Annotated in this window: 58 protein-coding genes (2 of these 58 only partly in view); 24 read left to right on the top strand and 34 right to left on the bottom strand. The window is 69.2% G+C overall.

Annotated elements, in window-relative coordinates:
* The 7 genes in view from OG485_RS25215 to OG485_RS25185 are tightly spaced (at most 14 nt apart) and all read right to left on the bottom strand, a layout consistent with a single transcriptional unit that may run on beyond the window.
* A protein-coding gene (locus OG485_RS25215) for an NADH-quinone oxidoreductase subunit G (RefSeq protein ID WP_328670823.1) crosses the window boundary here: on the bottom strand, positions 1-2,347 show its 5' portion. The gene continues 158 nt to the left of window position 1, outside the view; the window shows 2,347 of its 2,505 coding nt (coding positions 1-2,347); its start codon is at positions 2,345-2,347; its stop codon lies beyond the left edge, outside the window.
* Positions 2,344-3,696 carry an NADH-quinone oxidoreductase subunit NuoF gene (nuoF, locus tag OG485_RS25210; RefSeq protein ID WP_326786160.1) on the bottom strand — a complete coding sequence of 451 codons (1,353 nt, stop codon included), beginning with the start codon at positions 3,694-3,696 and terminating at the stop codon, positions 2,344-2,346. Before nuoF ends, OG485_RS25215 begins: the two co-directional genes overlap by 4 nt.
* Positions 3,693-4,535, bottom strand: coding sequence for an NADH-quinone oxidoreductase subunit NuoE (gene nuoE, locus OG485_RS25205; protein ID WP_328670822.1), 843 nt, complete (start codon positions 4,533-4,535; stop codon positions 3,693-3,695). Before nuoE ends, nuoF begins: the two co-directional genes overlap by 4 nt.
* On the bottom strand, positions 4,532-5,872 hold the full coding sequence (locus tag OG485_RS25200; RefSeq protein ID WP_328670821.1) for an NADH-quinone oxidoreductase subunit D: 1,341 nt from the start codon (positions 5,870-5,872) through the stop codon (positions 4,532-4,534). Before OG485_RS25200 ends, nuoE begins: the two co-directional genes overlap by 4 nt.
* The gene (locus OG485_RS25195; protein ID WP_328670820.1) at positions 5,869-6,609 is read right to left on the bottom strand and encodes an NADH-quinone oxidoreductase subunit C; all 741 of its coding nucleotides are present in this window, start codon (positions 6,607-6,609) and stop codon (positions 5,869-5,871) included. The genes OG485_RS25200 and OG485_RS25195 overlap by 4 nt, the downstream gene beginning before the upstream one ends.
* The gene (locus tag OG485_RS25190; RefSeq protein WP_003998928.1) at positions 6,606-7,160 is read right to left on the bottom strand and encodes a NuoB/complex I 20 kDa subunit family protein; all 555 of its coding nucleotides are present in this window, start codon (positions 7,158-7,160) and stop codon (positions 6,606-6,608) included. Before OG485_RS25190 ends, OG485_RS25195 begins: the two co-directional genes overlap by 4 nt.
* A gap of 14 nt (positions 7,161-7,174) precedes the next feature.
* Entirely contained in the window at positions 7,175-7,534 is a 360-nt protein-coding gene (locus OG485_RS25185; protein ID WP_037627175.1) for an NADH-quinone oxidoreductase subunit A, read from the bottom strand.
* A 724-nt stretch (positions 7,535-8,258) separates the two neighbouring features.
* On the opposite strand from OG485_RS25185, the gene OG485_RS25180 reads away from it, so the two are divergent.
* Both OG485_RS25180 and def read left to right on the top strand, forming a co-directional pair.
* Positions 8,259-9,092, top strand: coding sequence for a C40 family peptidase (locus tag OG485_RS25180; RefSeq protein ID WP_328670819.1), 834 nt, complete (start codon positions 8,259-8,261; stop codon positions 9,090-9,092).
* Positions 9,093-9,285: 193 nt separating this feature from the next.
* Positions 9,286-9,912, top strand: coding sequence for a peptide deformylase (gene def, locus OG485_RS25175; protein ID WP_328670818.1), 627 nt, complete (start codon positions 9,286-9,288; stop codon positions 9,910-9,912).
* A gap of 21 nt (positions 9,913-9,933) precedes the next feature.
* On the opposite strand, the gene OG485_RS25170 is transcribed toward def, so the two are convergent.
* Positions 9,934-11,235, bottom strand: coding sequence for a geranylgeranyl reductase family protein (locus OG485_RS25170; RefSeq protein ID WP_326786165.1), 1,302 nt, complete (start codon positions 11,233-11,235; stop codon positions 9,934-9,936).
* A gap of 98 nt (positions 11,236-11,333) precedes the next feature.
* On the opposite strand from OG485_RS25170, the gene OG485_RS25165 reads away from it, so the two are divergent.
* Positions 11,334-11,840, top strand: a complete 507-nt coding sequence (locus tag OG485_RS25165) for a GNAT family N-acetyltransferase (protein WP_328670817.1) — start codon at positions 11,334-11,336, stop codon at positions 11,838-11,840.
* Between the two features lie 81 nt (positions 11,841-11,921).
* A complete protein-coding gene (locus tag OG485_RS25160) occupies positions 11,922-12,254 on the top strand; it encodes a PASTA domain-containing protein (protein WP_326786167.1) in 333 nt (110 codons plus the stop codon).
* 43 nt (positions 12,255-12,297) lie between these two features.
* Here OG485_RS25160 and OG485_RS25155 read toward each other — a convergent pair whose 3' ends face one another.
* The 4 genes from OG485_RS25155 to OG485_RS25140 form a co-directional block, all read right to left on the bottom strand.
* Entirely contained in the window at positions 12,298-12,993 is a 696-nt protein-coding gene (locus OG485_RS25155) for a demethylmenaquinone methyltransferase (RefSeq protein ID WP_328670816.1), read from the bottom strand.
* Between the two features lie 179 nt (positions 12,994-13,172).
* Positions 13,173-14,570, bottom strand: a complete 1,398-nt coding sequence (locus OG485_RS25150) for an acyltransferase family protein (RefSeq protein ID WP_328670815.1) — start codon at positions 14,568-14,570, stop codon at positions 13,173-13,175.
* Entirely contained in the window at positions 14,571-16,895 is a 2,325-nt protein-coding gene (locus OG485_RS25145; protein WP_328670814.1) for a bifunctional polysaccharide deacetylase/glycosyltransferase family 2 protein, read from the bottom strand. It lies immediately after the preceding gene.
* 19 nt (positions 16,896-16,914) lie between these two features.
* Complete coding sequence (locus OG485_RS25140; protein WP_328670813.1) at positions 16,915-17,334, bottom strand: hypothetical protein; 420 nt, start codon at positions 17,332-17,334, stop codon at positions 16,915-16,917.
* A 378-nt stretch (positions 17,335-17,712) separates the two neighbouring features.
* Here OG485_RS25140 and OG485_RS25130 point away from each other — a divergent pair, with 378 nt between their 5' ends.
* The gene (locus OG485_RS25130; RefSeq protein ID WP_443048755.1) at positions 17,713-18,753 is read left to right on the top strand and encodes a chitinase; all 1,041 of its coding nucleotides are present in this window, start codon (positions 17,713-17,715) and stop codon (positions 18,751-18,753) included.
* A gap of 20 nt (positions 18,754-18,773) precedes the next feature.
* On the opposite strand, the gene OG485_RS25125 is transcribed toward OG485_RS25130, so the two are convergent.
* The 5 genes from OG485_RS25125 to OG485_RS25105 form a co-directional block, all read right to left on the bottom strand.
* Positions 18,774-19,373 carry a hypothetical protein gene (locus tag OG485_RS25125; RefSeq protein WP_328670810.1) on the bottom strand — a complete coding sequence of 200 codons (600 nt, stop codon included), beginning with the start codon at positions 19,371-19,373 and terminating at the stop codon, positions 18,774-18,776.
* Positions 19,374-19,380: 7 nt separating this feature from the next.
* Positions 19,381-20,580 (bottom strand): cyclic dehypoxanthinyl futalosine synthase, encoded by a 1,200-nt coding sequence (gene mqnC, locus OG485_RS25120; RefSeq protein WP_328670809.1) that lies wholly within the window; start codon positions 20,578-20,580, stop codon positions 19,381-19,383.
* Between the two features lie 187 nt (positions 20,581-20,767).
* Positions 20,768-21,505, bottom strand: a complete 738-nt coding sequence (locus OG485_RS25115; RefSeq protein WP_328449460.1) for a prepilin peptidase — start codon at positions 21,503-21,505, stop codon at positions 20,768-20,770.
* Positions 21,506-21,650: 145 nt separating this feature from the next.
* Positions 21,651-24,677 carry a BTAD domain-containing putative transcriptional regulator gene (locus OG485_RS25110; RefSeq protein ID WP_328670808.1) on the bottom strand — a complete coding sequence of 1,009 codons (3,027 nt, stop codon included), beginning with the start codon at positions 24,675-24,677 and terminating at the stop codon, positions 21,651-21,653.
* 531 nt (positions 24,678-25,208) lie between these two features.
* Positions 25,209-25,613, bottom strand: coding sequence for an ATP-binding protein (locus tag OG485_RS25105; RefSeq protein WP_328670807.1), 405 nt, complete (start codon positions 25,611-25,613; stop codon positions 25,209-25,211).
* A gap of 236 nt (positions 25,614-25,849) precedes the next feature.
* Here OG485_RS25105 and OG485_RS25100 point away from each other — a divergent pair, with 236 nt between their 5' ends.
* The 11 genes from OG485_RS25100 (at position 25,850) to OG485_RS25050 (ending at position 32,512) form a co-directional block, all read left to right on the top strand.
* The gene (locus OG485_RS25100; protein WP_328670806.1) at positions 25,850-26,701 is read left to right on the top strand and encodes a helix-turn-helix domain-containing protein; all 852 of its coding nucleotides are present in this window, start codon (positions 25,850-25,852) and stop codon (positions 26,699-26,701) included.
* A gap of 8 nt (positions 26,702-26,709) precedes the next feature.
* Positions 26,710-26,913, top strand: coding sequence for a DUF397 domain-containing protein (locus OG485_RS25095; RefSeq protein ID WP_328670805.1), 204 nt, complete (start codon positions 26,710-26,712; stop codon positions 26,911-26,913).
* A 64-nt stretch (positions 26,914-26,977) separates the two neighbouring features.
* Positions 26,978-27,181 carry a DUF397 domain-containing protein gene (locus OG485_RS25090; RefSeq protein ID WP_328670804.1) on the top strand — a complete coding sequence of 68 codons (204 nt, stop codon included), beginning with the start codon at positions 26,978-26,980 and terminating at the stop codon, positions 27,179-27,181.
* 105 nt (positions 27,182-27,286) lie between these two features.
* Positions 27,287-29,047, top strand: a complete 1,761-nt coding sequence (locus OG485_RS25085) for a YwqJ-related putative deaminase (protein ID WP_328670803.1) — start codon at positions 27,287-27,289, stop codon at positions 29,045-29,047.
* A complete protein-coding gene (locus OG485_RS25080; RefSeq protein ID WP_328670802.1) occupies positions 29,047-29,406 on the top strand; it encodes a toxin-antitoxin system YwqK family antitoxin in 360 nt (119 codons plus the stop codon). Before OG485_RS25085 ends, OG485_RS25080 begins: the two co-directional genes overlap by 1 nt.
* Positions 29,403-30,170 carry a hypothetical protein gene (locus OG485_RS25075; protein ID WP_328670801.1) on the top strand — a complete coding sequence of 256 codons (768 nt, stop codon included), beginning with the start codon at positions 29,403-29,405 and terminating at the stop codon, positions 30,168-30,170. Before OG485_RS25080 ends, OG485_RS25075 begins: the two co-directional genes overlap by 4 nt.
* Positions 30,167-30,589 carry a DUF4279 domain-containing protein gene (locus tag OG485_RS25070; protein ID WP_328670800.1) on the top strand — a complete coding sequence of 141 codons (423 nt, stop codon included), beginning with the start codon at positions 30,167-30,169 and terminating at the stop codon, positions 30,587-30,589. The genes OG485_RS25075 and OG485_RS25070 overlap by 4 nt, the downstream gene beginning before the upstream one ends.
* Positions 30,590-30,597: 8 nt before the next feature.
* Positions 30,598-31,059, top strand: coding sequence for a DUF4279 domain-containing protein (locus OG485_RS25065; protein ID WP_328670799.1), 462 nt, complete (start codon positions 30,598-30,600; stop codon positions 31,057-31,059).
* Positions 31,060-31,075: 16 nt separating this feature from the next.
* The gene (locus OG485_RS25060) at positions 31,076-31,720 is read left to right on the top strand and encodes a hypothetical protein (protein WP_328670798.1); all 645 of its coding nucleotides are present in this window, start codon (positions 31,076-31,078) and stop codon (positions 31,718-31,720) included.
* Between the two features lie 34 nt (positions 31,721-31,754).
* Complete coding sequence (locus tag OG485_RS25055; protein ID WP_328670797.1) at positions 31,755-32,084, top strand: hypothetical protein; 330 nt, start codon at positions 31,755-31,757, stop codon at positions 32,082-32,084.
* A 44-nt stretch (positions 32,085-32,128) separates the two neighbouring features.
* Positions 32,129-32,512 (top strand): hypothetical protein, encoded by a 384-nt coding sequence (locus OG485_RS25050; protein WP_328670796.1) that lies wholly within the window; start codon positions 32,129-32,131, stop codon positions 32,510-32,512.
* A gap of 72 nt (positions 32,513-32,584) precedes the next feature.
* Here OG485_RS25050 and OG485_RS25045 read toward each other — a convergent pair whose 3' ends face one another.
* From OG485_RS25045 to OG485_RS24995, 11 genes are all read right to left on the bottom strand, one after another.
* The gene (locus OG485_RS25045; protein ID WP_328670795.1) at positions 32,585-33,052 is read right to left on the bottom strand and encodes a pilus assembly protein TadG-related protein; all 468 of its coding nucleotides are present in this window, start codon (positions 33,050-33,052) and stop codon (positions 32,585-32,587) included.
* Positions 33,049-33,495, bottom strand: coding sequence for a TadE/TadG family type IV pilus assembly protein (locus OG485_RS25040; RefSeq protein WP_326786186.1), 447 nt, complete (start codon positions 33,493-33,495; stop codon positions 33,049-33,051). Before OG485_RS25040 ends, OG485_RS25045 begins: the two co-directional genes overlap by 4 nt.
* Positions 33,492-33,872 carry a TadE family protein gene (locus OG485_RS25035; protein ID WP_442814022.1) on the bottom strand — a complete coding sequence of 127 codons (381 nt, stop codon included), beginning with the start codon at positions 33,870-33,872 and terminating at the stop codon, positions 33,492-33,494. The genes OG485_RS25040 and OG485_RS25035 overlap by 4 nt, the downstream gene beginning before the upstream one ends.
* 90 nt (positions 33,873-33,962) lie before the next feature.
* Positions 33,963-34,214, bottom strand: a complete 252-nt coding sequence (locus OG485_RS25030) for a hypothetical protein (RefSeq protein ID WP_326786188.1) — start codon at positions 34,212-34,214, stop codon at positions 33,963-33,965.
* 63 nt (positions 34,215-34,277) lie between these two features.
* Positions 34,278-35,201: a type II secretion system F family protein gene (locus OG485_RS25025; RefSeq protein ID WP_326786189.1), complete on the bottom strand. Its 924-nt coding sequence runs from the start codon at positions 35,199-35,201 to the stop codon at positions 34,278-34,280.
* The gene (locus OG485_RS25020) at positions 35,198-36,127 is read right to left on the bottom strand and encodes a type II secretion system F family protein (protein ID WP_328674618.1); all 930 of its coding nucleotides are present in this window, start codon (positions 36,125-36,127) and stop codon (positions 35,198-35,200) included. Before OG485_RS25020 ends, OG485_RS25025 begins: the two co-directional genes overlap by 4 nt.
* A gap of 122 nt (positions 36,128-36,249) precedes the next feature.
* On the bottom strand, positions 36,250-37,560 hold the full coding sequence (locus OG485_RS25015) for a CpaF family protein (RefSeq protein WP_326786190.1): 1,311 nt from the start codon (positions 37,558-37,560) through the stop codon (positions 36,250-36,252).
* A complete protein-coding gene (locus OG485_RS25010; RefSeq protein WP_328670793.1) occupies positions 37,557-38,417 on the bottom strand; it encodes a hypothetical protein in 861 nt (286 codons plus the stop codon). The genes OG485_RS25015 and OG485_RS25010 overlap by 4 nt, the downstream gene beginning before the upstream one ends.
* A gap of 20 nt (positions 38,418-38,437) precedes the next feature.
* The gene (locus OG485_RS25005; protein WP_328670792.1) at positions 38,438-39,169 is read right to left on the bottom strand and encodes an RcpC/CpaB family pilus assembly protein; all 732 of its coding nucleotides are present in this window, start codon (positions 39,167-39,169) and stop codon (positions 38,438-38,440) included.
* 385 nt (positions 39,170-39,554) lie between these two features.
* Entirely contained in the window at positions 39,555-40,175 is a 621-nt protein-coding gene (locus OG485_RS25000) for a hypothetical protein (RefSeq protein ID WP_328670791.1), read from the bottom strand.
* A 146-nt stretch (positions 40,176-40,321) separates the two neighbouring features.
* Complete coding sequence (locus OG485_RS24995) at positions 40,322-40,972, bottom strand: hypothetical protein (protein ID WP_328670790.1); 651 nt, start codon at positions 40,970-40,972, stop codon at positions 40,322-40,324.
* A gap of 361 nt (positions 40,973-41,333) precedes the next feature.
* On the opposite strand from OG485_RS24995, the gene OG485_RS24990 reads away from it, so the two are divergent.
* The 6 genes from OG485_RS24990 (at position 41,334) to OG485_RS24965 (ending at position 46,389) form a co-directional block, all read left to right on the top strand.
* Entirely contained in the window at positions 41,334-42,008 is a 675-nt protein-coding gene (locus OG485_RS24990) for a hypothetical protein (protein WP_328670789.1), read from the top strand.
* On the top strand, positions 41,996-42,502 hold the full coding sequence (locus OG485_RS24985) for a hypothetical protein (protein ID WP_328670788.1): 507 nt from the start codon (positions 41,996-41,998) through the stop codon (positions 42,500-42,502). Before OG485_RS24990 ends, OG485_RS24985 begins: the two co-directional genes overlap by 13 nt.
* Before the next feature lie 340 nt (positions 42,503-42,842).
* Positions 42,843-43,496, top strand: coding sequence for a hypothetical protein (locus OG485_RS24980; RefSeq protein WP_328670787.1), 654 nt, complete (start codon positions 42,843-42,845; stop codon positions 43,494-43,496).
* 174 nt (positions 43,497-43,670) lie between these two features.
* Complete coding sequence (locus tag OG485_RS24975; RefSeq protein WP_328670786.1) at positions 43,671-44,324, top strand: hypothetical protein; 654 nt, start codon at positions 43,671-43,673, stop codon at positions 44,322-44,324.
* A 332-nt stretch (positions 44,325-44,656) separates the two neighbouring features.
* A complete protein-coding gene (locus tag OG485_RS24970) occupies positions 44,657-45,349 on the top strand; it encodes a hypothetical protein (RefSeq protein WP_328670785.1) in 693 nt (230 codons plus the stop codon).
* Positions 45,337-46,389, top strand: coding sequence for a hypothetical protein (locus OG485_RS24965; protein ID WP_328670784.1), 1,053 nt, complete (start codon positions 45,337-45,339; stop codon positions 46,387-46,389). The genes OG485_RS24970 and OG485_RS24965 overlap by 13 nt, the downstream gene beginning before the upstream one ends.
* A 184-nt stretch (positions 46,390-46,573) precedes the next feature.
* Here OG485_RS24965 and OG485_RS24960 read toward each other — a convergent pair whose 3' ends face one another.
* From OG485_RS24960 to OG485_RS24935, 6 genes are all read right to left on the bottom strand, one after another.
* Positions 46,574-47,176, bottom strand: a complete 603-nt coding sequence (locus tag OG485_RS24960; protein ID WP_328670783.1) for a hypothetical protein — start codon at positions 47,174-47,176, stop codon at positions 46,574-46,576.
* A 1-nt stretch (position 47,177) separates the two neighbouring features.
* Positions 47,178-47,828, bottom strand: a complete 651-nt coding sequence (locus OG485_RS24955; RefSeq protein ID WP_328670782.1) for a hypothetical protein — start codon at positions 47,826-47,828, stop codon at positions 47,178-47,180.
* Positions 47,825-48,643: a hypothetical protein gene (locus OG485_RS24950; RefSeq protein WP_328670781.1), complete on the bottom strand. Its 819-nt coding sequence runs from the start codon at positions 48,641-48,643 to the stop codon at positions 47,825-47,827. Before OG485_RS24950 ends, OG485_RS24955 begins: the two co-directional genes overlap by 4 nt.
* A gap of 520 nt (positions 48,644-49,163) precedes the next feature.
* Complete coding sequence (locus OG485_RS24945) at positions 49,164-50,684, bottom strand: putative T7SS-secreted protein (protein WP_328670780.1); 1,521 nt, start codon at positions 50,682-50,684, stop codon at positions 49,164-49,166.
* Positions 50,681-51,004 (bottom strand): hypothetical protein, encoded by a 324-nt coding sequence (locus OG485_RS24940; RefSeq protein ID WP_328670779.1) that lies wholly within the window; start codon positions 51,002-51,004, stop codon positions 50,681-50,683. Before OG485_RS24940 ends, OG485_RS24945 begins: the two co-directional genes overlap by 4 nt.
* Positions 51,005-51,096: 92 nt before the next feature.
* Positions 51,097-51,402, bottom strand: a complete 306-nt coding sequence (locus OG485_RS24935) for a WXG100 family type VII secretion target (protein WP_081218742.1) — start codon at positions 51,400-51,402, stop codon at positions 51,097-51,099.
* 277 nt (positions 51,403-51,679) lie between these two features.
* Here OG485_RS24935 and OG485_RS24930 point away from each other — a divergent pair, with 277 nt between their 5' ends.
* A complete protein-coding gene (locus OG485_RS24930) occupies positions 51,680-56,245 on the top strand; it encodes an FtsK/SpoIIIE domain-containing protein (protein ID WP_328674617.1) in 4,566 nt (1,521 codons plus the stop codon).
* A gap of 297 nt (positions 56,246-56,542) precedes the next feature.
* Positions 56,543-57,122: the 5' portion of an RNA polymerase sigma factor gene (locus OG485_RS24925; RefSeq protein ID WP_328670778.1), read on the top strand. It continues 119 nt past the right edge of the window; 580 of the gene's 699 nt are visible here — the first part of the coding sequence; its start codon is at positions 56,543-56,545; the stop codon falls past the right edge of the window.

Raw genomic sequence — 57,122 nt, 5'->3', positions numbered from 1 at the left:
GGAGTTCGACCGCTCCGCCCGGACCGGTCACGGCGATGACATCGCCGTTCTTGACGCCCGCCTCGGCGGCGGTGGCGGCCGACACGCGCGCGTGTGCGGCGTGCCGGGTTCCGGCGAGCGCTTCGTCGCCCTCCTGGAGGCGCCCCTGGTCGAGCAGCAGCCGGTGCCCGGCCAGTACGGCCTCCCCGGCGGCGGGACGGGGCATCTCCACCCCGGTCTCCCGGGGTTCGGCGGCCCGCGACCCGTCCCAGGCGCCGAGCCGGTCGAGTTCCCCGCGCGTGGTGCGCAGGTCCGGCAGCCCCAGGTGTACGTCCATGGCGTCGGCCAGCATCTGCAGGACGCGCGCGTCGGTGGGCGCCAGGGGCCGGGTCATCTGGTCGGGCTTGAGAGCCGCCTCGAAGGAGCGCACCCTGCCTTCCCAGTTGAGGAAGCTTCCGGCCTTCTCGGCGACCGCGGCGACCGGCAGGACGACGTCCGCGTGCTCGGTGACCTCACTGGGCCGCAGTTCGAGCGACACCAGGAAGCCCACTTCGGACAGGGCCGCACGCGCGCGCGTGGGGTCGGGAAGGTCGGCGACCTCCACACCCGCCACCACCAGGGCCCGCAGTTCGCCGCCGACGGCGGCCTCCACGATCTGGCCGGTGTCACGGCCGTAGCGGTGCGGGAGTTCGGAGACGCCCCATGCGGCCGCGACCTCGTCCCGCGCGCGCGGATCGGTGGCCGGGCGTCCGCCCGGCAGCAGCGACGGAAGCGCGCCGGCCTCGATCGCACCGCGTTCCCCTGCCCGGCGCGGGATCCACACCAGTCGGGCGCCGGTGGCGGTGGCGGTCCGCACGGCGGCGGTCAGCCCTCCCGCCACGGTGGCGAGCCGCTCACCGACGACGATCACGGCGCCCTCGACACGCAGCGCCTCGGCGGCCCTGGCGCCGTCGTCCTCCAGGCCGACGCCGCTCGCGAGCGCGTCCAGCCACTCGGTCTCGGTGCCGGGCGCGGCCGGCAGCAGCGTGCCGCCCGCCTTCTCCAGACCGCGGGTGGCGTGCGTGGCCAGGGAGAACGTCTTCTGTCCGTGCCCGCGCCATGCCTTGCGCAGCCGCAGGAAGACGCCGGGCGCCTCCTCCTCCGACTCGAACCCCGCGAGCAGGACGGCGGGCGCCTTCTCCAGGGCGGTGTACGTGACGCCCGTGCCGTCGAGATCCCGGCCGCGTCCGGCGACCCGGGCGGCCAGGAAGTCGGCCTCCTCGGAGCTGTGCACGCGCGCGCGGAAGTCGATGTCGTTCGTCTCGAGTGCCACGCGCGCGAACTTGCTGTACGCGTAGGCGTCCTCGACGGTGAGCCGGCCGCCGGTGAGGACACCGGCCCGCCCGCGGGCGGCGGTCAGTCCCTGCGCGGCGGCTTCCAGGGCCTCCGGCCAGGAGGCGGGCTCGAGGACGCCCTCGGCGTTGCGCACCAGGGGCGTGTCGAGGCGGTCGCGCTGCTGCGCGTACCGGAACCCGAACCGGCCCTTGTCGCAGACCCATTCCTCGTTGACCTCGGGGTCGGGCGCAGCGAGACGCCGCATCACCTTGCCGCGCCGGTGATCGGTGCGCGTCGCGCAGCCGCCGGAGCAGTGCTCGCACACGGAGTGCGAGGAGATGAGGTCGAAGGGGCGCGAGCGGAAGCGGTAGGCCGCCGACGTGAGCGCGCCCACCGGGCAGATCTGGATCGTGTTGCCGGAGAAGTACGACTCGAACGGGTCGCCCTCACCGGTGCCGACCTGCTGGAGCGCGCCCCGCTCGACCAGCTCGATCATGGGGTCGCCCGCGATCTGGTTCGAGAAGCGGGTGCAGCGCGCGCACAGCACGCACCGCTCGCGGTCCAGGAGCACCTGCGTGGAGATCGGGATCGGCTTCTCGTAGGTCCGCTTCTTGCCCTCGAACCGGGACTCGGCGTTGCCGTGCGACATCGCCTGGTTCTGCAGGGGGCACTCGCCTCCCTTGTCGCAGACCGGGCAGTCCAGCGGGTGGTTGATGAGCAGCAGCTCCATCACACCGTGCTGTGCCTTCTCGGCGACCTGGGAGGTGAGTTGAGTCTTGACGACCATCCCGTCCGTACAGGTGATCGTGCAGGACGCCATGGGCTTGCGCTGGCCCTCGACCTCGACGATGCACTGGCGGCAGGCGCCGGCCGGGTCGAGGAGCGGGTGGTCGCAGAAGCGGGGGATCTCGATGCCGAGTTGTTCGGCGGCCCGGATGACCAGGGTGCCCTTGGGCACGCTCATCTCGACGCCGTCGATCGTCAGCGAGACGAGATCCTCCGGCGGGACCGCCGCTTCCCCGCCTCCGGAGGGAGCGCTGGTGGTCACTGTCATGCGTTCACCTCCGTGTGCTTGTCCGCCCAGGCCGTGGAGCGGGCGGGGTCGAAGGGGCAGCCGCGGCCCGTGATGTGCTGCTCGTACTCCTCGCGGAAGTACTTGAGCGAGGAGAAGATCGGCGAGGCGGCACCGTCGCCGAGGGCGCAGAAGGACTTGCCGTTGATGTTGTCGGCGATGTCGTTGAGTTTGTCGAGGTCGGACATGACGCCCTTGCCGGCCTCGATGTCGCGCAGCAATTGGACGAGCCAGTACGTGCCTTCACGGCACGGCGTGCACTTGCCGCAGGACTCGTGGGCGTAGAACTCGGTCCAGCGGGTGACGGCTCGGACGACGCAGGTCGTCTCGTCGAAGCACTGGAGTGCTTTCGTGCCGAGCATGGAACCCGCGGCGCCCACTCCTTCGTAATCAAGAGGGACGTCGAGATGCTCGTCGGTGAACATCGGGGTCGAGGAGCCGCCCGGCGTCCAGAACTTCAGCCGGTGACCGGGGCGCATCCCGCCGCTCATGTCGAGGAGTTGGCGCAGCGTGATGCCGAGCGGTGCCTCGTACTGGCCGGGGCTGGCGACATGGCCGCTGAGGGAGTAGAGCGTGAAGCCCGGGGACTTCTCGCTTCCCATCGACCTGAACCATTCCTTGCCATTTTGGAGAATTGCGGGAACTGACGCGATCGACTCGACGTTATTTACAACAGTTGGACACGCATAGAGGCCCGCGACAGCAGGGAAAGGGGGACGAAGCCGCGGTTGACCACGGCGGCCTTCGAGCGAGTCGAGCAGCGCGGTCTCCTCACCGCAGATGTACGCGCCGGCGCCCGCGTGCACGGTGAGCTGGAGGTCGAGTCCGCTGCCCAGGATGTTCTCGCCGAGGTACCCCGCCGCGTAGGCCTCACGTACGGCCTCGTGCAACCGCCGCAATACGGGGACGACTTCACCGCGGAGATAGATGAAGGCATGCGAAGACCGGATGGCATAGCACGCGATCACAATGCCCTCGATGAGGCTGTGCGGGTTCGCGAAGAGGAGCGGGATGTCCTTGCAGGTCCCCGGCTCCGACTCGTCGGCGTTGACAACTAGATAGTGAGGTTTGCCGTCTCCCTGGGGAATGAACTGCCATTTCATTCCGGTCGGGAATCCTGCACCGCCCCGGCCCCGCAGCCCGGAGTCCTTGACGTACGCGATCAGGTCGTCCGGTGACATGGCGAGTGCCTTGCGCAGGCCCTCGTACCCCTCGTGCCTCCGGTAGACGTCCAGCGACCAGGACCTGTCCTCGTCCCAGAAGGCCGACAGCACGGGTGCGAGCAGCTTTTCGGGACTCGTCTCGTTGATCTCTGCTGCCAAGGTCATCACTCCCCCTCCTCTGCCACAGGACCCGCCGGGTGGGACGGGTCGGAGGCCGACGTGTCCTGCGGCGCGTCGTGCGAGCTGGGGTGCTCGGCGGGCCGCTGGTTCTGAGGTGCTCCTCCGCCTCGCGGATGCACCACGCGCGCGGGTGAGCTCTCCCCCTTGGCCAGGCGCAGCCCCACCAGGGAGGCGTGGCCCGCGCTGCCGCCGGCCTCCACCGCGCCCTCGCGCTCGTCGGGGAAGCCCGCCAGGATCCGGGCGGTGTCCTTGAAGGTGCACAGACGGGCGCCGCGGGTCGGGTCGACGTCGGCGCCCGCGCGCAGGTCGTCGACGAGCCGCTTGGCCGAGTCCACGGTCTGGTTGTCGAAGAACTCCCAGTTGACCATCACGACCGGCGCGAAGTCGCAGGCCGCGTTGCACTCGATGTGCTCCAGGGTGACCTTGCCGTCACCGGTGGTCTCCCCGTTGCCGACGCCCAGGTGGTCCTGGAGGGCCTCGAAGATGGCGTCGCCGCCCATGACCGCGCACAGGGTGTTGGTGCAGACACCCACCTGGTAGTCACCGCTCGGCTTGCGCCGGTACATCGAGTAGAAGGTCGCGACGGCGGCGACCTCGGCCGTCGTCAGGCCCAGTGTCTCCGCGCAGAACCGCTGTCCCGTGCGCGTGACGTGGCCCTCCTGCGACTGCACGAGATGCAGCAACGGAAGGAGCGCCGAGCGGGAGTCGGGGTAGCGGGCGATGATCTCGCGCGCGTCCGCCTCCAGCCGGGCCCGGACGTCGGCCGGGTAGTCGGGCGCGGGCAGTTGGGGCATGCCCAGGCTGACGCCCTCGGGGGTGGTGGTCACCGGTCGACGCCTCCCATCACGGGGTCGATGGACGCGACGGCGACGATGACGTCGGCGACCTGGCCGCCTTCGCACATCGCCGCCATGGCCTGCAGGTTGGTGAAGGACGGGTCCCGGAAGTGGACCCGGTAGGGGCGGGTGCCTCCGTCGGAGACGACGTGCACCCCGAGCTCGCCCTTGGGCGACTCGACCGCCGTGTACGCCTGTCCCGGCGGCACGCGGAAGCCCTCGGTCACCAGCTTGAAGTGGTGGATCAGGGCCTCCATGGAGGTGCCCATGATCTTCTTGATGTGGTCGAGCGAGTTGCCGAGACCGTCGGGGCCGAGCGCGAGCTGGGCGGGCCAGGCGATCTTCTTGTCGGCGACCATGACCGGGCCGGGCTGGAGCCGGTCCAGGCACTGCTCGACGATCCGCAGCGACTGGCGCATCTCCTCCAGGCGGATCAGGAAGCGCCCGTAGGAGTCGCAGGTGTCGGCGGTCGGGACCTCGAAGTCGTAGTTCTCGTAGCCGCAGTACGGCTGGGACTTGCGCAGGTCGTGCGGCAGGCCCGCCGACCGCAGGACCGGGCCGGTGGCACCGAGGGCCATACAGCCGGCCAGGTCGAGATAGCCGACGTCCTGCATGCGGGCCTTGAAGATGGGGTTCCCGGTGGCGAGCTTGTCGTACTCGGGAAGGTTCTTCGTCATCTTCTTCACGAACTCGCGGATCTGGTCCACCGCGCCCGGGGGCAGGTCCTGGGCGAGTCCGCCGGGGCGGATGAACGCGTGGTTCATCCGCAGGCCCGTGATCAGCTCGTAGATGTCGAGGATGAGCTCACGGTCACGGAAGCCGTAGATCATGATCGTGGTGGCGCCCAGCTCCATGCCTCCGGTGGCGATGCACACCAGATGGGAGGAGAGTCGGTTCAGCTCCATGAGGAGCACGCGGATGACCGAGGCGCGGTCGGGGATCTGGTCGGTGATCCCGAGGAGCTTCTCGACGCCGAGGCAGTAGGCCGTCTCGTTGAAGAACGGCGTCAGATAGTCCATGCGCGTCACGAACGTGGTGCCCTGGGTCCACGTTCGGAACTCGAGGTTCTTCTCGATGCCGGTGTGGAGATAGCCGATGCCGCAGCGGGCCTCGGTCACCGTCTCGCCGTCGATCTCCAGGATGAGCCGGAGCACGCCGTGGGTGGACGGGTGCTGCGGACCCATGTTGACGATGATGCGCTCGTCGTCGGACTTGGCCGCCGACTGGGCGATCTCGTCCCAGTCGCCGCCGGTGACCGTATATACGGTGCCCTCGGTCGTCTCGCGGGGCGATGCGGCCGATGCCCCGGAAGGGGTCTGCGTGCTCATGAGTACGACCTCCGCTGGTCCGGAGCCGGGATCTGGGCGCCCTTGTACTCGACGGGAATGCCGCCGAGGGGATAGTCCTTGCGCTGCGGGAAGCCCTGCCAGTCGTCCGGCATCATGATCCGCGTCAGCGCGGGGTGGCCGTCGAAGATCAGGCCGAAGAAGTCGTACGTCTCGCGCTCGTGCCAGTCGTTCGTCGGATAGACGCTGACGAGCGAGGGGACGTGGGGGTCCGCGTCCGGGGCACTGACCTCCAGCCGGATCAGCCGGTTGTGGGTGATCGAGCGCAGGTGGTAGACGGCGTGCAGCTCGCGGCCCTTGTCGTGCAGGTGGTGGACGCCGGAGACGCCGGTGCACAGTTCGAACCGGAGGGCCGGGTCGTCGCGCAGGGTCTGGGCGACGGGGAGCAGGTACTCGCGTTCGACGTGGAAGGTGATCTCGTCGCGGTCGACGACCGTCTTGTCGATGACGTTCTCGGGGACGAGTCCCTGTTCCTCCAGAGCGCCCTCCAGCTCGTCGGCCACCTCGTCGAACCAGCCGCCGTAGGGGCGGGTGGCCGCGCCGGGCAGCCGGATCGAGCGGACCAGGCCGCCGTAGCCGGAGGTGTCGCCGCCGTTGTTCGCGCCGAACATGCCGCGCTGGACGCGGATCTCCTCGCCCTGGTCGCCTCGCTGGCCGGGAAGGTTGGAGGCGCTCAGGTCCTTCTCAGGGTTGACCCCGTTGCCGTTCGCGTCGCTCACCGCAGCAGGCCCTTCATCTCGATGGTGGGAAGCGCCTTGAGCGCCGCTTCCTCCGCCTCGCGGGCCGCCTCCTCGGCGTTCACGCCGAGCTTGGAGGTCTGGATCTTCTGGTGGAGCTTGAGAATCGCGTCCATCAGCATCTCGGGCCGCGGCGGACATCCGGGCAAATAGATGTCGACCGGGACGATATGGTCAACTCCCTGCACAATGGCGTAGTTATTGAACATTCCGCCTGATGACGCACAAACCCCCATGGAGATGACCCACTTGGGGTTGGGCATCTGGTCGTAGACCTGCCGCAGCACCGGCGCCATCTTCTGGCTCACCCGGCCGGCCACGATCATCAGGTCGGCCTGGCGGGGCGACCCGCGGAAGACCTCCATACCGAAGCGCGCCAGGTCGTAACGCCCGGCGCCGGTCGTCATCATCTCGATGGCACAGCAGGCGAGTCCGAATGTCGCGGGGAAGACGGACGCCTTGCGCACCCAGCCCGCGGCCTGCTCGACGGTCGTCAGCAGGAATCCGCTCGGCAGCTTTTCTTCGAGTCCCATGTCTTAAAGGCCCCTCAGTCCCATTCCAGGCCGCCGCGCCGCCATACGTACGCGTAGGCGACGAAGACGGTGAGCACGAAGAGCAGCATCTCCACGAGCCCGAAAACACCCAGGGCGTCGAAGGTGACGGCCCAGGGGTAGAGGAAGACGATCTCGATGTCGAAGACGATGAAGAGCATCGCCGTCAGGTAGTACTTGATGGGAAAGCGCCCACCGCCGACCGGCGTGGGGGTCGGCTCGATGCCGCACTCGTACGCGTCGAGTTTGGCGCGGTTGTACCGCTTCGGACCGATCAGCGTGGCCATGACCACGGAGAAGATCGCAAAGCCTGCCCCGAGGGCTCCCAGTACGAGGATCGGCGCATACGCGTTCACGCTCCTCGCTCCTCTCAGTCGGCACTGACTGGTGGCGGTTTCGGCGAGCCTGCACCCCTGCCTCGTCAGCACCGCGAACCCCACCCGTCCCGGCGAAGATCGCGGACATGTGAAGCAGGTCACAAGCCCAACTGCCTCGCATCTTATGCCCGGCGGTCTGTGATCTGCGACACGGGGTATTGCCTTAGCTTTGTGATCTCCACCACCTGACGAACGATCATGAAGTCGGATGAGCGGTGATCTTCACACACGAAGCGTCAGGTCGATCACCAGACGTGACATTTTCGCTCATCGCCGCAGGCCCAGGGGGGCGTCTCCATATCAAGAGACTTCCGCCGCATGCAAATTCGCGCTGGACGCACCCCCTTGATAGAGGACCGCGTTCACACTTCGGGGGGACCGACGGGACCGATGTGGACACGTGCACGCGTTCACGAGCGGGGGCGACGCGGCGGCGGGGAGGGGTCACGCGCGGGACGCGGGGGCCCGGGTGACCGTTCCGTGACCTGCGCCACATCTACCTATGGGTCAGATAAGCCGGGCTTGGCCACCGACTTCAACCGGTGGTAGGTGGCGGGCAATTCGGACGTATTACTGAAAGGCCATGATCATGGGCCTGATGGACAGTGTCCGCAATGCCCGTTACGGCGTCAATAAAGAGTGACGGGCGACGAATTCGGCGGCCGATTGAACAACTGTGGCGCACCACACGTTTCTTGAAGGTATGGAGGAGCCCCTGGTACCGCTAGTACCCATGTCCCACACCGCACACATACGAAGCCACCGGAAGCCCCGTCGCAACGCTCCGTCGCTCGCGATGCGCGCCGGAGTTGCCGGTGGCGTCCTCAGCACCCTGGCAGTGGCCGGTGCAGCGGGTTCGGCGAGCGCCGCCGAGCCCGTGACGCAGACCATGGAACTGCCGACCCTGACGGCCGATCTGGCCACCCAGGTCGCCGAGTCCGCGGACGCCACCCAGCAGACCGCGGCCGACTACCAGCTTCAGGCGGAGCGCGACGCGGCGGCCGCCAAGGCCGCCAAGCAGGCCAAGGCCGACCTGGCCGACGCCAAGACGAAGGCTGAGGCCAAGAAGAAGGCCGAGGCCGCGCGCAAGGCCGCGGCGGCCGACGCCGTCTCGCGTTCCTCGGCACGGACCGTCCTGTCGGCGAGCGCGTCCACGTCCACGAACGTCGCCGCCCCGGCCAGCGGCAGCGTCGCGACCGTCGTCGCCTTCCTGAAGGCTCAGGTCGGCGACGCGTACGTCATGGGCGGCACCGGACCCAACGCGTGGGACTGTTCCGGGCTGGTGCAGGCGGCGTTCAAGCAGGTCGGCGTCGACCTGCCGCGCGTCTCGCAGGACCAGTCGGTGTCCGGTACGCCGGTTTCCCTGTCCAATGTCCAGGTCGGCGACATTCTGTACTGGGGTGCGGCGGGTTCGGCGTACCACGTCGGGGTGTACATCGGTAACGGGCAGTACCTCGACGCGGCCAACCCCTCCAAGGGCGTCGTGATCCAGGACCTCTCGGGCTACCCGGCCACGGGCGCGGTGCGCGTGCTCTGACCCACGGGTGACTTCCGGAGGACCGCTTCCTGTGCGGGGAGCGGTCCTCCGGGCTGTTCGGAAGCCGTCGGGAGACGGGTCTTCGGGCTGTTTCGCGCACGCCGCGCGACGGCATCCGCCAGGGTGGTAACCGGTGCCGGAGGTCGGCGGACCGCCGTCGGCCGCGGTGCCCGCGTACCCGAAGGAGACAGCGATGCCCCGTGTGTTCGTCCAGGGAAGCCCGGTCGGCTCGTACCCGTCGCTCACGCCGGAGGCCCGGCGCGGAACCGTGCGGCGGATCACCGAGGTCGGGGAAGAGGTCCTGCACCGCCCCTGCCGGGACGTGACCGAGTTCGGTCCCGATCTCGCCGCGCTCATCGACGACATGTTCCTGACCATGTACGTGGCCGACGGCGCCGGCCTCGCCGCGAACCAGGTCGGTGTGGATCTGCGGCTCTTCGTCTACGACTGCCCCGACGACGACGGCGTCCGGCACGTCGGCCACATCGCCAACCCCGTCCTGGAGCGGCTCGCACCCTCCGGCCGCCGCCTCCTGGACGAGGGCGAGGGGTGTCTGTCCGTCCCGGGTGCCGTCGTGGACGTGCCCCGCCCGGACCGGGCCGTCGTGCGGGGCGTCGACAAGGACGGGGACCCGCTCGTCATCGAGGGCACGGGGTACTTCGCGCGCTGTCTGGAGCACGAGAGCGACCATCTCGACGGACACGTCTACCTGGACCGGCTCTCCCGGCGGGACCGCAAGGACGCCCTGCGGCAGGTGGCCGAGCGGCGCGAGCAGGTGGTGGCCCGTCGCGCCGCCAAGGAGTCGGAGCTGTCCCGGTGACCGCCCGGGCGGCCCGTTCGGTCAGGCCTTCGGGGCCACCTTCGAGAGGCCGTTGATGATGCGGTCCATCGCGTCGCCGCCCGTCGGGTCGGTGAGGTTCGCGAGCATCTTCAGGGTGAACTTCATCAGCATCGGGTGGGTCAGGCCGCGCTGGGTGGCGATCTTCATGACCTTGGGGTTGCCGATGAGCTTCACGAAGGCGCGGCCGAGGGTGTAGTAGCCGCCGTAGGTGTCCTTGAGGACACGCGGGTAGCGCTGGAGGGCCAGTTCGCGCTGGCCCGGGGTGGCGCGCGCGTGGGCCTGGACGATGACGTCGGCGGCGATCTGGCCGGACTCCATGGCGTAGGCGATGCCCTCGCCGTTGAACGGGTTCACCAGACCGCCGGCGTCACCCACCAGCAGCAGGCCCTTGGTGTAGTGCGGTTGACGGTTGAAGGCCATCGGGAGGGCCGCGCCGCGGATCGGGCCGGTCATGTTCTCGGGGGTGTAGCCCCAGTCCTCCGGCATCGAGGCGCACCAGGCCTTCAGGACCTCGCGCCAGTCGAGCTCCTTGAAGGAGTCGGAGGTGTTGAGGACACCGAGGCCGACGTTCGAGGTGCCGTCGCCCATGCCGAAGATCCACCCGTAGCCGGGCAGCAGACGGTCCTCGGCGCCCCGGCGGTCCCACAGCTCCAGCCACGACTCCAGGTAGTCGTCCTCGTGGCGCGGCGAGGTGAAGTACGTGCGGACGGCGACGCCCATCGGGCGGTCCTCGCGGCGGTGCAGGCCCATCGCGAGGGAGAGACGGGTGGAGTTGCCGTCGGCCGCGACCACCAGAGGGGCGTGGAAGGTCACCTCCCGCTTCTCCTTGGAGTCGGCGTCGCCCAGCTTCGCGTGCACGCCGGTGATACGGCCGGTGCGCTCGTCGATGATCGGGGCGCCGACGTTGCAGCGCTCGTGCAGCCGCGCGCCCGCCTTCTGCGCCTGGCGTGCGAGCTGCTCGTCGAAATCGTCCCGCTTGCGCACGAGTCCGTAGTCGGGGAAGGAGGCGAGATCCGGCCAGTCGAGCTGGAGGCGCACGCCGCCGCCGATGATGCGCAGACCCTTGTTCCGGAGCCAGCCGGCTTCCTCGGAGATGTCGATGCCCATCGACACGAGCTGCTTGGTGGCGCGCGGGGTCAGACCGTCGCCGCAGACCTTCTCGCGCGGGAAGGCCGTCTTCTCCAGGAGCAGGACGTCGAGTCCCGCCTTCGCCAGGTAGTACGCGGTGGTCGAACCGGCTGGCCCGGCCCCGACGACGATGACGTCGGCGGTGTTTTCGGAGAGCGGCTGGGGCTCGGTCACGGCGGGTTCTCCCCAAGACTCGAAATCAACGTGCCGACGGGCACTGGACATGGGCAGTCTATGCAGCGGTACCGATCACCCGGCTGAAGGGCTGCCCCGTGAACCGAGCTCTCCCCGATGTACGCCTGCGCGTTCCCACCGACGAGGACGCCCTCGCCTGGCACCGGGTCTTCGACGACCCGGACGTCATGGAGTTCCACGGGGGCCGCGCGGCCGAGCGGTCCGTCTACGAGGAACTCACGGCCCGCCAGCGGCGGCACGACGCGGAGTACGGGTTCTGCCTGTGGACGATGGTCGGTCCCGGGGACGAGGTACTGGGCTTCACGGGCGCGCAGCCGTGGCCGCACGCCTGGGGTCCGGCCGGGAAGATCGAGATCGGCTGGCGGCTGGGGCGGGCGCACTGGGGCAAGGGGTACGTCACGGCGGCGGCGCGGACCACGCTGGAGCGGGTCCGCGCGGCGGGCGTCACGGACGTCGTCGCGATGGTCAACGCGGGCAACGCCCGTTCCATCGCGGTGACGAGACGGCTCGGCATGGAGCTCGCGGAGCGGTTCACGCTGCCCGCGTCGCAGCAGGAGGGCCACCGCTACCGGCTGGCCCTGTGACGGATTCCGGCGCGTCTCCTCATGGCTTCCGGAAGGGCACGGACGAGGCTTACCCTTCCGGTACCGCTGGGGGTGACGTCTGTGCGCATAACACCCAAGACACCCGAAGTGCGCGTGCCGCGGCTCGTCGGCCTGATGGCCGTGGACGCGCGTGAGACGGCAGAGGCGCGTGGTGTTCTGCTCGCCGCGCCCGACCGGCCCGATTTCCCTCGGACGGTCGTCGACTACGTCGTACGGCAATTTCCGCAGCCCGGTGCCGAGGTGCCGCGCGGGGCCGTCGTCACGGTGTGGTTCGACCTGGGGGACGCGGAGGGCGGCGCCGGAGTGCGCGAACCACGTCCGCCCCGTCCGCCGTCGGGCGGGCTGCGCCGCGAACTCGACCTGCCCGGCGACCCGTTCGCGGTCCTCAGGTAGCAGGCCCGGACGGGTTCCCCGGCGAGGGGGACGCCGAGCGGGGTCAGGCCGGCTTGTAGCCCCGGTGGAGAGCGACGATGCCGCCCGTCAGGTTGCGCCAGGCCACCTTCGACCAGCCGGCCCCGATCAGCCGCTGGGCCAGTTCCGGCTGGGTCGGCCAGGCGCGGATGGACTCGGCGAGATAGACGTACGCGTCGGGGTTGGAGGAGGCGGCGCGGGCGACCGGGGGCAGCGCGCGCATCAGGTACTCGGTGTAGACCGTGCGGAACGGCGCCCAGGTGGGGTGCGAGAACTCGCAGATCACGACGCGTCCGCCCGGCCTGGTCACGCGGTACAGCTCGCGGAGCGCGGTGTCGGTGTCCTGCACGTTGCGCAGTCCGAAGGAGATCGTGACGGCGTCGAACGTGTCGTCCTTGAAGGGCAGCCTGGTCGCGTCACCGGCGGTCAGCGGCAGCCAGGGGTGGTTGCGCTTGCCGACGCGAAGCATCCCGAGGGAGAAGTCGCAGGGGACGACGTACGCGCCGGTGCGGGCGAAGGGGAGGGACGAGGTCGCGGTGCCGGCCGCGAGGTCCAGGATCTTCTGCGCGGGGCGCGCGTCGACCGCCTTCGCGACCTCCTTGCGCCACGCCCGGTCCTGTCCGAGCGACAGCAGGTCGTTCGTCAGGTCGTACCGTTCCGCCACGTCGTCGAACATCGAGGCGACTTCGTGCGGCTGCTTGTCCAGGGATGCGCGGGTCACGGTCCCCATTGTGGCAGTACGGGCCCGACGGCTCTCCGGCGCCCGGCCGGGAGTCGGGCTCTGTTCCCCTCGTACGGGAAAATGCGCCGCACCCGCCCCCGTGAACCACGGGGAGGGTGCGGCGCTGTCCGACGGCTCCGGTGTCCGCCGTCGGCGCGGCGAGCTGCTGCCGCGGGCCGCTACGGCAGCAGCCGGGGTCGTTTCCGGGCGGCCACGTCCTCGACCCAGCCGAACAGAGGGATCGCGATCCAGATCAGCACCCAGCCGACGGCGAACATGAACCACTGGCTCTCCAGGGGCAGCCATTTCTCGAAGGCGGGCACCTTCCAGAACTGGTCGATCAGCGGGACGGCCAGGATCAGCGCGATCTCGTGCCAGAGGTAGATCGTCACCGCCCGCCCGTTGAAGACCGTCACCGTGCGGTCGAGCCGCCTGAAGCGGGCCAGCCAGGCGAAGTCGACGCCGTAGTACGCCTTGAAGTACATCAGCGGCGTCACGAAGCCCGCCGACCAGAAGGCCTGGGCGAGAGGGATCTCGTCGAGGTCGTACGTGCCGTACTCCGACCGGTGGGCGAGGGCGTACCAGCCGCCGTACGCGAGCGCGGCCGCCGAGGCGAGGACCACCGCGGCCGGCCTCAGACGCTGGAGCACTCCCTCGCGGTGGGCGAAGCCGACGAGCCAGCAGAAGAGATAGACGGCGAGGTCCGTGAGGGCGCTGCCGAGGCGGCCGTCCGGGAGGTGCGGGCCGTACTGGAGGACGAGGACCGGGACGAGCGAGAGGAGCAGCACCGGGATCGGGGCCTTGCGGAAGATCTTCAGCAGCAGCGGGGAGAGCAGGACGAACCAGAGGTACGTGCGCAGGTACCAGAGAATCTCCCAGGCCTGCACGCCCCACTGGTTCCCCGGGGGGTCGCCGACCGGGACGACCCAGAACACTATCTGCCAGCCCGGCATCCAGCCGTGGATCAGCATCGCCACCACGACGAAGAGGCCCCAGAACCAGAACGGCGGCAGCAGGCGCCGTATTCGGCTCCGGACCACGGTGAGGGCGGGGCGCTCCAGGGACTTGGCCATCAGCGTGCCGGCGAGCGCGAACATCACGCCCATCGACGGGAAGACCAGTCCGGCCCAGGCCCAGCCGAAGGTGTGATAGGTGACGACACGGACCAGGGCGACGGCGCGGAGGGCGTCGAAGTACCGGTCCCGGCCGCCCCCTGCTCCCTTCTCGCGGGAAGGGGACGGGACCGGGGCCGGCCCGGTCGTCGCCGCCGCCCCTGCCTCCACCGTCGCCGCCTCCGCCGTCGCCTCCGTCTCCGCCTCCGTCAAGACGGGGTCCTCCGGCTCGGGAACGTACTGCCACCGCTCCTCGTACGGAGCCGACTGCTCGTACGCCATCGGCTGCTCGTACGACGGGGTCTGGTCGTACGGGAGCCCTTGCCCGGGGTCGTGGGCGTACCCGCCGCCGTACCCGTACGCGAGGCCGTGACCGTACCCGCCGTCGTACCCGGAGTTGTGCCCGTACCCGTATCCGTACTCGCCCTCGTATCCCTGGCCCTGCTGTTCCGCGCCCCAGGTCATCTAGTTCACCCCCGCCGGGGTTCCGACCTCGCCCGTGCGCTTGAGCTTCTGCCAGCGGAGCCGCCCGCCGGTCAGGGCTGTGACGCAGGAGTGGATCAGGACCAGGTACATCATCTGGCGGTAGGCGAGTTGCTGGAGCGGCAGCATCGCGAGGTAGCGGTACTTCTCCCGATCGAGCCGGAACGCGTAGGCCGCGCAGACCAGTTGGACCGCGAGAACGGCCAGCCAGGCGATCAGCGCGGCCCGGAAGTCCACGAAGATCATCGAGTAGAGGGTGAACACGTCGATGAGCGGCGCGAAGACCGGCGTGACGATCTGGAAGAGCACCACCAGCGGCATGCCCACGCGTCCGAAGCGGCCCGAAGGCCCCTTGTCCGTCAGGGACTTGCGGTGCTTCCACAGCGCCTGCATGGTGCCGTACGACCAGCGGTAGCGCTGCGACCAGAGCTGTTTCAGCGAACCGGGCGCCTCCGTCCAGGCCTTGGCGTGCTCCTGGTAGACGACCCGCCAGCCCGCGCGGTGCATGGCGATGGTGATGTCGGTGTCCTCGGCGAGCGTGTCCTCGCTCATGCCGCCGACCCCCAGCACCGCGTCCCGGCGGAACGCGCCGATCGCGCCGGGGATGGTGGGCATGCAGCGCAGCAGGTCGTACATGCGGCGGTCGAGGTTGAAGCCCATCACGTACTCGATGTGCTGCCAGGCGCCGATCACGGTGTCGCGGTTGCCGACCTTGGCGTTGCCCGCGACCGCCCCGATCTCCGGGTCCGCGAAGGGCTGCACGAGCTGGTGCACGGCGTCCGGCTCGAAGACGGTGTCGCCGTCCATCATCACGACGATGTCGTGACGGGCGTTGCGTACGCCGTTGTTGAGGGCGGCGGGCTTGCCGGCGTTCTCCTGCCGGATGACCCGGACGTTCGGCATGCCGAGCGACTCGGCGATCCCGGACGTGTTGTCGTCGGAGCCGTCGTCGACCACGATGATCTCGATCGGATGCGTGCTCCTCGCCAGCGACTTCAGGGTGTTGGCGATGCATTCCTTCTCGTTGTACGCGGGCACGATCACGGTCACCGGCCGGGTGACCGTCGGTCCCCAGCTGAACTTCCCGCCCTGGCTGCCTCTGCGGCTGCGGTTGCGCTGCCGGTGGTGACGGCGGGCGAGGATCAGCATCATCCCGAAGCGGCCCATGACGGCGACGCCGACGACCACGAGGAACCAGGACAGCGCCGGGACGACCCATTCGGCGACCGCCACGGCGTAGACGAGTGCCCTGCCCTCGTAGAGGGTCGCGCCGTCGGCCTTCCGCTGGCCCGCCTGCGCGGCGGCGCTCGCGATGCCACCCGCCGCCGGACCGGTGGGCGCGGCGGTGCCGCCGGACCCGGACACGCCCCGGTCCGGTGCGGCCGCGGAGGCGCCCTGGTCCGGTGCGGCCCCGGACGCCGACCGGTTCAGTTCGGCCTGGGCGCCGCTGACGGTGGTGAAGGTGTAGCCCTTCGCCTTCATCTTCTTGATGTACGTGTCGAGCGCCTCGACCGTCTGCGAGCGGTCGCCGCCCGCGTCGTGCATCAGGACGATGGCGCCCTGGTTCTTCTTCGGTGTCGCCCACTGGACGATCTTCGAGACGCCCGGCTTCTTCCAGTCGTCGCTGTCGGTGTCGACGAAGACGCTGGTGTAGCCGAGGCCGCCGAGCTCCTTGTAGACGGGCCAGCTGTAGTTGTCGACGGCGCTGATCTCCGACGAGTACGGGGCACGGAACAGCGTGGTGGTGATGCCGGCCGCGCCCGCGAGGGCCAACTGCGTCTGCTTCAGCTCACGTTGGAGGCGCGCGGTGCTCTGGTAGGAGAGATCGACGTGGGTGAAGGTGTGGATGCCGACCTCGTTGCCCTGGTCCACCAGGTTCTTCACCACGCCGGGGTAGCGGGAGACCATCGAGCCGACCAGGAAGAAGGTGGCGTCGACGTCGTTCTTCTTCAGTACCTTCAGGACTTCGGGCGTCCAGTTGGGGGTCGGCCCGTCGTCGAAGGTGAGCACGATGGTCTTCTTCGGCACGGACTGCGTCTTCGCGGTGCCGCCGGTGAACGTCAGGATGGGCCCGCCGTCGAGGATCTTCTGGGGGACCTTGTCGTAGGCCGCGCCGTCGCGCACGCGGGCGTCGTTGCCGATCTCCGAGCGCAGATAGCCGTCGAGCAGCATGACGCTGATGAGCGCCAGCAGGAGCATCAGGGCGAGGATGACGCGGGGTTTCTGCAGCGCCGCGGCCTTCCCGGCGGCCCGCTCCAGCTTGGAGGGGGCCCGCCGACGGCCGCGCGCCGGTGTCGTCGTGGTCATGAGAGTGGGTGCGCCCCCGTCACTCGGAGCCGGTGGAGGCGGAGGCCCCGGCGGTTGTCGTGGAGGCGGAGGAGGGCGTGGACCCGGCGGGCGGACCCGACGGCGGGGTGCCGGTGGGCACTCCGTCCGGCGCGCCGCTCGGGGCGGTGCCGGCGCGCGGCCCGTTGTAGCCCCCGTCGGGGGCGGAGCCGGCCCGGCCGCCGTCGAAGGGGAGGAGCGAGGAAGGCGTCAGCGAGGTGCCCCAGCCCATGAAGGCCATGCCGAGCACGACGGCGTAGCCGAGGCAGCCGACGCAGACGAGCATCCCGACTCTGCTCAGCAGGCGGGCACGGCGCCCGGAGTTGTCAACGAACACGGGGCCGGCCTCGGCCCCACTGCCGCGTTTGCGGCGGCGGCCACGCACCTGGACACGGTTTTCGACGGCGGACTCGGATTGCATTCCACAGACCGTAGGACGCGTTTATGTGTCAGAAACTCCGAGTTCCGTATGAACGAACCATGAGAGGGGTCCCAACCTGTATTTTCTCTGTGAGAATCGAGAAATGCCCGCGCAGCCCAGGCCCGATGAATATGGGAGATATGCACCCTTCTGAGGACCGAATCACCCCCTTTGTCGGCATATTCGCCCACGATACCCCTCCGCGATCCTCATTCCGCATTCCGTTCCGGATGTGACACATTTCCAGTCGAGGAACAACCGTTTGTTTCTGTCCTGAGACAGACATCACAAGGCGACACAAGGTGTCGCGAGAGATCCCAAGAGACGCCAAGAGATCACGAGAGATCACGAGAGATCACGAGAGTGGGTGCGTGCGGAATGCGGAGTTTCCTGAGGCCGGCCGCAGGGGTCGTCTGCGTGGTGGCCCTGGCCTGTGCGGGGTGCTCCTCGGGCGGCGACGCCTCAGACCCGGCGTCCGCGGGAACCGGCCGGACGACGGCCGCGGCGGCGTCACCGGACCCGGGCACGACGAAGTCGTCGGCCACCTCGTACGCCCCGTACGTGAGCGCCACGACCGCCGCCGACACCGACGCTGCGGGGTCGCCGACCACGTACAACCTGGCCTTCGTGATCTCGGACGGCGGCGCCTGCACACCGGAGTGGGACGGCATGTACGCGATCGGCGACACGGCCGTGAAGTCCCGGGTCTCGGCGCTGAAGAAGTCCGGCGCACGGGTGCGGGTGTCGTTCGGAGGTGCCTCGGGCAAGGAGTTGGCGTCGACGTGCGACAACGCGAGCGGCCTCGCCGCCGCTTACGGGGCGGCGCTGGACGCGGCCGGCTCCACCCAGGCGGACTTCGACGTCGAGGGCGCCCAGTTGACCGACTCCGACTCGGTCGCGCTGCGCTCCGAGGCCATCGCGCTGCTCCAGAAGAAGCGTCCCGGGCTGACGGTGTCCTTCACCCTGCCCGTGATGCCGTCGGGCCTCGACGCCGAGGGCCTGGCCCTCCTGGAGTCCGCCAACGACCACTCGGTGGACGTCTCCACGGTCAACATCATGACCATGAACTACGGCAGTTCGTACGCCGACGACATGGGTGACTACGCGATCACGTCCGCCGAGGCGGCCCACGAGCAGCTGCAGAAGGTGTTCGGACTGTCGGCCGCCGACGCCTGGCAGGGGCTCGCGCTCACCTCGATGATCGGCGTCAACGACGTGGACAACGAGACGTTCGGACTCTCGGACGCTGCACAGGTACGGGAGTTCGCCGAGAAGAAGGGGGTGGCCTGGGTGTCGATGTGGTCGACGTTCCGGGACCGGCAGTGCGAGGAGGGCAGCGCCACGGCGGGCGACGCGGCGACCGACTGCAGCGGCGTGAACCAGAGTGCGGGGGCGTTCGCGAAGGCGTTCGCGGGCTGAGCCGGCGGCACGTGCCGTGATCAGCGGCTCCGGTACACCAGCCGCCCGCCGATCACGGTCGCCACGCAGGTTCCCGCACCGAGCCGGACCAGTTCGGCGCGGTCCGCCACGTCGAACACGGCGAACCGGGCGGGACCGCCCGGCACGAGCCCCGGCAGCATGATCAGCGGGGTCGGGGACAGCGACGCCGGCCCCGCGAGCCGTTCCGGCCGCCGCCCCACCGCGAGACCCACCCTGCGCACCGCGTCGGCCACGGCTCGCGACCTCAGTTCCCCGGCCACCGCCACCGTGCCGTGCGCCAGCAACCGCTGGATCCCGCGTCGCGCGCTCGCACCGACGCGTGCGGGATCGGCGCGGAAGATCCGCTTGGCCCGCTCCCCGCCGATGGGCTCGGTGCCGAAGCCCTCGGCCTCGCGCGGGTCCGGGTGGTACATGCCTTCCAGGAGCTCCGGGCCGTACGGGTTGAGCAGCCCCGGCGTCAGGATGCCGGGCCAGCGCCGCACCTTCGCGTCCGGACGGCCGGCGGCCAGTTCCTCGTACGGGCCGACGGCGGCGACCATTGCCCCGTCGACCAGGACCGAGGTCCCGGCCGACTGCTCGGCTACGTGAAGTGTCAGCACGGCGCGGCTAGTTGGAGGCCAGCAGCTTCAGCTCGGGGTGCGCGGTGCCGCCCTCGATCGCTGTCGAGGAGATGTGGGACATGACGCGCTCGTCGACCGGGTCGTTCGCCGGGTCGTCGTGGACGACGATGTGCTCGTACGTCGTGGTCCGCTGGGCGGGGACACGGTCCGCCTTGCGGATCAGGTCGATGATCTCCATGCGGTTGGAGCGGTGCTTGGCGCCGGCGGAGGAGACGACGTTCTCCTCCAGCATGATCGAGCCGAGGTCGTCCGCGCCGTAGTGCAGGGAGAGCTGGCCGACCTCCTTGCCGGTGGTCAGCCAGGAGCCCTGGATGTGGGCCACGTTGTCGAGGAACAGGCGGGCGATCGCGATGATCCGCAGGTACTCGAAGAGCGTCGCCTGCGTGCGGCCCTTCAGGTGGTTGTTCTCGGGCTGGTAGGTGTACGGGATGAAGGCGCGGAAGCCACCCGTCCGGTCCTGTACGTCGCGGATCATCCGCAGGTGCTCGATGCGCTCGGCGTTGGTCTCGCCGGTGCCCATCAGCATGGTGGACGTCGACTCGACGCCCAGGCCGTGCGCGATCTCCATGATCTCCAGCCACCGCTCGCCGCTCTCCTTGAGCGGGGCGATCGCCTTGCGCGGGCGCGCGGGAAGCAGTTCGGCTCCGGCGCCGGCGAACGAGTCGAGACCGGCCGCGTGAATACGCTGGATGGCCTCCTCGACGCCCACCTTGGAGATACGGGCCATGTGCTCGACCTCGGACGCGCCGAGGGAGTGGATGACCAGCTCGGGGTACGCGCCCTTGATCGCGGCGAAGTGCTTCTCGTAGTACTCGACGCCGTAGTCCGGGTGGTGCCCGCCCTGGAACATGATCTGGGTGCCGCCCAGTTCGACGGTCTCGGCACAGCGGCGCAGGATGTCGTCGAGGTCGCGCGTCCAGCCCTTGGCGGTGTCCTTGGGGGCCGCGTAGAACGCGCAGAACTTGCACGCCGTGACGCACACGTTCGTGTAGTTGATGTTGCGCTCGATGATGTACGTCGCGATGTGCTCGGTACCCGCGTACCTGCGGCGGCGTACGGCGTCGGCGGCCGCGCCGAGCGCGTGCAGCGGGGCGTCGCGGTAGAGGACGAGCGCCTCTTCCGGAGTGATCCGCCCACCCGCGGCGGCACGGTCCAGCACGGACTGAAGGTCGGCCTTCTCGGTCACCGGGAGCGTCCCTTTCGTAAGGGTTGTGGACAGACCCGACCACCCTACGCCAGCCCACCGCAGCGGCCGACGTCAGGCCCGCCGGCCCGACGTGCCGACCGAGGTCGGGCCCACTCGACCGGCCCGGCACGCCGGGGCCGTTCGGCCGCGCGGCTTCGGCCGCGCGAACCGACCGCCCCGGCCGGCGTCAGGCCGCGTAAGCCCCGATCAGCAGCCCCACGTACGCCCCCGCGATCAGGAAGGGGCCGAACGGGATCGAGGTCTTGCGCCCCGCGCGCCGCGCGATCACCAGCGCCGTCCCGTACAGCGCGCCGAACAGGAACCCGGCGAAGGTCCCGAGGACGACCACGCTCCACCCGTACCAGCCGAGCACCGCGCCGAGACCGAGGGCGAGTTTCACGTCGCCGAAGCCCATGCCGTTCGGGTTGACGAGGAAGAGCACGAAGTACCCGCCCCCGAGCGCGAGCGCCCCGAACAGCGCGGTCGGCCAGTCCCCCGCGTGCTCGGGCAGCGCTGCGGCCGCCCCGAGCAGCACGAGCGCCGCCGCCGCGAGCGGCAGGGTCAGCGCGTCCGGCAGCCGCTGCACCCGGAAGTCCACCACGGCGAGCAGGACGCCGAGCGGCGTGAGCAGCAGCCAGACGCCCAGCTCCGGGCGCGTACCGGTCGCGGCGGCGAGCCCGGCGCAGAGCAGGGCGGTGACCGGCGCGACGAGGAGGACGCCGGGGCCGTAACGGGTTCCGCCCGGCGAACGGGCGAGACCCAGCCATCCGCGCGCGGCCCCGGTGATCGGCTGCCCTTCGGGACAGCGGTCCCGCCACGGTTCGTCGGGGTCGACGGCGAAGCGGTACGCGGGCCGGGGCACCAGGAGCCCCGCCGCCGCGCCCCAGAGTGCGGCGACGGCGACGAGCCAGAGGTCGAGATCCACGCGTTCCCCCCAGGAAGAGTGACTCCAAGATGACTCCGGTGCGACAGCCCCGAAAGCCCCGGCAACCACGGCACCCACGACAGCCGCGGAACCCGTACCGTCGGCGGCCTGCCTCGGTACGGACCCGGCGGCCGGGTCGGTGGGGTCAGCTCACCGCGGCCGCGCCGCTCCGCCAGGCCGGCAGCAGTTCGTCGAGCAGCGCCTCCGTGCGGGGCGGCAGCCCCCGCGCCCCGCTGCGGGCCACCAGGTCCGCGGCGAGCCGCTTCACCTTGTCCTCGTCCCCTGTCGCGTGCGTCGCGCGCAGCAGTTCGTTCCACAGCCGTTCGTCCGCCGGCGCCGAGTTCATCGACGCGTTCAGCGCCTCGATCGCCTTCTCCGCCCGGTCCTTCTCCAGATGGAACGCGGAGAGCGCGAGGCCGATGTCCGCCACGAGCAGCGGCAGTTGGGCGTCGATGATCTCGTGGGTGAGCCAGCCGTAACGCCCCTCGGGGCGGTCGGCGAGCAGCGGACCGCGGACGAGGACGAGCGCGTCGGTGAGCAACCGCCCGCGCACCACACGGCTGTCGACGCCCTTGCCCTGTGTCGCCTCGTGGTAGAGGGAGCGCAGCACGTCCAGGTCGGAGACGACGGACTTGGCGAGCGTGAGCCGCCCGGTCGCGTCGGCGCCGAGGCGGGGGGTGCCGTCGGGGTCGGTGCCGAGCCAGCCGCGCAACCGCTCGACGAGCGCGTCCCGCACGTCCTCGGTGACACCGCGCGGCCACAGCGCGGAGGACAGCACGCGCGGGTGCACGCCTTCGCGGTGCAGCAGGAGCAGCGCCAGCGCCTCGTGCAGCAGCGGGCTGCGATCGCCCTCGGGCGTCTCCAGGCCGATGATCTCGTACGGGCCCACGAGCCGCGCGTACACGGCGGGCCGCCCCTGTTCGCTGATGTCGACGAGGAACGGCGGGGAACCGGCCGGCCCGTCGGGTCCGCCCTCCGGGTCCGCCTCGACGAAGAGTTCCACGACCGCGCGCTGCTGGGCCACCGGCAGCATCTGCGCGTCGAGTTCGAGTCCGAGGAGCGGAGCGAGCAGCTTGCCCTCGCGGGTGATCTCCATCTCCCAGGCCGCGCCCGGCAGTTCGCCGCTCTCGGTGCCGACGAGATAGCCGATGCCCAACCGTCCGGCGTCGGCGGCCAGTTCGGCGAGCCTGAGGGCGTCGGCGGGGGACGGCTCGGCGGCGAGGAGGACGAGGTGCGGGGCCCAACGGGTGTGCTGGGCGGGCCCGGTACGGCCGGTGAGCACGGAGTCGTGTCCGGCGGCACCCAGCGCCCCACGCCGCTGCCGGGTCTCGGCCTCCATGGTCTCGACGAGCGCCTCGATGTCGTCGAGGTGGCGCAGCCGGTTGGGCGCGAGCGGGGTCAGGTCCTCGCCGAAGCCGACGAGCGTGATCGTCATGCGGTCCGACCAGCCGTTGGTGGCCAGTTCGGCGGCGACGGAGGCGAAGACGGCCGCGCGGTCGGCCGCGCTTCCGCTCAGGGAGACGATGCCGGGCACGGCCTCCAGGTTGAGCAGGAGCCGCGAGTCGTCCATGGTGCCGAGGCTGACGAGGCCGGGGTACGGGGCGGCGGTGTCGGTCTCCTCGTACCGCTCGGCGTCGGCGCGTGCCAGCATCCAGAACGTCTGGTCCTGGCCGAGCTGCCACGGCGCGGGCGGCTTTCCGGCCGGCTGGGCGAGCTGGAGGTGCAGATCGCCGTTGCCGCCGAGCCAGGCCGCGTAGACGGTCGGCAACGGGCGGGACTCGGCGGCGAGAGCGGCCGCGAGTCCGCGCAGGGACAGATCGAGGAGACGTACGCCTTCGGGGTCGGCGCCGACGAGCAGCGCGTCCTGGGCGTCCTGGGCGGATCCGGTGGGAACCGGCGGCTCCATGCCCCGGTGTCCGCGGACGGCACCGAGCGCCGACTGCCACAGGGCCTGCCGGCGGCGCCGGCCGAGGGCGCCGAGGAGGCCCGCGGCGAGCAGGGGCGCGCCGACGAGGGCCTCGGGCAGCCCGAAGGCAGGCCCGCTCTCCGCGGCGGCCGGCTGCGAGCTCCGTCCGTCGCGCGAGTCCGCGGCGGCCTCGTCGGAGGCGGCGCGCTCACGCTCCTGGCCATGGTCGCCGCCGGCCCGCTGCTGGGGCACGCGGAAGTGCGCGGTGTCCCGGTCGCCCTGGCCGCTCCGGTCGCCGCTCTCCTGCCGGCCGCCGGCCTGCTGGTGATCGCCGGTCTTCGCGTAGTCGTGGATCTGCTGCTGGATCGGGCGCTGGGCCTGCTCCGGGATCCCGGGCTCGGCGTCGGGCATCTCGACGAGCTCGCCGCCGTGGGCGTCGCCGGGCATCTCCATGATCCAGCCGGGCCGGATGAGGCTGGCCTCGGACAGTTTGGACCCGTCGGGCTGCGTACGGTCCTTGTTGAGCTGGTAGATCTCCTTGTACCGGCGCCCGTCACCGAGGTGGCGCTGCGCGATCTCCCAGAGCGAGTCGTGGTGACGGCCCTCGGGCGGCTGGATCCGGTAGTACTTCGTGTCGCCGTGCTGGACGGAAGCGCCGCTGTCCGCTTGGGACGCGGCGTCGGCGGCCTGTTCGGCGACGGCCGCGGCCGCTTCGGCGGCGGCCCGCTCCTGCTGCTGCCCGAACAGCCCGCCCGGGGTCTGCTGGGCGGCGGCGACGGAGCCGTGCTGGTTGCCTTCCACGCTCTGGCCGAGCTGCGAGAGGCCCGGCGTGAAGCTCGCGGCGGCGGCGCCGACGAGCAGCAGTGCCGCGACGAGCTGACGGGCCAGCAACTGGCTCGCCCCGGCGCCCGGTACGCGGTTCGGCAGCCCGACGCCCGACAGCGCGGCCTTCATCTCGACGAGCACGCAGGCGGTGAACTGCGCCCACGCGAACCACACGAGGACCGTCAGCACGTGGATGAACGTGCCGACGGTGATCTCCTGCTGGAGCCAGTCCAGCGAGGGTGCTCCGTGCGGCAGTGGCCATCCCACTTCGACGACAAGCGCGCCGGGCACGCCGACGAGCAGCACCAGCAGGGCGACGAACGCCCCGAACGCCTTCACGAAGTCCCCGAACGTCCGACGACGCCGGGGCAGGGGCTGCGGCGTCCGATTCCTCGGACCCGGCGAGCCGCCCGTCGAACTGGAGTTGGTGCGTCGCGCCATGGCGGGTGTCCTGGGGTCGTCTGATGAGGGCGTGAGTTCGGGGGGTGACCCGAGCCTACTGAGAGTCTAGGGAGGGTGTCGAAGGCCGGGCAGACGGCATTGACGACCACCCGCCCGTTTCATCACCAACCACCCGGGACAACCGAGTTGCCGCCGCAGCCCGGGACCCGCCACCCCCGTCGGACCCTCACACCCTTCACAGCATCTGCGGGACGCTCCGGGGTGGGCCCTGACACCGGTGCGCCGGTGCCGGTGCGTGCAGGACGAAAAAAGACCCTGCCCCGAGGATTCGGGACAGGGTCTTCATGGAGCGCTGGGCAGGCCTTGCACCTGCATTTCCCCGCAGGAAGCGGGGCGTCTTTCCTTGGACCACCAACGCGTGGCCGGTCTGTGCGGCTTCCACCGACCAGCTCGAGATCAATATTATCAGAGCATCGCGCCGGTCCCGCCGCCCCGCCGAGACGCGCCCCCGGTTCGGGCCGGGGTCCACGCCCACGTGTTGCGCGAGGGTCCAGGGAGCCGGTCTCGCGCTTACGCCGCCGCCAGATCGCACCACACGTACTTGCCGATGTCGCCGCCCTGCCGCAGCGGATGCCAGCCCCAGTCGTCGGCGCACGCCCGGACCAGGAAGAGACCCCGGCCCGCCTCCTCCTCGACGGAGGCCACCTCCACGTCGTACGGCGGCGGCACCGGGCTCGCGTCCCACGCGCCGATCCGCAGCACCCCGTCCCGCCAGTGCAGCCGCAGGGCAGCGGGCCCCTTCGTATGCCGTACGGCGTTGGAGACCAGCTCCGCCGCCATCAGCTCGGCGACGTCCACGAGGCGGATCAGGCCATGCAGGGTCAGGATCAGGCGGACGGTACGACGGCAGACGGTCACCGCCCGGTCGTCCTGCGGGATGTGCAGGGTGTAGTTCCAGGGCTCGGATTCAGGCATGCGTGAACTCCGTTCGCGGCAGGAGGAGCTGATCGGACCGGCGATTCCGGGCGGTGGCAGTGCCACAGCCGTCACGGCAGGACGGAGTGGTGCGCTTCCGGGGTCCCCGGGGTATCGCAGCGTGTGCGTCGCATCACGGACAGTAGGTCATAAATTTGCGACTAGGCAACAGGTTCACCTAGCCTGACACTCGAACGAGGCACCTAGGCACACGAGTTGAACCAGGAGCTGAGCGCATGGCCACACGACGAAATCCCACCGCACGACAGGCGCGACTGGGTGCCGAGCTGCGCAAACTCCGGGAAGCCGCAGGCCTCAAGGCAACCGAGGCCGCGGCCCTGCTCGGAGTGAACTCTGCCCAGATGAGCCAGATCGAGGCCGGCGTCGCGGGGGTGAGCGAGGAGCGCGTGCGCCGCATGGCCTCTCACTACGCCTGCGTGGACATCGAACTGATCGACGCGCTGGCGGCATGGGCGACGGACCGCACGCGCGGATGGTGGGAGGAGTACCGGGGTTCGCTGCCCACGTCGTTTCTGGATCTCTCCGAGCTGGAACACCACACCACGTATCGCCGTGACGTGGAATTCCTGCATGTCCCGGGCCTGCTCCAGACAGAGGACTACGCCCACGGCGTGTTCTCCCACCGAGTGCCTGAACTCCCCCGCAGTGAAATGGCCTTGCGCGTCGAACACCGCATGAGGCGGCGCGGCATCATCGAAGGCACCAGATCCGTTCCCTACGAGGCAGTGGTGCACGAAGCGGCTCTGCGCATCAGGGTCGGAGATCGCGCGACGTCGCGAGCCCAGTTGAAGCGGATCCTCGAACTGTCCGAAGTCCGCCATGTGACCGTGCGCGTCATTCCCTTCGACCTGGACCGTTTCACCGATGCCGGAAGCGCCATGGTCTACGCGGGCGGCGCGGTCCCCCAGTTGGACACCGTTGTGCGGGACGCACCGTACGGATCGGCCTTCGTCGACTCCGAGGCTCAACTCGGCAGCTTTCGAACGCTCTTCCGTAGGGTAGAAGGGGTGTCGCTCGATCCGGCACGATCGCGTGACTTCATCCACAGGCTGACCAAGGAACTGTGAGGAGACCCATGACAAGCCCGAGCAGGTGGCAGAAATCCTCGTTCTCCGGCGGCGGAGACGGAAATGCGTGCGTCGAGCTCGCCTCCTCCCCCGTAGCGCTCCACCTCCGTGAATCCGACGCCCCCGGCACCGTCCTCACCACCACGCCCGCCCCCGTCGGCCACCTCCTCCAGGCCATACGCACCGGAACGGTCGCCGCGCCCCGGCGGTAACCCCTGCCGGCCACGGTCCCGCGACTTCATCCACAGGTTGGCGAAGGAGCTGTGAGAGGTACCCATGAGCACCCCTGACAACTGGCAGAAGTCGTCCTACTCGGGGCCGGGTGACGGCGACTCCTGCGTCGAGCTCGCCTCCAGCCCCGTAGCGCTCCACCTCCGTGAATCCGACGCCCCCGGCACCGTCCTCACCACCACGCCCGCCCCCGTCGGCCACCTCCTCCAGGCCATACGCACCGGAACGGTCGCCGCGCCGCGCGCGTAACAACCCTTCGACGAAGCCCCGTTCGGCGTTCCACTCGCAATGATCAGCGCGATACGTTCACACGTACGTTCTGATGCAGAGGTTGCGGGTGTTACGGGGGAACGCGTGTCGAACAGGCCGACGGACTGGCACATACTCGACCTGGACCGCGACCCGACGCCGGGCGACCCGCAGCGGGTGCGCAGACTCGCGGGCTCACTGCACGACTTCGCCGACGACGTCGCGGACATCCTGCGGGACGTCAAGGGGCTGGCCAACGACGACGCGGTCCTGAAGTGGGCGGGCAAGACGGCGGACGCCTTCGCGTCGGAGTTCGAGGACGTCCCCGGCCAGCTCAAGAAGCTCAAGAAGTCCTACGACATCGCGGGCGACGCGCTCGCCTCGTACTGGCCGGACCTGGACGACGCCCAGCAGAAGGCGGACAAGGCGCTGAGCGACGGCCGCAAGGCCCGCCAGGACCTGTCCACGGCCAGGACCGCGCTCTCGGGTGCCGACGACTGGGTGCACACGGCCACCGCGAAGGCCGACTCCTACGACCCGGACAAGCACCGCGGCAAGAACGTGCCCCCGCCGGACGAGGCCGACGTCCGGCGCGCGACACGTGACGCCCAGCACGCCAAGGAGCGGCAGACCGCCGCGCAGAAGGACGTCGACGACGCCCAGGGGCTGCTGGACGCGGCGAAGAAGCTCGCCGCCCATGCGAAGGGGCTGCGCGAGGACGCCGCCCGCCGCACGGTGAAGAAGCTCCACGAGGCGTCCGACGCCGGTATCCACAACCGCCACTGGTGGGAGGAGCCCGTCGACTGGGTCTCCGACCACTGGGACGAGATCGTCACGGTGTGCAAGTGGGTCGTGACGATCGTCGGCGTCATCGTGATGATCGTGGGCGGCCCGCTGGGCTGGCTGGTCTTCGCGGCGGCTCTGATCGTGCTCGCGGACACCGTGAGAAAAATGCTCAACGGCCAAGCGGGCTGGGGCGATCTGATCTTCGCGGTCCTCGACTGCATCCCCGCCACCAAGGGCTTCACGAGCCTCGCCAAGATGGGCAAGCTCTGGAAACTGGGCGGCTTGCGCGCGCTGGGCGGCGCCTTCATGAAGGGGATCGGCGGGGGACTTACGAATCTGGCGAGCACCATTCGTAACGGCGGCAAGGGCCTCAGGCAGCTGTCCATCGCCCTGCGGGATTCATGGAGAGCCCGCCAAGGATTCAAGACCCCGAAACTGCCGCCGGCGGGCCACGGCACGAAACTCCTGGAAACCATCTCCGAAAGTCGGATCACGCGCGGAAGCGACGGACTGGTATCGAAGATCGACGGCCAGCCGGTCTCCGACTACCTCAAACACGTGACCGACATGCGAGCGCAGAGCTATAAGGATCTGGTGTCGGAAGGAACCGACGCCTTCAGGAAGAAGGACCTCGGCGACTGCCTCGGAGTGGGCGTGGACCGGAGGACGGGAAAGGTCTACGAGGGGATCAACGGGCGCAAGGGAAACGAGATAGATCCCCACGACGTCCACCCCACCATCCGCGACAGCGTCGACAACGTGGCGAACAACGGCCCCTACCCCGACCGCGACGGTGCCCTGACCTTCGACTATCCCCACCCGGATGTTCCGCTCCGGCACGCCGAGGTGAAGGCCACGAACATGGCACTGCACGACCGTGCCGCCGCAGGCCTCCCGGACGGTCCTTCCGCGATGCGGGAAATCACGATGAACACCCACTTTCCCTACATGGGAGGCGGCAAGCCGGCCCCCTTCTGCGCCAACTGTCACAATGTCCTCGACGGCGTGGACAGCGTCGCAGGCAGGTTTCCCGGCTGGCCACCGAGCGACGAAGTCCTTATACCTGGAGTCACTTACTGATGCGCATCGACGTCGACGACCCCGAACTGGACATGGGAATCGACCAGTCCCTGACCTATCAGGGCCGGCTGTTCACCGGAGAGACCATCGAGAAGAATCCCCGGACGGGACAGGTGGTCGCCATGACCACCTATACCGAAGGCTTGGAGGACGGCCCCATCCGCGAATGGTATGCGGATGGAGCGGACCGGGCAGAAGGTCAATGCCGGCGAGGAATTCCGTACGGCCGCTGGCGGGACTGGCACCAGAACGGTCAACTGGCCCTCGAGAAGGAATACGGCGCGCGCGGAATGGTGAGATCGATCAAGAAGTGGTCGGAGAGCGGCGAACTCGTCGACGACCGGACCTTCGACGTGTGAGGCCGACCGCGGCTTGCCTTCCTCCGCTTCTCGTCATCTCCCGCCAAGCTGAACGCAGCCAGGAGCCCATGGACCACAGCAGCTGCCGGATCTGCGGTGATCCGGCTCCCCCGATCGACGGCCGGTGCGGAGAGATCATCGGATACCGCCTGGTTCGGGATCCCTGGTCCGATTCTCCGTCCTTCCTCGACGGCAATCTCCACTTCTCCTGCCTTGAGAAAACAGACGAACGTGGGCAGTTCCACGCGGAGTTCGTCCATCTCGTTCAGGCCGGGCACGAAGAGATCCCCGGTCTGAAATCGTCGCACCCGCCGTTGACAAGGATGGGCCTGAGCATGCGCCCTGTCTTCTCGGGAGACGAGTGCGACATTTTCCAGAGCCGACTGTCCGATCGCTGGATGCTCGTGAAGAAGACCGGTCCGTGGTTCGGCTTCGGCCTTCCCCAGCTCCGGGCCATCGGCTCGGGCGAGATTCCGGTCTCGGCTTCCGAGGTGACCCGATACCGGCTTCCCGTCGACCTTGGAGACAAGGTCGGCAGGTATGGACTTTCCGAACTCCTGGAGTCCCTCGGGGTGGCGCACCGGTACGCCGACGCGGATGAACTGGCCCGCGTGCAATACCGTTTCCGCGATTACTACGCGCCGAAGAGGCTCATCGACTACGTAGCCGTGGCACCCCTGCCGCTACCCGAGGAAGCCCGAACCTTCCTCGCCGCCCACGCGAAGACGTACACCCCCGTCACCTTCGACGAAGAGGACGCGTGATCGAGTACACGTACAAGGAAGGCCCTTGGGCCGAGACCGCGGTGACGCTGGTCGTCCGCAAGCAGGACCTGGACGCCGATCTCGTGACCCGGACCATCTCGCTCCCTCCGACGTCGGTCCGGAGGCCGGGAAGCGACCACCGCGATCGGGTGTCACCGCCCCAGGGCGGACTGTGGGCACTCCAGGTGCACGACAGACTGCCGGGAGGGCTGAGCGATCAGCTCCGCACCCTCATGGCCCTGGTCGAGCCCCGCTCCTCCTCACTGGCCCAGCTAACCTCCCAGGGCTACGACATCCACCTCGACCTCTTCGGATTCGTCGGGCACGGAGCCACGCTGGTGCTGGCTCCCGATGCCGTCCGGAGGGCGGCCGCCCTCCGCGTTCCCGTCACGATCACCACCAGCGTCAGCGATCGGTGAGGATCCACATGGAACTCTTCTCTTCATGGGGCACTCCCCGAGCCGCCCTGCTCATCACCGGGCGGAACCTGGAACCGCAGGACATCACGGCCGCGTTGGGCATCACGCCCACGTTCTTCAGGAAGGCGACGCGCGATGCGCCGTTCCGGCCCGGCGAGGGATGCTGGGCACTCCAGGTGACCGGTGCGCCGGAGCAGGGATTCGACGGGCTCGTCGACGAACTGGTCGCGCTCATCTCTCCCGCTCTCAAAGAGATCCAGGACATCCGCCGCCGGGGACACTCCGTGCAGTTGGACCTGAGCGGCCACGTGCGGAGCGGTTCCCGGACCTTCCTCTCCCCTTACACGCTGACGCGCGCTGCCCTGCTCGACCTGCCTGTGTCCCTCACCACGGACGCCGATCCCCCCGCCCGGTCCGAGGATCTGCTGGACTGGCTGCCGGCCCCGGACGGATCGCACCGGGCTACCTGAAGGAAGGCGTCCGACCTTGACCGCAAGCTCCACCTCCCCGGAGAACCCCGGCCTGTCCTCGGGATTCTCGCTGTCCGTCCCGGATTCCTGGTGGGAGTTCGACATCCGCCCGGAGGGCCGGGACGCGACCGTCCGCGGCCTCGTCGACGAGCGGATCCGTGAGGTTCCCGAACTCGCCGAGTACCGGGGCGACCTGGCGGCCGTGCTGCGCAAGATGGCCAAGGACGCATACGACTCGGGGGCGGTGTACATGGGCTGCATGGCCGAGAACTTCGACGGCGTCCCGCTGACCGCGACCCTCACCGTGTCGGTGCTGGGCGCCAGGAACAAGCAGGGCGTGACGCTGTCGACCGACCCGCGCGCGATCGCGGAGAGCCTGCGGACCGTCACGGCCCGCCGTGACGGTGACGCCTGGCGCACGGTCACCACCGTCGACATCCCTCAAGTCGGCATTGCCGCCCGGACGTTCGGCGTGGAGGACGTACCGGTCGCGCAGGGCGACACCCGTACCCTTCGTATGGTGCTGACACAGACGTACATTCCGGTCCCGGGAACCATCGACCAGGTCGTTCTCGTCTCCGGAGCCAGCCCGGTGCTCGACCTGGCCGAGGCGTTCCACGACATTTTCGACGCGGTGACCGGCACGTTCCGGTTCGTCTGACCGGGACTTCAGGACTCCAGGAGGGGGAATCGGCATGAGTGGTGGCGGCAAGAGCGACCTCGCGCTCCCGCTGAGCGAGCTGGAGGACTACGGCGGGCGGCTGCGGGACATCAAGACCCGGCTGAACCACACCAAGAAGCTCTTCGAGTCGTACCGGGACGACCTGGGCGATCACACCGTCTACGACGCCCTGGACGACTTCGAATCCGGCTGGGAGGACGGCCGCGAGGACATCGGCCAGGCCCTCGACGCCCTCGCGGAGATGTCCGACGCCGTGGTCCGCGAGTTCAAGAAGCTCGACGACGAACTGGCCAAGAACGTCTCCGAGGGCGTGAAGACGGAGAAGAAGGACGGGGCGAAGTAGCCCGAGGGCCCAACCGTGACGGAGGTGCCGGGGTGATCCGGACCGTGGGGTTCTTTTCCGAGCTCGGGCCTGGGTGGGGGCTCCCCCTGGGCGGGCTTCTGCGGGAGTCCGTCAATCCCGCCGGTGAGCCGGACGAGGCGGAGGTCATCGGCTATCTCGGGCGGGGTGCCGGGATCTGGGCCGAGATGAGCGCCGGGCCCGACGTCCTGGACCCGGAGGCCCCCGTCCTGTCCGGCGTCGGTTCGCTCTTCACGGACGGGACCTGGCTGTGGCGTCAGGATCTGCCGTACTACCTCGGCACGTACCACGTCACCCTGCCCCGGGATTTCCTCACGCAGGTCAGGAAGGCCCGGTACCGGGTTCCGGCCGTGCCCGAGACACGGCTGCTGGAGATCCTGAGGCGGGACCTCGGGATCGCCGTGGACTGAGCGGACCGAATGGACCGAGCGGACCGAGCGGTGGACCGGCCGGCCGCGCTGCCAGGACGGCTCCCGCCCGTCTCAGCCCACCTCGTTCTCCGCCACGGCCCGCCCGTGGACGGTCACGTCACCGCCGTAGAACATGCCGGTGAAGACCGGCGAGTAGGTGAGCTGGACCTCGACCTCCACCTGATCCGCGTCCGCGGTCACGCAGTGGGTGGCCGCGATGTCGGCGCCGGACATGCCCATCTCCCGGGCGAACGCCTTCACCCGCGCGCCGCAGTTCTCGAAGTTGATGGGCGCCGGGCCGTTCTCGTTCTCGTAGAGGGATTCGAGGTCGATGTCCTGGGCGGCGAAACGGGCCGCCTGCTCGGCGATGTCCGCGGCCCTCTCCCGCTTGGAGATGGACATGCCGCCGTCGATGACGAAGGCCGACAGCGACAGGAAGACGAGCGCGAAGATGATGACCGCGCCGGCGCCCGAGCCGCGGTCGTCGAGCCGTTCCCGGCGCCCGGCGGCCCAGCCGCGTACGGCGGAGTTCAGCTTCATGCCGTCCTCCGGAACGGGTCCAGCGGGGAACTGAAGGAGGCCTCCAGGGTGGTGGGCACGTCGAGGCCGATCATCGCGAGACCCCGCACCTCGCAGCTCACCTCGACGGTGAAGAGCGTGTCCGGCTCGAAGCCCGTACTGGTCTGCGTCACGTTCACCGGACCCGAGCAGACGTCCCCGAGGTCGGCCTCGGCCGCCTTCCTCGCCTCGGCCATGGCCGTCGCGTGGTCCTTCTGGATCGAACCGGCCCGCGCGGCGTCCCGGGCCGCGCCGTCCAGCGCGCCGCGCCCGTCGACCAGCTGCCCGAAGGCCACCAGGACAAGAATGAAGAGGATCATCACCGGCGCGAGGATGACCACCTCGATGGTGGACAGCCCCCGGTCGCGCCGGTACCCGGACACGCCGTCCGGGAGCGCGGCGAGCAGGGCCTTCGGTCCCGTCACGGCGCTTCCTCCTTCACGAATCTCTCCACCGGCCCCGACGACTGCGCGTGCACGGTCAGGTTCAGGCCCGGGAAGACCGAGGGGACCCTCCCCGTGATCTCGACCCCCACGGTGTCCGGCTCCGGCTGGAGCATCGTCACGTCAGGTGACAGCACCAGATTCGGGCCGAGCTGGCGGATGTAGCTGTCGACGACGTCACCCGCCTCGCCGCGCCACCCGCCGGGCTGCGCGTCCGCGGTGGCGCGGGCCTTACGGGCGCCCGCCTGGGCCGCCGCCTGGGCGACATGGTCCGCGAAGAAGTACAGCGCGAACTGCACCGTCGCGAAGATCATGAAGAAGAGCACCGGAGTGAGCAGCACGAACTCGATCGCGGTCATGCCGGAGTCACCGCGGGCGGAGGCTGCCTCCAGCCTGCGGCGCACCCAGCGGCGTACCCCTCGACGTTCGCGCACTCGCATCCCCGGAACTCAGCAGGTCTTGCCGGCGTCGGCACCCTTGATGCAGTTGCCGACCTTCTTGGCACCGGTGCTCAGCGCCTCGTTGATGATCGCGGCGACCACGCCGACGATGGCGACGACGACGGCGGAGATGATGACCCACTCGACCGCGGACGCGCCCCGGTCGAGTTCGCCGGAGCGGGCACGCTGCACCCTGCCCTGGAGGAAGGTGATCAGGAAGTCCACCCCCGGGATCCCGGTGTTGAAGTTCCGTCCGTTCATGGTGAGTTGTCCTCTCGAAGAATAGTGGTGACCGGCTGGTGGCCCTTCGGGCACGGCGGACGATCAGACCTGGAACACACGCATCGCCGCCGGGAAGATCAGGAAGACCAGGAAGCCCGCGCACAGCAGCAGTTGGGCGACGAGCATCGACTGCGACTTCTCGCCCGCGCTGCCCTCGATCTCGGAGAGTTCGCGGTGGCGCATCGTCTCGGCACGCGAGGCGAGCGACTCCCGCACCTTGGCACCGTCGTCCGCGACCAGCGCCAGGGAGGCCGACAGGTCCTTCAGCTCCTCGACGCCGAGTTCCTCGCCGAGCGAGCCGAGCGCCTGCCACTGGCTGATGCCGGTGATCCGGGCGTCGGCGAGCGCGTTGCGGATGCGCTGGGTGGCCCAGCCGTCGGAGATCTCGGCGGCGGCCATCAGCGCCTCGGGCAGACCGCGCCCGCCGGCCAGGCTCATCGACACCAGGTCCAGATACGCGCCGATCACCCGGCGCAGATCGCGCCGCTTGGCCACCGCGTCCCGCCGTACCTCCACATCGGGGAGGAAGAAGAAGACGATCGCGAAGAGCAGCGCGAGCCAGACCGGGATGATCGGACTGCGGCCGACGCCGAGCGTCCAGGCGACCGCGAAGAGGAACGGGCCGAAGAAGACACCGGCCGCGGCCAGCAGCACCTTCGTCGCCAGGAACCGCTCCCAGCTCCGGTCCAGGACCGCAAGGTCGGCACGCAGCGAGCGCTGCTCCCAGCCCTGCTGGAGATAGAGCTCGGCGACGCGGGCGCCGACCTGGGCGCGCACGCTGCCGAGACGTCCGCTCTCCTGCTGTCCGTGGTGCGCGGACTCGTACGCCGCCCCGCGGGCCCGCATCGCGTCGATACGGGCGACCTGCGCGACCGCGCTGCGCTTCGACGGCATCAGCGCGCGGACGAGGACGTAGACGCCCAGGCCCAGGACGGCGCCGATCAGGATCGGCATGGTCAGGTTCATCGGCGTACCGCCTCATCCCCGGAAACCGGTGTACGGGGCCGCACGAACCGCACGGACGACTCGTCCCGTACCAGGAACCGCTCCGGCGTCTCGATCGTGGACAGCTTGCGCAGCCACCAGAAGCCGAGGCCGAACAGGCCGCAGACGCAGGTGAGGACGAGCTGGCCGACCGCGGTGCCGTACGGCTCGACGAACTCACGGTTGAAGACCGACAGTCCGAGGACGAAGGCGATGGACACCGCGACGACGATCTGCACGGAGCGGCGGGTCGAGGCGCGCTGGGCCATCACGCGCTGCCGCATGTCGACCTCCTCGCGCGCCGACTTGGCCAGCGCGCCCAGTACTTGGCGCAGACCGGGGCCGCGCAGCCGCGCGTTGAGGATGAGCGCGGCCACGATGATGTCGGCGGACGCGTCGTCGATCTCGTCGGCCAGGTGCTGGAGGGCCTCGGGCAGCGGTGTCCGGGAACGCAGCCGGTCCACCAGCGCGTCGAGATGCGGGCGCAGTACGGGGGCGGAGGCGCGTGCCGAGGCGGGGATGGCCTGTTCCAGGCCGACCGCGCCCGCGATGGTGTCGCGCAGCGACTCGGTCCAGGACGCCAGCGCCTCCACCCGGCGCATCGCGGCCCGTTCCTCGGAGGCGCCGCCGAAGAGCTTGTCCCAGAAGAAGACGAGGATGCCGGCCGCGATACCGGCGACGGCCCAGCGGGTGAGGAGGAGGACGACAAGGCCGGCGATGGCGGCGATCGAACCGCGCCGTCCGGCGAACCGGATCAGCTCGCCCGCGCGCTCGCTCGCCTTGTGCTTCTCGTGTTCGGGCTTGGCGGGCAGTCCCCGCACGGCGACGGTGAACAGCGCGAGGCCGCCGCCGACGGCGATCCCGCACCCGAGGGCGTACAGGACGGGCAGGGAGAACAGTCCGCCCATGGAGCCGAGCGAGTCGAGGGCGGCGAGCGACGTCGTGCCCGAGGGCCTGACCGGCGTCACGGCCGTGGTCAGGTGCGGCACGGCCGCGACCGGCGTCGTCGTCATGTCCTGGGTCATCGTCGTCACCAATTCCCGCTGCCGGGCAGCCGGTAGCCCTGCATGACGAGGTCGTCGAGGCAGGCGATGGGCGCGTGCGGGACGATCCGGCCGTCCGGGGCCTCGGCGAACACCTCGCTGGACAGCACCCGTCCGTCGACGCCGTTGACCTCGCGCACGGAGGTCACCATGCGCTGGAGGCGGCCCCCGGACTCGAAGTCGTTGCGCCGCTGGACGAAGACCACGAAGTTCACGGCGCCCGCGATGAGCATCTGGCTGGCCTCGATGGGCAGCCGCTCGGTCGCCTGGAGCGCGTACGTGGAGATGCGGTTGAAGACCTCGCTGGAGCTGTTCGCGTGGATCGTGGAGAGCGAGCCGTCGTTGCCCTGCGACATCGCGTTGAGCATCGTGACGATCTCGTCGCCGAGGACCTCGCCGACGATGACCCGAGAGGGGTTCATACGCAGCGAACGGCGCACCAGTTCGGCCATGGTGATGGCGCCCTGGCCCTCGGAGTTGGGCAGCCGCTCCTCGAACGCCACCACGTTCGGGTGCAGTTCGGCGAACGTGTCGAGGCCGAGTTCCAGTGCGCGCTCGACGGTGATGAGCCGCTCGTACGGCGGGATCTCGTTGGCGAGCGCGCGCAGCAGGGTCGTCTTGCCGGCGTTGGTGGCGCCCGCGATCATGATGTTCTTGCGGGCCCGGACGGCGCAGGCGAGGAAGTGGGCGACCTCGGGGGTCAGGGTGCCGTTGCCCACGAGGTCGGACATGAAGACCTTGCCGAGGCGCGCGCGGCGGATCGACAGGGCCGGCCGGCGGGTCACGTCCATGACGGCGGAGAGCCGGGAACCGTCCGGCAGCCGCAGGTCGAGCTGCGGGTTCGCGGAGTCGAAGGGCCGGGAGGACAGACCCGAGTACGCGCCGAGGACCTGGATCAGCTCGATGAGTTCCTCGTCGGTCTCGGCGACGGGGTCCCCCTTCGTCTCCCGGCCGTCGGCATAGCCGATGAAGACCTCGTCGTACCCGTTGATGTCGATGTTCTCGACTTCCGGGTCGTCGAGCAGCGGCTGGAGACGGCCCACGCCGAAGAGCGCGGCGTGCACGGCGGCCGCGTACTGCTCCTCGGTCTCCGCGTCGAGCGGGGTCCGGCCGAGGTTGATCTCGGTGCGGGCGTGGTCCTCGAGTATCTGGGCGATGACGGCGCGCGCGTAGTGCCGTTCGTCCTCGCCGGACATCGGGGTGACACCGCGGACCTGGTCCTCGCGGCGCTGTTCGGAGATGCGGTCACCGGCGTCCTGCCGGAACCGCTTGACGAGCTGATGGTCGACGGTGGTCATCGGCCGGCTCCGGCGGCGGGCTGTCCGTGCGGGGCACCGGGTCCGTCGGCGGGTACGGACCACGCGGCGCCGTACTGCTGGTACAGATCCGCGGTGACCTTGCGGGCCGAGCGGATGAGCAGCGACTTGTCGAGGCGGCCGCGCCGGCGGCCGGCCAGCTGGGCGGCGCCCGCCGGGTCGTCGGCGATGGTTCCCACGACGCGGGCTCCGGTCTGGGCCGCCACGAGCATGTCGTTGACCTGGTGGACGAGCTTGGCGGAGTCGCCCGGGTCGGCGACGAGGACGACGCCGATGAACGGTGTGGCGAGGCCGCCGGCGCCTCGCGGGCCGCCGTGCAGCTTGGCGGAGAGGGCGGCGGCACGGTCGCGGACGCGGGCGATGGCCTCGGGCTCGGTGCGGGAGACCAGAAGCACCAGGGCGGCGTGCGGGAACAGTTCGGCCGCCGGGGTGTCCCCGCTGATCCGGCCGCAGTCGGCGATGACGTCGGCGGGCGCGTTCGGGGAGTCGGCGAGCTGCGCGAACGCCCGGCCCAGGGTGGGCCAGAGGCCGGCGAGACCGGCGGCCTGCTCGGCGATCCCGAGTCCGACGAGGACGTCGAGTCCGCCGCTCAGCGGCTGGACGTGGTCCCACAGCTGGTCGGGGACGAGGCCGCGCCGGGCGGTCGCCGCGATCGACAGCAGGCCGGTGTTCGGGTTCAGCGGACCGCCGTGGGCCGCCGCGCTCCGGTACACGAGGTCGCCGCCGGCGGGGTCGGCCTCGGCGAGCAGGACCCTGCGGGGCCAGACCGCGGAGAGTGCCACCGCCGCGGTGGTGACTCCGGGGGAACCCTTGTCTGCGGCGAGGACGATGAGCGCCATGTCTGTCTACTCACTCGCCTCTAGTTGCCGGGAACGATGACGAGGGCGACCTGGCCCGCCGAGGCCGCGGCGGTGACGGAGGCCGCCTGGCCGTTGTCCACCATCAGGGTGACGGGCAGGTTGGTGCTGCTGATCGTGCTGTCCGTGTCGTTCTTGACCGAAATGACCTTCGCCTGCTCGACGATGGGCGCGGCGTCCGCGCTCGACGAGCCGGAACCGGAGGAGTTGGACGAACCCGACGAGCGGCTGCCGCTGGTTCCGGTGTCGCCCACGCGGTAGACGGCCACCGTGTCACCGGACTTGATGCCCGCGGGGTACTGGCCCTCCTTGAGGGAGACGCCCACGGAGGCCTTGCCGTCGGGAAGCGCGGAGCCTGCGGCGAACATGTCGCCGATGACCACGGTCCCCTTGTAGATCGGGGACTTGGCCTTGAGCTTCTTGAGCTGTCCGACCTGCTCCCACGGGACGTAGTTGATGGAGGGATCGTCCGCGACCAGTACGGAGGTCGCGTGATCGCCGACCGACTCGCCGGCCTGGATGTCGCTCGTCACCTTCACGACCTCGACCCGGTCACCGGCACGCAGCACCAGCATGGTGGCGCCGAGCGCGCCGACGAGGACGAGGAGCACCGCGAGGGCGGCCAGCGCGGGTTTGCGCTCGCGAGGCGGGGCGGGGAGACGCTCGCCCATCACCGGGTGAGCCGACGTGGCGGAACGGTTGTTGCCCGCCCCCGTACGCTCTTGGATCCTCACGCGACCGCTCCCCGTACACCCAAGAAAATGTCTGTCAATTCACGCGCCAAGTAGGACACTTCACCCCCGAGTCCCTTTACGGGACGTACCGTGCGACCTGGCCGGATAGCCAGCGCTGGAGCGAGTGTCAAGCCATGGCACCGTATCAGCCGCGCATAAGCCCCTCAAGGAGCTCCAAGCCACCTGAAGCGCACCCGACTCGACGTTATCGACGCGCAACGACAGCCGTCCGGTTCCCTGTTGAGCCCGGCAGTCCGCCTGTCCGTCACCTGTGCGCCAGCGAATCACCGCCGCGGTCCGGGACTTCCGTCACGGACCGTGCACGATGCCTGCACGAGGTGCTCACGGACAGGGGCGGGAAGAAGGGCCGGACCCAGGACCGGACTCAGAACCCCCAGGGGCTGGGATGAGGCCTGACGGCCGGGTCCTCCGACCAGACCAGGCGGGCCTCGAGGTCGTCCCCGAGCAGTCCGGTCAGGCGGTCGACGGCCCAAGCGTTCCAGTAGACGCCGCCGCGGAACTCGGGGACCCGGAACGCGGCGAGCCCCACGGGCAGGGTCTCCGCGTGGAAGACGGCCTTGGTGATCTCGCCGGTGGTCTTCTTCGGCTTGGACGACCGGCGTGCGTCCAGGCAGTCGACGACCTGCTCCACGAGGTGGAGGACGTAGTCGTCCGAGCCGTCGGCGTCGGCGGGGAAGGCCTGATCGGCTGCCTCGATGACGACCGGCACGAAGGGTCCCGATTCCGACAGGTCCGCGGCGAGCAGGTCCGCGACGCGTCGGCTCAGGATCGGAGCGCCCGGACAGCCGCTCGGGAACTCGCCCTTGCGCCAGCCGGGGTTGCCGTCCCACAAGCCGCTGAACGAGGACGGCAGATCCGTCGCGGACGCGGTGATCTGCCAGCGGATGAGTTTTCTGAGGGAACCGCCGAGGAGCAGTGTCCGGAACTCACCCATGCTCGGAAGCAGGCGGTAGACGGCGAGGGGGCCTGAGGTGCTGTCGGTCATCTACGGTCCCGTCCGGACTGCGGTCGGTGAGGGTACGCCGATCGAGAGCTCTCCCTCGACCTCACACCCGATGGCGCGCAGCTCCCGCCGGAGCTCCGTACGGAAACCGGATGGGCGCGAAGTGAGAAAGGGAAGTCGCCGTGGGTCTACCGGTCCGCGAAGCGGAAGGTCGAGGTGACGGCGTCGAAGATGTCGAAGAAGGAGTCGGCGAGGTCGAGGACCTGGCTGCTGCCGGCGACCAGGGCGACCTTGCCCTCCTGGCCGGGCACGGGAATGAACGTCTGCATGAGCACGGCGCGGATCGTGCGCTGGAGGCTGTCGTCGGGGACGGCGATGTCCTCGACGCCGTACGTCCTCGCGGCGGGCCCGACGCCGGGTATCTCGACGGTGGTCACCTTGCGCCAGGCGTCACCCTCCTTCTTCGCCTCCCGCACGGCGAGTTGGCCCGCGATGGTCCCCGGGTCGGTGGAGAGGGGCTCACCTGTCCGCGAGCGGCCGCCGACGATCGAGACGGTGACCGAGCCCGTGATCGGGGTGTCACCGCCGAAGGACTCGGCCATGCAGCCGCAGTACAGGGCACCGGACTTCCAGGCGTCGGCGGCGGCTTTGCGCAGAAAGCCGACGTAGGTGTCGCGATACGGCGCCAACTCCGGCCGCCCCTCGACCCGTTCGCTCACCATCCGCCGGATCGAGTCGTCCCGCGACTCCGGCCTCACGTCGAACTCCCACCAGGACTCCGGCACCTTGATACGGAATCCGCCGCGCTCGACGGTGAGCGTTTCGATGTAGCGGTCCATGGCGCGTCCCTTGGGTTCGTGGTCGTCCTTCTGCGCGAACCGGCCCTGTCCGTTCGACCTGTTCGGCTCGGCTCAGCCTACGAGGTAGGGGCGGCGCGGACTCGACGCAACCCACGACCCCGGGCCGTGACCCCTCTCGCGGGACGGCGTGAAGGTGCCGAACGCAAATGTGGGGGCACGGTATGGAATCGAGGCCGTCACCGCAGGGGCGGATGTGTCCCGGAACACGATCGGCCGGCGACAGGGCTCCGGTTCGGACCGGAGTATCCCTTTATGACCCCATCCACAGCACAGTTTCGACCTGGCGAAACCAAGTACCCCACGGATACCGTCATTGCCCTTGACCGACTTCGATCGACCCATGTCCCACGGGGAGTCCACTGTGAAGCGCCGCTCTTTGCCCGTTGCTGCCGCGTTCGCCGCGACAACAGCCCTGCTGCTGACGGCCTGTGGCGGCGGGGACGACGCTCCCAAGGCGAACGACAAGATCGCGGGGGCGGACCAGGGAAGCACGGGTTCGGCATCGCCCAGCGCGAGCGCGTCGGACAACGCCGACCGGCCGGACATCACCCTCCCGGGCGACGTGAAGGACGAGTTCGAGGGATGGAAGACGGGGGACGCGACGAAGGACGCCGTCCTGGCGGACGCGGGACGTGCGCAGACGGCCACCAACTACGCCGTCATCAAGGGGAATCCCGACGAACCGGCCCTCGCCTTCTACCGGCAGGGTGACGCCCTCGTCGGCGGCGCTCAGTGGGTCAAGTCCTTCGTGGACGCCGGAATCACGTACACCGGCACCGTTCGGTACTTCCGTCCCAGTGTGACGCTCTACGGAAGGACATCCGCGGGGGTCACGTTCTGCACGGACGAGAGCAAGGCGTTCAACAAGGACGTGAAGACGAAGAAGGTCGACAGAACCCCGGTGACCAAGAACTCGTACGTCTACTACAACACTCACCTGAAGAAGGCCGGCAACGGCGTCTGGCAGACGACACAGCTCGTCTCCGAAAGGGGCAGCGGCAAGTGCACGAGCTGAGGCCCAAGGGCCGGGTGTTCACCGTCGGCGCCCTTGCGACGACCTGTGTGCTGTTGCCCAGCCCGGCTTTCGCCGATCACGGCACCGGCAGTTCCGACACCAGCGTCAACACGTCCGCAAAGCGCTCCGGCCACGCGCTGGAGTCGCGGATCACGTACTCCGGCAGCGCCCGTGGGAGTGGTGGCAAGTCTTCCGGCAACGTCACGCCCGTGGGGAACTGGACGCCGCCGGCCCGCTGGTACGAGTCCGTCTCGGCAGCCGAGTTCAAGAAGAAGGTCGAAGGCGAATACGACGAAGTCGTCAACGACCCCCAGCAGCCCAACTATGCCAAGTCGACGACGGGCCGGTTCCGGGACATCTACAAGGACGGCAAGTACAAGGACTACAACCTCGACGACGCCGACGAGGGCAACTGGTGGGTATCCGTCCAGAACCCGAACCGTTTGGACGATCCCGCTGCCTTCACTGTGGTGAGCTGCCGTTCTGGGTCCTGAACGGGGACGTTCCTCCGGTGAGGAACGCCGAGACCTACCCGGCCTCCGGAGAATGCCGACTGAACGACGACCACTCGATCGGCACCCCGTACGCCAAGGGCAAGGCCGGCGAGACACCGCCGTGCGGCATCAAATACCTGCGCCCATCCGGCGACGGCACGTTCAAACTCCGAGCCACCATCACCTGGAACGTCACCTGGACAGGCACCGGCGGAGCCGGCGGCGACCTCCCCGACGGGACCTTCGGAACGACCCGAGCCCGCTCTCGACATGCACCACACCGATACCGTCATTGCCCTTGATCGAGTTCACCCAACCGATGCCCCGTGGGGAGTCCACCGTGAAGCGCCGCATTTTGCCCGTTGCTACCGCGTTCGCCGCGACAACAGCCCTGCTGCTGACGGCCTGTGGCAGCGGGGGCGACAGCCCGAAGACAAACGACAAGATCACGGGAGCGGACCGGGGAGGGACGGGTTCGGCTTCACCGAGCCCGAGCGCTCCGGCCGACGCCGACCGGCCGGACATCACTCTTCCGAAGGACCTCAGCGACAGGTTCGAGAACTGGAGTACCGGCGACGCCGCCAAGGACGCGGTTCTCGCGGATGCGGGGCGGAGGATCGATGCGACCAACTACGCCATCGCCAAGGGCGACGCCGAACTGCCTGCCCTCGGCTACTACTACAGCGGCACCGCTCTGGCCGACGCCGGAGACTGGGTCACGTCCATCGTGAACGACGGCTACTCGATCACCGGCGTCAACCGGTATTACAACGCCAGGATCGACCTCTTCGACTCCGCTTCGGCGGGCGTCGTGTACTGCGAGGACCAGTCCAAGGCGTTCGCGAAGGACCGGAAGTCGGGCAAGGCCATCAAGACGGCCGTGACGGCCAAGTCCTACGTCCTCTACTCGACGCGGCTCGAGAAGAACAAGAAGGGTGTCTGGCAGACGACGAAGCTCACCTCGCAAAGGGGCCACAAGTCGTGCACTCCGTAGCCACCCGGGTCGACGATCGCCCGGAACCGCCCCTGCGAGGCAACCGGCGAAGACGCACTGCGCCAGCCGAACGTCTGGTCGACCGACCCGAGCCCACTCTCGACATGCACCACACCGATACCGCCATTGCCCTTGATCGAGTTCACCCAACCGATGCCCCGTCGGGAGTCCACCGTGAAGCGCCGCTCTTTGCCCGTTGCCATCTCTTTCGCCGCGACAACAGCCTTGCTGCTGACGGCGTGTGGTGGCGGTGATGACGGCCCGAAGGCGAACGACAAGATCGCGGGCGCGGACCGGGGAAGCACGGGTTCGGCATCGCCCAGCGTGAGCGCGTCGGACAACGCCGACCGGCCGGACATCACCCTCCCGGGCGACGTGAAGGACGAGTTCGAGGGATGGAAGACGGGGGACGCGACGAAGGACGCCGTCCTGGCGGACGCGGGACGTGCGCAGACGGCCACGAACGACGCCGTCCTCAAGGGCACCCCGGACACCCCTGGATTGGCCTTCTACTACAAGGGCAAGGCGTTGACGTCCTCCGCCAAGTGGGTCCAGAAGTGGCTTGACACGGGAATCACGTACACGGGAACCACGCGCTACTACCGCCCCAAGGTCGAGATCTTCGACAGCAAGTCCGCCGGTGTCTCGTACTGCGCCGATGAGACCAAGGCGTACAACAAGGACCGGAAGACCAAGAAGGTCGACAGGACACCCGCTGGAAACGACGCCTACGTTCTGTACAACACGCGTCTGGAGAAGACCGCTCAAGGCGTGTGGCAGATCTCCGACGGCACGTCCGTACGGGGGAGCAAGACGTGCGTGCGGTGACCAGGCGCCGCACAGCCGTCACGGTCGGAGCGCTCGCGATCACCGGCGTCTTGTCCGTATCACCATCGCCTTCGCCAAGGCCCCTGGGGAATTCCAGGACGGCTATGACGTAGCTCGCGCGAAGACGCACAGTCGTGGTCCGTACGGAGGTTGTCCGCGGCCTGTGGCCCCTCGCGGCGAACGGACGCAGGAGAGCGGTCCGTTGCTGTGATCGGCGGCACGCTCGAAGCGAAGATGGGACTTCTTTGATCCACTTTTCTCCCTGAACATCCATGCTGTCAGGGAAGTCACTCCTGGCGAAACCAAGAGCCCCACGGATACCGTCGTTGCCCTTGACCGACTTCGCTCAACCGATGTCCCACGGGGAGTCCACTGTGAACCGCCGCTCTTTGCCCGTTGCTGCCGCGCTCGCCGCGACAACAGCCCTGCTGCTGACGGCCTGTGGCGGCGGTGACAGCTCGAAGGGGAACGACAAGATCGCGGGCGCGGACCAGGGAGGGACGGGTTCGGCTTCGCCCAGTGCGAGCGCGTCGGACAGCATCACACGTCCCGACTTGACGCTGCCGGGCGACATCAAGGAGACGTTCCAGGGCTGGAAGACCGGCGACGCGACCAAGGACGCCATCATGGCGGACGCCGGGCACGCCCAGACCGCCGTCACCTACGCCGTCGTCGAGGGGGACCCCGATTCCGAGGCCCTCTCCTTCTACCAGGCCGGCTCCGCCCTGCCCGGCAGCCAGGACTGGGTGAAGACCATCGTCGACTCCGGCTCCACGTTCACCGGCGCGGTCCGCTACTACTCGCCCAAGCTCGACGTGTTCGACAAGCAGTCGGCGGGTCTTTCCTACTGCTCCGACGAGAGCAAGGCGTTCAACAAGAACCGCAAGACGAAGAAGGTCGACAAGACACCGGCGAACGACGACTCGTACGTGCTCTACAGCACGCGCCTGGAGAAGAACGGCAAGGGGATCTGGCAGACCACCAAACTCGTTTCGGACCGGGGGAACAAGACATGCACGCCGTGAAGAGGCAGCACAACAGGTGGCTGGTCGTAGGTGCCGTAGCCGGCGTCTGCGCCCTGATGCCCGGCACGGCGATGGCCGGGTGGGGCCCCGGAGGCCAGTCGAACGGCGGGAAGACTGAGGAGCGCGGCAGCCAGTCAGGGACCGACATCGTCTCCATGGTCCGCTACAGCGGCAGTTCCAAGGGCGGTGGCGGCAGCAAGGGCAACGTCACTGCCATCGGGAACTGGACCCCTCCCGCCTGCTGGTACGAGCCACGTACGGCCAAGGACTTCCAGAAGTACGTTGAGGACATGTACACGGAGACCGTCAACTACCCGGGGCAGCACAACTACGCGAAGGTGGCCGTGGGGCAGTTCCGGGAGATGTACAAGGACGGCAAGTACAAGGACTACAACCTCGACAAGGCCGACGAGGGCACATGGTGGGTCGCGGTCCAGGATCCCGACCGCTGGATGGAGCCCGCGGCGCAACTCTGCGACGAGGCGCCCTTCTGGGTCGTGAACGGGGACACCCTCCATGTCCCCAACGCCATCACCCCGAGGGTCCTTGCCGAACTGGCGTACAACAGGCTGCAGCTCCCGGAGACAGAGGTCACCCTGGCTCCCGAGAACGTCACCAAGGTGAACCTGCGGACGTGGGCCTGGCTGGACAAGGCCAGGTTCAAGCCCGTCGACGTGACCGCGCAGATCGACGTGGGCGGTCTCGACATCCGGGCCACCACAACAGCCAAGCCAGTAGCCCTCAAGCTCGAACCGGGCACGATGGACGCGGAGACCTACCCGGCCTCCGGCGAGTGCGCGATCAACGGCGACGGCTCGATCGGCGAGCCGTACGCCACGGGCAAGTCCGGCCGAACCCCGCCCTGCGGACTCAAGTACTTGCGCTCCTCGGGCAACGGCACATTCGCCCTCAAGGCAACGGTCACATGGGAGATCACCTGGACCGGCACGGGCAACCCGGGGCCGACGAGGCTCCCCGACGGCACCTTCGGAACGACCCAGGACGTCGCCGTCCAGGAGATCCAGTCCGTCAACCGGTGAAATGCCCGGACGCGGGCCAGACGGTCTGATGCGGACGCACCCGAAGCCGATGGGCGGGCTGAGAAACGCTCTCCATGGTCGTCATCGGCACACCCGCGCCAACGTCACCAGGGGTCTCCGGACGACTCGAGTTGGTCTTGGTGGGCCCACTCGACCGGGGACGTCACCCGGCGCCGGCCCTGGCTCAGCGTTCCACCGTCAGCGTCTGCACGATGCTGCCCGCTGCCTCCTCCATCGCGTCGGCGATACCCGGCATGGTCCAGGACATGAGAAGGACCACCGCGCTCTCGGTGCCGGTCGGCACAATTCCATACGTGAGGGTCTCCAACAGGAGTCCCGGTCCATCTGACGGAGCTCCGCCTGCGGCGAAGTCTTGTCGGATTCGTACGGCTGGTCCTGCGGGGACATCGGTTCGCGTGACCTGGGGCGGCCCGAAGTCGTCGGTGCTGAAGGTCTCGGTCAGCCAGTCCAAGGTTATGAGGGGTACGGAATCGTCGGGGTGAATGAGATCGACTTCCAAGATCCCCAGCGCCGCGTCGAAACCGTCGGGATAGAAGGCGAATGCGTAGAACGGGGCGCGGCTGCGGCTGTCCTCGGCTCGGGCGCGCAGGTCAGCCTGCACAGCCTCCGGGTCGATGTCGTATCCCGCCGCCGCACTTCGCTCGACAATGTCCTCGGCCGCCTGCTCTGCCCAACTGCCCTTGAGTTCTTCCCGCGGCGTGACGGGAAGGGGAATCCAGTCCCGAGGACAGGTGATTCTGTAGGTGAGCGTCGGAATGGAGATCATCTCACTCGTCCTTCCACCTGAGCGATCCGGCGACCGCATCAAAGAGCTCGACCATCGCGTCGGCGATCTGAACCAGGGGCGTGGAGAACGTCAGCAGCAGATTCATGTCACTTCGCGGTACGCCCAGTTGGTAGTCCACTGTCACCGAGGGAAGGGCGTCGATCTCCTTCTCACCCGATGTGGTGAGGACCGGTTCCTTCACGTCTGTGGCATCTGGATCGACGCGGACCTTCATCGCCGTGCCCGCGGCAAGTTCGACCATCGAGACTGTGCGTCCTCTGCCTCCTTCGGCCCCGAGCTCGTCGGCCAGCTCCCGTAGTGACGGCGACTGTCCTCCCGGCCTCATGGGAGGAATCAGGGTGACCAGCAAAGAGGCGGGAATGGTGAGGGCGCCCGCCCGCTGGAGACTGATGTAGAGCTCGAGGCCTCCTTGATCGAACGCATTGGTGGCACGCTCAACCAGCTCCTGTCGCAAAAGGCGACGCAGGCGTGGTTCGTTGTCGACGCCGTTGAACTGCCGGTTCACCAGGGCGTCGACAGCCTGTCGTCGTCTCTCAGGTTCGAGATCGATCCGGAACCACCCGTCGGGCAGCAACAGCTGATAGTCGGACGGCGGCGGTTGCGTTCGGTCCATTCCGGCGGGGACAGTCACGGCGACTCCGGAGTGACAGGGCGATCGAATTGGAGCCGGCTGGCCAACTGCTGGGCGATTACCTGCGAGAGTGCGATCACGATGGTCAGCCCCGCCAGAGCCCCGGCCACTCGTGCGGGCCAGTGATCCGAAATGAGTTGAGGCAACAGAAGCAGAGCGAAGAGAGAGACGATGAGCGGCTCGGCGCCTCGACCGGCAGAGGCGTTCCACCTCGTCCGCGAGCGGGCCTCCTTCGCATCGATCGGCGACATCATTCGAGCGTCAGCGGCCAGTTCATGGTTCTGCCACCATGAATCGGGGTCCTTGACTGCCCTGACGTTCTCGTCGGAGACCGGCACTCCGAGCGTGTTGACGAGTTCCGCCCAGTTCTCCCGCCCCCGCGGACCGGCGAACCACCATCGCCAGACAAGGAGCACCCGCACCGCGTCCGTACCGTCCCTGAACTCGACACCGAGGACAGCACCGGACTTCGGATCCGTCAGGCGCACAAGGCTGGTCACTCCCGATGCTCCTCCCCTCGCGATCCATCGCTCCCCTCCCAGCGTGTCGGTCAGGACGATGTCCTTCGGCAGGATCCGCACGGCGGCCGTGTCATGGAAGCGGCGAGTGGCTCCTGAGCCCTCCACCGGAGATGGCACCACAACGGTCGCACCTGTGAGCGATGTGTCCTGACGGTCACGTGATCGCTGCAGAAGGCGTACGACAACGTCGGAGCCCGGCACGACGAACAATCCGCCCGCTGCGACCGCGAACGTCCACTCGCTCGCGTTGTCCGTCACGGCGAAGACCAGGAAGAACACGAACCAGACGAGCATGCCGATTCCTCTCGCCCAGTTATGCCAGGCGGGAAGCTCGTGATGAACGGCGCGGTCGGGCCGTACACCGGACGTCTGGTCGTTCCGGTGCGCACCCGTCTTCGGGCCCTCCTCCAAGGAGATACCCAGATCACCCACGAGCCGACGCAATCCGGACCGGTCGAGGCATTGTGACGGCCCTATGTCGAGCACTCCGATCAGGCCCGCTTCCGGAAGCCACTCTGCGAGTGGAATCCGGAGGATCGTCCTCTCGTCAGCGCCTTGGAAGTCGACCACACCCCATCGGTCGGCCGAGGGAGTCCTCACCGCCGTTTCGGAGTCGGCCGGCGGAAGGAAGACTGCACGGGTGATTCCGCCCTCACCGATGGCGTACCGGCGCTCGCGTAGTCGACGATCGCGGAGGATCAGTTCGTCTCCGCGCCGGTAGAGACGCGCGTGGCGTACCACGTCAAGGGCATGCGGGTTCGCCCCCCGGGGTCGCAAATGAGTGTCCGGAAGGACTGTTCCCGAATCCGGTCGATCAGCCATTGCTCGTCGTCCAAGCGTCCTTGATTCCCGTGGCCGACCACAGCCCGTCGTCCAGCGCGTCGGTACCGAGGGCGTGTCCGATCGGGGCGGTCAGCTTTCCCTTGTCAGCGGCGTCGATGAACGTCGCCACAGCAGTCGTACCCTGCCAGATGTGCGTCTGGGTCTTGAACACGTCCATCGCCGCCTTGACCTCGTTCACATTGCGGATCTCCGGAGCGATGTTGTCGATCTCCCGGGCCAGGTCCCCGAGGCCGCTGTCACCGACTTTGAAGGCGGCACCCTCCCAGGTACTCCCCTGGCCCAGCGATCTCAGGTTACGAGGGCCAAGGTCCTTGACGCCCTTGAAGCCCTCCCACATCTCCCTGCCGATGGCACGGGGGTTGAATGCCTCACCCGCGCGGCCCGCACCGGGAAACCATCCCTTGGGGGCACCGGCCACCGCTTCAGCGCCCTTCTTCCCGCGCAGAGCGCCGCCGCTCAAACGGTTGGCCTGCTTCCACGCCGCCTGCTCTGCCCGTTTGAAGGCAGCACTTCCCCGCTTCGCCACGACGTTCTCCATGGCGCGCCGGAAGGCGGCCGAGCGAGCCATTCCCTTGGCGCCCTGCATTGCACCCTTGGCGCCGGCCATGGCACCGCGACCGATACCCATCGTGGCGATTCCCACGACGTCCAGTGCGACATCGAACCAACTGCCCTCGCCGGCAAGCGCAAGCAGGACATGCCCAAGCAGGGAGACGATCGTGGCCAACAGCGCGATGGACCCCAGGATTCCGGCCAACGCCTGCCCGATGACGGGGATCCATCCCACCATCAAGGAGAGTGTTCCGCAGATCGTCGCGATCCAGCCGGCCCAATTGAGGAACTCTGTGATCCACCCGGCGTTGTCGTGCACCCAGTCCTTGAACTTGTCCCAGGTGCCGTCCTTCAGGCCATCGTGGTCGATGGCGCTGCGAATGGCGTCCCTCGCACGCTTGGCCGCCGCATCGCGGATGTCCTTGGCCGCGTCGAGGTCCTTCTTCGCTTGCTCCATTGCCGAAGTTGCCGCCTGTTGGCGCTTCTCCAGCTTCTTCCGGTCGGGGTCGTCGTCGGCCGTGTCCTTGGGCAGCTTGCCGATCGCACCGTCGCTCGACTCGCGCTCGTCATGCGCGTCCCGAGCGTCACGAAGTGCCTTGTCGGCCATGGTCTGCGCACGATGCAGCTCAGAGGCGTACTCCTTGGAGGGGCCGCCCTCGACGACCTTCTCGCCCAAAGCGTCGGCGGCCGCGTCATAACGCTTGAAAGCCTTTCGGAGCTTTCCCTCGGCTTCCTCGGCCTCTTTGCGGAACTCCTCAGCGGCCTTGCTCTTCCAGGATTCGACGGAGGAGAGCGCTTTGATCTCTTTCGCCTGCTTCTGGATGGCTTCCGCAGTCCGGCGAAGGTCACGGCCGAGTCCGGCGATCTCATCCGGATCCCCGGGAATCGGGTCCGACGCCTCTCCGATCACTTGCCACTCGTCGGCCCGGGGGCGCGTCACTTCTTGGCCCCCTTGCTGCCGGTGTCCTTCTTGTCAGTAGAACGAAGTGCTTCGGCGAGTTGGTGATCGATGTCCTCGTAGGCCTTGGCCGCCGCGGAGAGAATCCCGGAAAGTTTCTTCAGCTCGTCTGTCAAGCGCTCACGATGGATCTTCCAGTTGTCACCGAAATCGTCGAACACGTCAACGAGGCTCTGCTCGCCCAGCGTGCCGACCCCGAGCCCATCGGCGGGGTTCGCGTTCTGGCTGAACTCACCATGAATCTTCGAGAGTGAACGTGCGCTCTCCTTGATTCGAGTGATGTCGGCGGTCTGGTCCGACATTGATCCCTCCGGATGCTTTTCCACGGAAGCGAGAAGGGCGTGACGGCCACTCGGGCCGTCACGCCCGGCACAACCTGTCGGCGCCGCAGGCCCTAGCCCTTGACACCCTTCGCCAGCTGGTCATCCAGGTCCTCATAGGCCTTCGCCGCGTCCTCCAGGAACTTGGCCATGCCCTTGAGGCCCTCAAGGGTGTCCTTCATGCCCTTGGTGAACTCCTTGAAGGAGTCGTCGAAGGCCTGGGAGCCCTTGGACGTGGTGTAGCCGTCCGCGACGAGGCCGTCGATGTAGCTGTCGAGGCCGTGGAGCTTGTCCTCCATCTTCTCCTTCTCGTGGCCCAGTCGCTTGGCAGCGCCCCGCATCTTCTCGTAAGTGATGTCCGCGTCTTTGCCGCCGGCCATGTGGCGTCCTCCATGCTTCAACTCGCCGCAGGGCCAACCCCCGTGGCTCCTGATACGGATGGTGCGATCGTCCGCATCGAGCAAGCAGCTTACTTACGGCGCTTGCAGGAGCACACCCCGGTTCTGTCACGAGCCCGCACCAAGGACCGTTCCCGTCCCGGGCCTTCGTGGTTCCCTCACACGGGCCGTTGCCTGCGGGAAGGGGGGAGCGGCTATGGTCGAGAGCACTGTGGCCCGCGTTCCGGAAGCGGCCCTCGGTGTCTGGGGGAGGACGAGCGTGCGGCTGACTCTGACCGTCGTCGACCCGCTCGGCGGCGCCACCGCCGACGTGGTTCTCGACGCGGATCCCGAGTCCTCGGTGGGGGACATCGCCAAAGAGCTCGCGGAGCACGTCGGTTACGGCGGCGGTGCGCAGATCATCCCCCTCGGACATCACCAGGGGGCCGTGGGCCGCGGCGCGCCGGTCGCGTACGTCGACGGGTATCCCGTCGATCCCGCCGCGACCATCGCCACCTCGCCGCTGCGCGAGGGCGCTGTCGTGAGCCTGCACGACCCCGCGGGATGCCTGCCCGGCGAGCCGACCGGCCTGGTCGAACTGCGGGTGGCCGGCGGCCCGTCGGCCGGTGCCGTGCACCGGCTCGGGATCGGCCGGTACGACATCGGCGCCGGGGCGGCCTCGTCCATCCGGATCGACGATCCCGAACTTCCGCAAAGGGCGCTGACGTTGTCAGTTGCAACGGACGGAACCTGCGGGGTCGTCGTACACGGGGAGAAGAAGGGCGTCACCCTCGACGGGGCGGCCTTCGAGGAGCGCGAGGACGACGACTGGCCGCTCGGCAGCCAGGTCGCGGTCGGCAACACCCTTCTCCAGCTCGACCGTTACACACAGCCCGACGCAGCGCTCAAGTGGTCGGAGGACGGCGCCGCGCTCGACTACAACCGGCCGCCGCGGCTGCATCCGCCGGAGCGCGAGACGAAGTTCCGGCTGCCGAGCCCGGTACGGGACTACGAGGCCCGGCCGCTGCCCTGGCTGATGGCGCTGGCGCCGCTGGTCAGCGCCGTCGTCATGGTGATGGTCTTCGGGCGCTGGTACTACATGATCATGGCGCTGCTGAGCCCGCTGATCATGCTCGGCAACTACCTCATGGACAAGAAGCAGGGCCGCAAGTCCCATGCCAAGCAGGTGAAGGAGTACAACGAGCACAAGGCGCGGATCGAGAAGGACGCCCAGGAGGCCCTGCTCGCCGAGCGCCTCGACCGGCGCCGGGCGATCCCCGATCCGGCGACCGTGCTGTCGCTGGGCACCGGTCCGCGCACCCGGCTGTGGGAGCGGCGGCGCACGGACGCGGACCATCTGCTGCTGCGCGTCGGCACCGGACGGATGCCGTCCGAGGTCGTGCTCGACGACCCCGAGCAGGACGACCACAAGCGCCAGGTCACCTGGAACATCGAGGACGCGCCGGTCGACCTGCCGCTCGCCGAGCGCGGTGTCGTCGGCATCGCGGGGCCCGGTGACTCGGCCCAAGCCCTTGGCCGCTGGGCCGTCGCGCAGACCGCGGTCCTGCACAGCCCGCTGGACGTCCAGTTCTACGTCCTGACGGAGAACAGCGGCCAGGACAGCTGGGACTGGGTGCGCTGGCTCCCGCACAGCAGGCCCGCCGGCGCCCAGGACGCCAACGTCCTCATCGGCACGGACGCCGAGACCGTCGGCGCCCGCATCGGTGAGCTGACCCAGCTCCTCGACGCCCGCCAGAAGGCCGCCAGGCAGAACGGCAACAAGGCCTCGTTCAGCGATCCGGACATCGTCGTCGTCTGGGACGGATCCAGGCGGCTGCGGTCCATGCCCGGTGTGGTGCGGCTGCTGCGCGAGGGCCCGGCCATGGCCATGTACGCGATCTGCCTGGACGCCGAGGAGCGGTTCCTGCCCGGCGAGTGCCAGGCCATCGTCATAGCGGAGCCGAAGCCCGAGGAGCACGCGGGCGCGCAGGCTCCCGTCCGGACCGCGCCGGCCGCACCCGGCGGCTTCCCCTCCTTCCACGCCTGGCACGCCACCGAGACCGACGGCTCCGCCACCGGGACGTCCGAAGCGCCCGAACTGCGGCTGCGGGTGCAGCAGACGGGCGTCGCGCGGGTACGGGACGTACGGCCCGACTTCGTGTCGGCGGCCTGGTGCTCCCGGCTCGCGCGGGCCCTGTCCGCGCTGCGCGACATCAGCGGCGAGACCGAGGACTCGGCCCTCCCCGGTGCCAGCCGGCTGCTCGACGTGCTTCAGCTGGAGCCGCCGACCGGGGACGCGATCAGCGCGCGCTGGCGGATGGGCGGGCAGTCGACGACGGCGGTCATCGGCGAGTCGTACGACGGTCCGTTCGGCATCGACATGCGGCGCGACGGCCCGCACGGTCTGATCGCCGGTACGACGGGTTCCGGAAAGTCGGAGCTGCTCCAGACCATCGTGGCGTCGCTGGCCGTCGCCAACACCCCCGAGAACATGACCTTCGTCCTCGTCGACTACAAGGGCGGCTCGGCGTTCAAGGACTGCGTCAAACTCCCGCACACCGTCGGCATGGTGACCGACCTCGACGCCCATCTCGTCGAGCGCGCCCTGGAGTCGCTCGGCGCGGAGCTCAAGCGGCGCGAGCACATCCTCGCCGCCGCCGACGCCAAGGACATCGAGGACTACCAGGACCTCGTACGCCGTGATCCCTCGCACGCGTCCGTGCCCCGACTCCTCATCGTCATCGACGAGTTCGCCTCCATGGTCCGTGACCTGCCCGACTTCGTGACGGGACTGGTCAACATCGCCCAGCGGGGCCGTTCGCTCGGCATCCACCTGCTGCTGGCCACCCAGCGGCCGAGCGGTGTCGTCTCCCCCGAGATCCGGGCCAACACCAACCTCCGGATAGCGCTGCGCGTGACCGACGGCGGCGAGTCGAGCGATGTCATCGACTCCCCCGAGGCCGGGCAGATCTCCAAGAGCACTCCGGGCCGCGCCTACGTCCGTCTCGGACACGCCTCGCTCGTACCGTTCCAGTCGGGACGCGTCGGTGGCCGCCGGCCCGGTGCCGCCGACCCCGCGGCGCTCGCGCCCTGGGCGGGACCGCTCGGCTGGGCGGACCTCGGGCGGGCCGCGCTGGTCAAGCCGAAGGCCGAACAGCGCGAGGAGGAGGAGATCACCGACCTCAAGGTGCTGGTCGACGCCGTGCGCGAGGCCAACCGGGCCCTCGGTATCCCGCCCCAGCACAGCCCCTGGCTGCCCGCCCTCTCCGAGACGCTGCTGCTCGACGAGATCACCGTGCCCGCGTTCGCGGGCGGTCCCGGCAAGCTGCCGCCCGCCCCGTACGGCGTCGAGGACCTGCCGGCCGACCAGGCCCGCCGCCCGGTCGTGGTGGACTTCGCCTCCTTCGGGCATCTGCTCATCGGCGGCGCGCCCCGCAGCGGACGTTCGCAGATCCTGCGGACGATCGCGGGTTCGCTGGCCCGCACCCACTCGGCGGCCGACGTCCATCTGTACGGCATCGACTGCGGCAACGGCGCGCTCAACGCGCTGACCCGGCTGCCGCACTGCGGCGCGGTCGTCGGCCGCAACCAGACCGAGCGCGTGGTCCGTCTCATCTCCCGCCTGAAGGGTGAACTCACCCGCAGGCAGGACCTGTTGGCAGACAAGGGCTTCGCGGACATCGGCGAGCAGCGGGCCGCGGAGCCGGCAGGCGAGCGGCTCCCGCACATCGTGGTGCTGCTCGACCGGTGGGAGGGCTGGCTGCCGACGCTCGGCGAGTACGACCACGGCGATCTGACCGACCAGCTCACCGCGATGATGCGCGAGGGCGCGAGCGTCGGCGTGCACCTGGTGATGACGGGCGACCGCCAGATCCTCTCCACCCGGATCGGCTCGCTCACCGAGGACAAGTACGCCCTGCGGCTCGCCGACCGCTCGGACTTCTCGCTGATCGGCGTCAACGCGCGCAAGATCCCCGAGGAGATCCCGCCCGGCCGCGGCTACCGCAACGAGCACGGCACCGAAACCCAGTTCGCCCTGCTCACGGAGGACTCCACCGGCCAGGGCCAGGCCGCGGCCCTCACGGCGATCGGCGAGGCGGCCACGGCCCGCGACGCCGGACTGCCGCGCGAACGCCGCCCGTTCAGGGTCGACGTGCTGCCCACCCGGATCGGCTTCGCGGACGCGTGGGAGATGCGCGACGCGGACGCCTCCCGCTCCAGGCTGTGGAGCCTGGTGGGCATCGGCGGCGACGACGTCATGGGCTTCGGCCCGGACCTCTCCCGGGGTGTTCCGACCTTCGTCGTCGCGGGCCCGGCCAAGTCCGGCCGCAGTACGACGCTGATGAACATGGCGCGCTCGTATCTGGCCCAGGGCGTACGCCTGGTCATCGCGGCGCCCCGCCCGTCGCCGCTGCGTGAACTGGACGGCCAGGACGGCGTGTTGAAGGTCTTCGACGAGGACGACATCGAGAGCGACGAGCTGCGCGAGGCCATCGACTCGGCCACGCCCGAGGAGCCGGTCGTGGTCCTGGTCGACGACGGCGAGGTCCTGGAGGACTGCGACGCCGAGACCGTCTTCAAGCGGATCGTGCAGCGCGGCGCCGAACGCGGTCTCGCACTGGTCATCGCCGGTGACGAGGAGGACGTGTGCAGCGGGTTCTCCGGCTGGCAGGTCGAGATGAAGAAGGGCCGTCGCGGCATCCTGCTCTCTCCGCAGGACTCCTCCGCGGGCGAGCTGATCGGCATCCGTACGAACCGCAGCATGGTCGGCGGACCGGTCGCCCCCGGCAAGGGCCTGCTGCACCTCGGGGACGGGGAGCCGATGACGGTGACGACGCCGATGTGAGCGGACGGGCCGGGCAAGGAAGAGGCACGGAAGGAACAGTAGGAAGAGAAGGAAGAGGGGGCGGGTCCGGTGAGCGGATCGGCGAAGCCGAAGCGGCGGAGGGCGGCGGGGGCGGCGCTGCGCTACGAACATGTGCGGCGCGGGCCGTCCGCCTGAGCCCCGCGCCTCCCGCCTCCGCTCTGAGCCCGTTCCTTGCCCGGCGTCCGGTGATCGGGCGGCACCTGCGTCACCTCGTGTGACGCGGATCACGGGAACCCGGGGTGCGTGGATCGTCAGTTAATGAAGGTGAGCACTGACATGCGTACCCGGATACGTGCCGGGGATCCGAGCGCGTTCGCCGAGCTGTACGACAGCTACGCCCGCGCCGTCTACAACCACGCCTTCCGCCTCACCGCCGACTGGTCCGCCGCGGAGGACGTGATGGCCGAGACCTTCATGGAAGCGTGGCGGCTGCGCGACCGGGTCAACGCCGAGGGCGGCAGCCTGCGGCCGTGGCTGCTGGGCGTGGCGATCAACATCGCCCGTGGCCACCATCGCAGCAACCGGCGCTACCGGGCGGCGGCGAACGCCGCCGCGGAGGCCGAGACGACGCTGCCCGACCATGCCGACGAGGTGGCGGGCCGGCTCGACGACCGACTGCGTATCGCCGCCGCCCTGCGCGCGCTCGCCGCCCTGCGCAGACCCGAGCGCGAGGTCCTGACGCTGTGCCTCTGGGAGGGGCTGGAGTACACGGCCGCGGCCGAGGCGCTCGGCATCGCCGTCGGAACGGTGCGCTCACGTCTCTCCCGGGCACGCGCCAAGCTGCGCAAACTCACCGAGGCCGAACTCGGCAGCCGACCCGCCGCCCGGGCGGCGCCGGTCCCGTACACGGACGACC

Origin of the sequence: Streptomyces sp. NBC_00328, from assembly GCF_036139655.1 — a bacterium.
Lineage (GTDB): Bacteria > Actinomycetota > Actinomycetes > Streptomycetales > Streptomycetaceae > Streptomyces.
Note: the sequence above shows the minus strand (reverse complement) of the source record. Positions and strands in the feature narration are given on the sequence as shown.

Coding starts and splice junctions, on each gene's coding strand:
- OG485_RS25020 (WP_328674618.1), bottom strand. CDS start 36,127: ATGGGCGGACTGTTCTCCCTGCCCGTCCTGTACGCCCTCGGGTGCGGG.
- def (WP_328670818.1), top strand. CDS start 9,286: ATGCCCCGTGTGTTCGTCCAGGGAAGCCCGGTCGGCTCGTACCCGTCG.
- OG485_RS24940 (WP_328670779.1), bottom strand. CDS start 51,004: ATGTCGGACCAGACCGCCGACATCACTCGAATCAAGGAGAGCGCACGT.
- OG485_RS25110 (WP_328670808.1), bottom strand. CDS start 24,677: ATGGCGCGACGCACCAACTCCAGTTCGACGGGCGGCTCGCCGGGTCCG.
- OG485_RS25010 (WP_328670793.1), bottom strand. CDS start 38,417: ATGGCGCTCATCGTCCTCGCCGCAGACAAGGGTTCCCCCGGAGTCACC.
- OG485_RS25015 (WP_326786190.1), bottom strand. CDS start 37,560: ATGACCACCGTCGACCATCAGCTCGTCAAGCGGTTCCGGCAGGACGCC.
- OG485_RS24950 (WP_328670781.1), bottom strand. CDS start 48,643: ATGCTCGTCTGGTTCGTGTTCTTCCTGGTCTTCGCCGTGACGGACAAC.
- OG485_RS25095 (WP_328670805.1), top strand. CDS start 26,710: ATGACAAGCCCGAGCAGGTGGCAGAAATCCTCGTTCTCCGGCGGCGGA.
- OG485_RS25200 (WP_328670821.1), bottom strand. CDS start 5,872: ATGAGCACGCAGACCCCTTCCGGGGCATCGGCCGCATCGCCCCGCGAG.
- OG485_RS25130 (WP_443048755.1), top strand. CDS start 17,713: ATGCGGAGTTTCCTGAGGCCGGCCGCAGGGGTCGTCTGCGTGGTGGCC.
- OG485_RS25190 (WP_003998928.1), bottom strand. CDS start 7,160: ATGGGACTCGAAGAAAAGCTGCCGAGCGGATTCCTGCTGACGACCGTC.
- OG485_RS24995 (WP_328670790.1), bottom strand. CDS start 40,972: ATGGACCGCTACATCGAAACGCTCACCGTCGAGCGCGGCGGATTCCGT.
- OG485_RS24965 (WP_328670784.1), top strand. CDS start 45,337: ATGCACGCCGTGAAGAGGCAGCACAACAGGTGGCTGGTCGTAGGTGCC.
- OG485_RS25150 (WP_328670815.1), bottom strand. CDS start 14,570: ATGACCTGGGGCGCGGAACAGCAGGGCCAGGGATACGAGGGCGAGTAC.
- OG485_RS25035 (WP_442814022.1), bottom strand. CDS start 33,872: ATGACCGCGATCGAGTTCGTGCTGCTCACTCCGGTGCTCTTCTTCATG.
- OG485_RS25055 (WP_328670797.1), top strand. CDS start 31,755: ATGAGTGGTGGCGGCAAGAGCGACCTCGCGCTCCCGCTGAGCGAGCTG.
- OG485_RS25145 (WP_328670814.1), bottom strand. CDS start 16,895: ATGACCACGACGACACCGGCGCGCGGCCGTCGGCGGGCCCCCTCCAAG.
- OG485_RS25000 (WP_328670791.1), bottom strand. CDS start 40,175: ATGACCGACAGCACCTCAGGCCCCCTCGCCGTCTACCGCCTGCTTCCG.
- OG485_RS24990 (WP_328670789.1), top strand. CDS start 41,334: ATGTCCCACGGGGAGTCCACTGTGAAGCGCCGCTCTTTGCCCGTTGCT.
- OG485_RS25100 (WP_328670806.1), top strand. CDS start 25,850: ATGGCCACACGACGAAATCCCACCGCACGACAGGCGCGACTGGGTGCC.
- OG485_RS25140 (WP_328670813.1), bottom strand. CDS start 17,334: ATGCAATCCGAGTCCGCCGTCGAAAACCGTGTCCAGGTGCGTGGCCGC.
- OG485_RS25105 (WP_328670807.1), bottom strand. CDS start 25,613: ATGCCTGAATCCGAGCCCTGGAACTACACCCTGCACATCCCGCAGGAC.
- OG485_RS25030 (WP_326786188.1), bottom strand. CDS start 34,214: ATGAACGGACGGAACTTCAACACCGGGATCCCGGGGGTGGACTTCCTG.
- OG485_RS25065 (WP_328670799.1), top strand. CDS start 30,598: ATGGAACTCTTCTCTTCATGGGGCACTCCCCGAGCCGCCCTGCTCATC.
- OG485_RS24960 (WP_328670783.1), bottom strand. CDS start 47,176: ATGATCTCCATTCCGACGCTCACCTACAGAATCACCTGTCCTCGGGAC.
- OG485_RS24935 (WP_081218742.1), bottom strand. CDS start 51,402: ATGGCCGGCGGCAAAGACGCGGACATCACTTACGAGAAGATGCGGGGC.
- OG485_RS25025 (WP_326786189.1), bottom strand. CDS start 35,201: ATGAACCTGACCATGCCGATCCTGATCGGCGCCGTCCTGGGCCTGGGC.
- OG485_RS25045 (WP_328670795.1), bottom strand. CDS start 33,052: ATGAAGCTGAACTCCGCCGTACGCGGCTGGGCCGCCGGGCGCCGGGAA.
- OG485_RS25090 (WP_328670804.1), top strand. CDS start 26,978: ATGAGCACCCCTGACAACTGGCAGAAGTCGTCCTACTCGGGGCCGGGT.
- OG485_RS25180 (WP_328670819.1), top strand. CDS start 8,259: ATGGAGGAGCCCCTGGTACCGCTAGTACCCATGTCCCACACCGCACAC.
- OG485_RS25080 (WP_328670802.1), top strand. CDS start 29,047: ATGCGCATCGACGTCGACGACCCCGAACTGGACATGGGAATCGACCAG.